Origin of the sequence: Corynebacterium testudinoris (assembly GCF_001021045.1) — a bacterium.
Lineage (GTDB): Bacteria > Actinomycetota > Actinomycetes > Mycobacteriales > Mycobacteriaceae > Corynebacterium > Corynebacterium testudinoris.
In genome coordinates this window covers 570726-625892 of record NZ_CP011545.1, presented here as the reverse complement: position 1 = coordinate 625892, position 55167 = coordinate 570726, and the positions used below count along the sequence as shown (strand labels likewise).

The window sequence follows — 55167 nt, the reverse complement described above, 5'->3', positions numbered from 1 at the left end:
TCCTAAGATTCCCATGACGATCGCCGCGGCAGCGAAGATCATCCCGAGGACGCGGACCTGCAAGGAGGTCCGCCACATCTCGGAGATCCGGTCAAGGAACCGTCGGGTGGAGGCAGCAAGCGACGACAGGATTGTCTACTCCCCCAGGCCCGTCTTGTATCCCACTCCGCGCACGGTGAGCACGATCTGCGGGTTCTCCGGGTCTTTTTCAATCTTCGCGCGCAGGCGCTGCACGTGGACGTTCACCAGGCGGGTATCGGAGGCGTGGCGGTAGCCCCACACCGTCTCCAGCAGTTCCTCGCGGGTGTGCACCTGGCGCGGTTTGCGGGCCAGCTCAAGCAGGAGATCGAACTCGAGCGGGGTGAGGGAAATTTCCTCGTTGCCGCGTTTGACGGTGTGCTCGGGGACGTCGATGCTCAGGTCGCCGACTTCGAGGATTTCGGCCGGGCCGGCCTCGGTGCCGCGCAGGCGGGCGCGGATGCGGGCGATGAGCTCTTTCGGCTTGAACGGCTTGGTCATGTAGTCATCGGCGCCGGTCTCCAGGCCGAGGACCACGTCGACGGTGTCGGTTTTGGCCGTGAGCATGATGATGGGCACCGAGGACTCCAGGCGGATGGCTCGGCAGATGTCGACGCCGTTCATCCCGGGGAGCATGAGGTCAAGCAGGACCAAGTCCGGCTGGTTGTCCTGGAAGGCCGGGACGGCTTCGTTGCCGTCCATGATCGGGATCGGCTCGTAGCCCTCCGTCTCCAGGACGAGGGCGAGCATGTCAGAGATGGATGGGTCGTCGTCAACAACAAGAATCTTGGCAGCCATTTACGTCCTCAGCTTCGTGTGTATTTCCTGCAGGATAACGCCTGGATCGCTGGTCACGAGCCATCGACCCGCCCATTGTTTCTCCGCCAAACGATGGTAGGCGGCGAAAGTGCGTTCCTGGAGGCCCGCATCGCGTTCGTAGAGGTCTCTTTCCCGGGTCGAATCCAGGGCTGCTCGGTTGATGGCGCGTTGCGACGCCGTCGTTGGAGAGGTGTCCAGCAGCACCTGCAGGTCCGGCTGGGGCAGGCCCAGCCTGCCAAACTCGAGTTCATAGACCCAGTCCATGACCGCATCGTCGTTGAGCCGGGCCGCGGAGTACGCGGCGTTGGACGCAACGTAGCGATCAAGGATGACCACGCGGTCCGTGCCCAGGTATTTATTCAGCTGTTCTTTGGCGCCGTGGCGGTCCAGGGCGAAGAGGGTGGCCATGGCGTAGGCGGAGTCGGTGAGATCACCCATGCGCCCGTGGAGCGCGTCGTCGGCCAGCTGCGCGGGGAGGGAATCTGCGTAGCGCGGAAAAGCCACCACGTCAGCCTCCACCTGTTCGCGGATGGCGTGGACGAGTGTGTTCTTTCCGGCACCGTCGATGCCCTCAATTGTCACGATCATGTTGCTAGGACAGCGCCTCGGTGAATGCGTCGATGTCGTCGTCGCTGTCGACGGTTTCCAGCAGTTCAGCGGCCGATTCGTTCAGCGCTTCATCGCCGGCCCCGATGAGGCGACGGATGAAGGGGTAGGAGTCGGCGACGTCGCCGGCTGAGAACGGCGCGCCCGCCCAAATGGCGGCGATGGTGGCGGCTGCTAGGCCATTGAGTCGCTCCGTCTCGGACACGTGTGACTGCTTGAGTGCCAGCAGGCAAGCGTCGCGAACGGCCTCGGTGATCTCATCATCATCGAGCTCGTTTAGTTCATCCAGGAAATCAATGTTGTCATCCTCCGCGAAGATTTCGACGTCCCATGTGCTCACGGTCAACAGTCCTCTCACTGTGTGTCGTTTCACCAAATATGTTCGATAAGGGGAAACTTCTGCTATGTTGTTACCGAGTTGTTACTAATTTATCTCAAAAGAAGGGAACCGCGCTGGTGAAGGCTGATAATCGCCGCGTCTACCTCTTCATCGCCCTTGGCCTCATTGCTGCGGTCTTCGTCGGTGTCGCTGTGTGGCACACAGGCTCACCTTCCAACCCTTCACGTTCCGATACTGCCACGGCCACCCCCGAGGTATCCACCGTGGCTGAAGCTTCGAAGACCACGACCGCCACTCCGACGTCTGAGGAAGAGTCTACGGAGAAAAAGCCCCACAACGTAGCCACGCCCATCGAGGGCGATCCTTTTCTCCCTCCCCACGCCGTCGTGCAGCAAAACCCTCAGCCCATCGTCCCAACGACCGTGTACCGGCCGCCGAACGTCCAGGCCCCTACGGGTCAGCTCGATCCATCTGGCCCGTCGATTGGTGATGAGCCGTCCACCGAACCGAGCCTGGCACCAGAGACGAGCGTGACGCCGGAGTCGACCTCGCCGTGGATTCCCCCGGAGACGTCCGCGCCTGCCACTCCATCGGGCACGCCGGACGCCCCGCAGGCTCCTCAGTTCACCGAGCCAGCACCTGCACCGGCCGAGCCCGCCGAGGCCGAGCCGGAGCGCGCGGGAATGCCCCCGGCAACGGGAGTGCCGCGTCAGCCGCTCCCGTGGCCGTTTAACCTGTGGTTTTAGGCAGTAGCTAGGAACAGCTGGCCACCAGCGCCACCGGCGGTCGCCGCCGGGTCGGAGGCCGGAATCCACACCGCATCCCCGGGATTGAGGGTCATTCCACCCAGTTCCACCGTGCCCGCCGTGCACATGGCGATGGCCGGGCCATCGTGATCGATGGTCCACGGCGAGTCCTGGCTGACTTCGCGGCAGGTGAGCTGGAACTCCGGCGCCGGGGTGAGATATACCCCCTCGTCGCGATAGACGCCGAGGTCAGAGAGGGAAGAGAATTCGAGGACGCGAACCAGTTCGGGCACGTCGACGTACTTCGAGGTCAGGCCGCCGCGCAAAACATTGTCGGAGTTAGCCATGATCTCCACGCCGAGGCCGCGGACATACGCGTGGAGCTGGCCGGCATCGAGGTAGATGCCCTCGCCCGGATACATGCGGACGTGGTTGAGCAGCAGGGCGCCCAGGACCCCGATGTCGCCGGGGTAGCGCTCCTGCAGTTCGAGGACGTTGACGAGGACATTGGAGATCCAGTCGCCGCGCTGCAGGTTGGTGCTGGCAGCGGTGACAACGGCGTCGATAAGCTCTTGGCGCGCCTGCGCGGGGATGGAGATCCACGTGGTGAACAGCCCACGCAGGCTATCGGACTCATTGAACGGATCGAGGATGGTGAGGTAGCGGTCGAGTTCCGGGCACGACAGCGCGGCGAACAGCTCGCGGGTCAGCTCCAAGGGCCGGAAGCCGATCATGGCGTGGAACTCGGAGAGCGCGACGATGAGCTCCGGCTTGTGGCTGGAATCCTTGTAGTTGCGGTTGCTGGCGTTGAGCGCAATGCCCTGGTCATTCTCCCGCGCGAAGCCCTCGCGGGCCTGATCGGCGGAGGGGTGGGCCTGCAGCGACAACGGTTCCGCGGCGGCGAGGAGTTTCAGCAGGAAGGGCAGGCGATCGCCGAACTGCTCGCGGACGCGCGGGCCCAGGGCGGCCGCCGGATCCTCAGCGATGATCTCGGTGAGGGGCCGGCCATCAATGGTGGAGGGACCTGCGGGGTGGGCACCGAACCACAGCTCGGCCTCGGGGCGATCGGAGGGCGCGGGCAAACCACGCAGCTGTGGGATAAGGGTCCTCGAACCCCAAGGGTAGGCCCGGAGCACACCGGTGAGCTGCTGCATGTTAAAAATCCTCCACTGAATCTTTTGGGTCTTCCCGGTCTTCTGGGAGATCAAAGGCGGTCGCGGCAAATCCGCGCGTGATCAAGGTGAGGGCGCCCGCCAAGATCCCCGCTCGTGGGCTCTCAGTAGAGACCACCAGCGAATGGGGCTGGGTGGATACGACCTCGGGCTGTTGAGCCCAGATAATGGTCTTCAACGGTATCAGGTCGATGGGGCCGTCCAAGAACGGGTCATGGAAAATACTTGCCTCACGGGGCGGCTCGACGGTCATTTCCCCCGCGGGGGCGGCACCAGAGGGAATGCCCTTGTTGCTCCACAAGGCGGCGACCAACTCCGCGATGCCGTATTCCGCCGGGCTCGCACCGGTGTGGATGAGGCGGGCGCCATCGGCGAACTCGCGCAGCTGTCGGCCCGGGTTGACCAGGTTGTCGCGTTCCGGGGACAGCTGCTCCAGCTCCGCATCAATGGCGATGGCAGTTTCTTCCAGGCGCTGCTCAACGAGGCTGGGATCCTCCTCCAGCAGGTCAAGGACTGTCGTCACGGCCGTGATGGTCCGAGCCGGTGAGGAACCCACCACCGTGGGCAGAGCGGGGATGATGATGGTGCGGGCGGGGGCATCATCCACAATGGGGCCGCGGGATGGCCCGACGAGAATGGTGAACGCACCCCGCCGATCCGCCGTGATGAGTTCCTGGGAAATCTCCGGGTCTTCAGCGCGGTCCCCCACCACCATGACCACATCGAGCGGGCCGACATACGTCGGGAGGGCCCCCGTCACCACAATGGGCAGGCGCAGGGGGCTGCGGAAGGAAACAACAAAGCGTGCCGACGCCCGCGCCACCTGATCGGTCGCCACCACCACGAGGCTGCGGGGTGCGAGGCCGCGCAAGGCGGCTAAGTCAGGCACGACCCCGGCGATCGCGCGGATCTGCGCGCCTTCATGGGCCACATCATAAAATTGCACCGACTCACGATCGTAGGCAGAGCCGTCGTGATAGCTGCTGGAATCCATGCGGCCCAGAGTAGTGCCAGATCCAGACATGAGGCCGAACTAGGCGCGGATGATGCCCAAGATCTCCTCGACGAGGGCATCCACCTCGTCGCGGGTGGGGGCTTCGACGTTGAGGCGCAGCAACGGTTCCGTGTTGGAGGCGCGCACGTTGAACCACGCGGGGGTGCCGGCCAGTTCGACGGTGACGCCATCGAGCTCGTCGACGGACTCAATGCGATCGGCGAAGGCGTCGAGGACGGCCTGGGTGCGGGCCGCTTGATCGTCGACGGTGGAGTTGATTTCACCGGAGGCTTCGTAGCGGTTGTACTCGGCCATCATCTCGCTCAGCGACTGCTCCTGCGAGCCCAAAGCCGCGAGGACGTGCATGGCGGCGAGGATGCCGGAGTCGGCGTTGAAGAACTCGGTGAAGTAGTAGTGGGCGGAGTGCTCGCCGCCGAACACGGCGCCCGTCTCGGCCATGGTGGCCTTGATGAAGGAGTGTCCCACTCGGGTGCGCACGGCCACCCCGCCGTTCTCGGTGATGACTTCGGGCACCGACTTCGACGTGATGAGGTTGTGGATGATCGTGGCGCCGGGGTGCTGCTTGAGGTAGCGCTTGGCGACGATCGCGGTGATCGCCGACGGGCTCACCGGTTCACCGCGTTCATCCACCACGAAGCAGCGATCGGCGTCACCGTCGAAGGCCAGGCCGATGTCTGCGCCCTGGTCGACGGTGAATTTCTGCAGGTCCACGAGGTTCTTCGGGTCCAGCGGGTTGGCCTCGTGGTTGGGGAAGGTGCCATCGAGCTCAAAGTAGAGGGGGCGCACATCGAGGGGCAGCCCGGCGAAGACCTCGGGGACGGTGTGCCCGCCCATGCCGTTGGCCGCATCGACAGCCACGATGAGGGGGCGAATGCCAGAAAGATCCACCAGGTTGCGCAGGTAGGAACCGTAGTCAGCGAGCACATCCCACTCGTTGATGGTGCCGGGTGCACCGTCGTAGGCCGGGACGCCGTCGACCAGCATGTCAATGATGTCGGCCAAGCCGGATTGCTGGCCGACCGGGCGCGCACCCGAGCGGCAGAGCTTGATGCCGTTGTACTTCGCCGGGTTGTGGGAGGCGGTGAACATCGCCCCGGCGCATTCGAGGGTGCCGGAAGCGAAGTAAAGCTCATCAGTGGAAGTCAGGCCCAGGAGGATCACGTGGATGCCTTGGGAATTGAGCCCTTCCGCGAAGGCGGCGGCCAAGTCCGGGGAGGACGGGCGCATGTCGTAGCCGATGGCTACCTGGGTTTCCCCTTCTCCCCGCAGCAGGTGGCCGAAGGCCGCGCCGGTGTCGCGGATGAAGTCCGCATCGATGTCTTGGCCGACGACGCCGCGGACGTCGTAGGCCTTGATGACGGAGGTTACTGATTCACGTGTGCGCATAGCAGGAGAGTTTACTCCGCAGCGCTGTCCCCGTCCGGCACGAGGCGCAGGTGTGAGCGGCGACGCTGGCGTTCCTCGGCGACCCGCTTCGTGCGGTGCACGGGATGCAGGGAGGCGGCTGGGTTGGTCACATCGCGCTGGTTGACGTCGGGGCGGGCAACCTCATCGCTATCAATCAGGCCGCTGGTGACCCGTCCGGCCTCGCGGACGGCCTCAGCTAATGCGGTGAGATCCTCATCATCATCGATGTCGATGTGGTCGACGCGGAGCATCTCCCAGCCCAGCGGGGCGGTGATCTTCTCGGCGTGGTGCTCGCACAAGTCCCAGCTATGGGGCTCGGCGGCCGGGGCCAGTGGCCCGACGACGGCCGTGGACTCGGCGTAGGCATAGGTCATCGTGGCGACTGCGGGCTTGCCACAACCGGGGCGGGAACAACGACGAAACTGGCTCACGCTGGCCAAGTCTAAACCTGTTCTTGAGATTTGGGTAGCCTCCCGCGCGCCTTGCCCCCTGTCAGGGTCTGGCGACCTACCCTCATCTGCATGCACACCAGGAGTTTCCGCGACAGACATGGCCGTGGACTCAGGGGCCCCCAGGTCCCCATGGCCGCCCCGCGCTACCGCTCCCGCGCGACGTCTTTTGATGTCGCCGTACTGGAGGCTTACGCCCCCCTACAGCATTCCTATGCGCAGCAGCTCGCTCAACTCGACTTAGCCGTGGACACCGTGCCTCGGATGCGGCTGCGCGCGGATATGACGGTTTTGCCCAACGAGATCATTGCCGATGGCCCGGTCCCCCTGGGTCGCATCATCCCCGCCGGCATCGATTCCTCCGGCCAGCCCACCCGTGCCCGCCTTGTGGTCTTTCGCATGCCGGTGGAACAACGGACCGCAAACGCACAAGAGCGGCAAGATCTCTTAACCACGATCTTGACCGCTCTCGTTGCCAACTATCTCAACTTAGATCCCCGGGATATCGACCCGGACTACCAGTGGTGAGCTAGCTTATCTCGCGCTTGAGGCGCCGGCGCTCACGATCAGAGAGCCCGCCCCAGATGCCAAAGCGCTCATCGTGCTCAAGCGCGTACTCCAGGCAATCATCGCGTACCGAGCAGGCTTGGCAGATGCGCTTGGCCTCACGGGTGGAGCCACCCTTTTCTGGGAAAAAGGCTTCTGGATCGGTTTGTGCGCAGAGCGCTTGGTCTTGCCATTCTTGCTCAACAGCCCCGAAGAGGTCATCGAGCGACAAGGCCGCTGACCCGCTCCCGCTGTTGCCCCCGGTGGTTCTGCCACGGAGAATGGCGTCGTTTGCCATGTCTTCCACGCCCGATCCTTTCTCCGTCCGAATATTGCTTCTTACACTGATGTGATTACACACCGAATCACTAAATGTCGTCAACCTCGATGGGTGGGAATTTCCCGTTTATCAGGAAATTTCAAGGTCAACAGTCACATCAGTCACAACAGCAACAAACCCTCAGTATCGGGGGTAAAGCGTGGGGGCACTACATCTAGTGGCAGGCCATAAAGCTGATAACAACTGCCGGGGCTACCGGCGTGTCATCACGCATCCGAAGAGAAGCGCACTCCATTGTCCGGAATGACCACGCCCGGCCAGACTCGCATGCCGCTTTGCAGCTCACAACGGGCCCCGATCTGCGCGCCTTCCCCGATGACGCAACCAGAGATCCGAGCATTAGCCCCGATCCGCGCGCCCGACGCAATGATGGAATCCTCGATGATGGCACCCGGCTCGATGGTGACCCCGTCAAACACCACCGTGTCGTCCAGGCGGCTCCCCGCCCCGATCTCACTACCGCGGCCGACCGACGTGCCTCCCAGCAGGAGGCAGCCAGCGGCGACCCCCGCGGATTCGTCGATAAGCGATTCTCCGGTGCGACCCTCCAGCAGCGGCGAATGCGCAATACCTCGGACCAAGTCGGAGGAACCGCGAACGAAATCGTCCGGGCGGCCCATGTCGCGCCAGTAGGCGTAATCGACATGGCCGTACACGCGGCGGCCGGCCGCCAACAGCCCCGGGAACGTCTCACGCTCAACGGAGACAACCCGACCGGCAGGAATAGCCTCGATGATCTCGCGGCGGAAGACATAGCAACCGGCGTTGATCTGATCAGTCGGCGGATCCTCGGTCTTTTCCAAAAACTCCAGAACCCGGCCATCGGCATCCGTGGGCACGCAGCCGAACGCCCGAGGATCAGGCACGCGAACCAAATGCAAGGTCACGTCCGCATTCTTCTCTTCATGCGTGGCCAAAATGGCGTTGAGGTCCGTACCAGCCAACACGTCACCGTTGAAGACCATGACCGTCTCATGGCGCAGGCGATCAAAGACGTTACGGATACCGCCGCCGGTACCCAACGCCTCCTCCTCGACGACGTACTCGATCTCCAAACCCATCTCCGAGCCATCCCCGAAGTACTCCTCGAACACCTCCGCCCGATACGACGTCCCCAGCACCACGTGCGTGATCCCCGCCGCCTTGATGCGGGCCAGCAGATGCTGCAGGAAGGGGTACCCAGCCGTCGACAGCATCGGCTTCGGCGTATTAATCGTCAGCGGCCGCAGCCGCGTGCCGCGACCACCAACCAGGATGACGGCATCAGTCTGGGCAGGATTAGCAGAAACAGTCATCGGGTTAGGAGTCCTTTCGTGAACGCGCCTGCCACACGGCAAGCACCCCGCGGGCTTTCAAGCCAATCTTAAGGGCAGCCCTTAGCGGAGCCTGCCACCAGTGAGGAAGGCGGTCGGCCTGGAAACGATAAGCCGAATCGTGATGGGCCGGCAGCATCGTGTCCGGATGTTTGCCCGCCGCATGCCCCACGGCGTGAGTAATGCGCGCCTGCGGGCAAAAAACGTTGACGTACCCGGCGCGATGGAACCGATCGCCCAAGTCCACGTCCTCCATATACATGAAGTAACGCTCGTCGAACCCGCCGACGGCGTCGAAGGCGTCCCAGCGAACCAGGAGGCAGGAGCCGGACAACCACCCGGCGACGCGTTCGTGGTCCATGTCAGCATCGTCGCGGTAGGAGCGCGTCCACGGGTTGGTGGGCCAGATCTGTGAGAAAAGGGCGTGGCCGATGCCATTGCGCAGCGTGGGGACCGCGCGTGCCGAGGGATAGGCACTTCCATCAGATTGATCGATCCGTGGTCCGACGTCGGCCGCGTCGGGCCACCGGCTTGCACACTCGAGGAGCGTGTCAATGGAGCCCGGGCCGAAAACGACATCCGGGTTGGAAATGACGAAGAAGTCCGGGTTGATCTCGCCTGCATCGCGCAGGGGTTGCAGGTGCCGGGCGGCCAGGTTGATCGCCGTGCCGTAACCGAGGTTTCCGCCCGTGGGGAAAAACTCCACGTTGTCGTGCGCGGCAGCGGCAGCCTCTGGGGCACCGTCGGTCGAACCGTTATCGGCGAGCACCACAACGGCCCCGCTCGCGGTGGCTGCGGGCAGGCTGTCCAGGAAGTCCGTGAGGTAAGAACCTGGCGAGTATGTCACCGTCACAACGGCAATAGGCAAGCTAGTCACAATGGAATCAGCTTAGCGACGCCCCGGCCGTCACATCGGCTACGCCACTCCGATGGCATAAACTGCAGGGCGTGAGTGACAAGTACCGCCACGTGCGCGACATCCAGGCCGCCCCCGGCACCGGCCGCTCGACCCGCCAGGTCGGGCCGACGCCGGTCAAAGTGATTCTGGCTCTGCTGTCGTCACTGGTGATCGTCATCTCTTTCCTCGGTTACAACACAGTCGGCCGACTCGGCTCTGAGGTCGCCTCGGCAGGCAACCTCGCCCTCGGTGGCGGGCAAGGCGTCAAAGGCAGAGCAGCTGACGGCGCGACCGATATCTTGCTGGTCGGCAGCGATTCCCGTTCCGATGCTCAGGGCAATCCCCTGTCCGAGGAAGAACTAGCTCGCCTGCGCGCGGGCGTCGATGAGGGTGAGGAAAACACCGATACCATCATGGTGATCCGCGTCCCCAACGATGGTTCCTCCGCCACCGCCGTGTCCATCCCGCGTGACACCTACGTCCGCGACGAGACCTTCGGCAACATGAAAATCAACGGTGTCTTCGGTGTGCACAAGGCAGCCGAACGTGAAAGCCTCGTGGCCACTGGCATGTCGCCGCAGGAGGCGGACGCCGATGCCACCAACGCCGGCCGCAAGGGCCTCATCAAAGCTGTGAGCAACCTCACCGGCATCGAGGTCGATCACTTCGCCGAGATCGGGCTCTTCGGCTTCGTGCTGCTTACCGACGCCGTCGGCGGCGTCGACGTCTGCCTCAACGCCGACGTCCAAGACGAGTTCTCCGGCGCGGACTTCCACGCCGGCGAGCAAAACCTCGACGGCACCCAGGCCTTGGCCTTCGTCCGCCAACGCCACGGCCTCCCCCGCGGCGATCTCGACCGCATCGTCCGCCAGCAGGCCTTCATGGCGTCGCTGGTGAACAAGGTGCTCGCCGCTGGCACCTTGACCAACCCCTCGAAGCTCAACAACATGGCCACCGCCGTCGAACGATCCGTCGTCATCGACGAGGACTGGGACATCCTCTCCTTCGCCACCCAGCTGGCCAACCTCGCCGGCGGCAGCGTCGTCTTCTCCACCATCCCGGTCACCTCCATCGACGGGGTCGGCGACTACGGCGAATCCATCGTCACCGTCGACACCGACCAAGTGCACGCCTACATGGACGGTCTCCTCAACGCCCCGGCCGAGGAAAGCACCGACTCCTCCCCCGCTGAATCCTCCGCACCTTCCGAGCGCAAGCTCGAAGGCACCGAGATCATGGTCCTCAACGCCGGAGTCACCGCCGGGCTGGCCGGCCAGGTCGGCGGCTGGCTGCGGGACAACGGCTACGAGGTCGGCGACGTGTCCAACGCCCAGGCCGGCATCTACTCCACGGCCCAGATCGTGGCCGCGGACCCCAGCGACCCGCGGGCCCTTGCCCTGTCTGAGGCCCTCGGCGGCCTGCCCATCACGGCCAACGCCGGGATCAACGACTCCACCCTCATCGTCGTCACCGCCGACGACTACACCGGCCCGCTGAGCGAATCCGCCGCGAGCACCTCAGCTGCCTCCCCATCTGTCTCCGTGGGAACCCCCGGATCCGACTTCGGCGAGGCCGAGGTCGCCCCCGAAATCGACGCCGGTGGCAATGGACCACGCTGCGTGAACTAGTCGACGCCCCGGACCTGGTATTCGCGGAGTTCAGGGTTGACCACATGAATGGAAGACTTGTAGCGTGAATTCATCAAGACCGGTTCCGCTGCTCTCCGGAGCAGTCCAGGACCGGTCCTCATTTTTCTTCGGCTCTTCCGAGGAAAGTCGCGTGTGGGTTAAGTAGTAAACGCAATCAATTGGTGCCTCGATGAAAGTATCGGGCCAGCAGCTCAATTTCCCAATTCACCACAGGTGTTTCCTCCGCTGGGGTAGCAACTACAGATACACCCACGCCAGCGACATGGTCACGATCGCACCGACGACGTAGTTCAGCCAGAGGAATACGCGCCACGCGCGGTTGACGTCCTCACAGGTGTCGTCGGTGATGTTCCAGAACCGCAACGTGTTGGCCACGTAGCCCAGGCCCGCGATCCCAACGAGCCAGCCGGGGGCAGGCAGGAAGAACAGCAGCGCCGCGGCGAGGAGGTAGAACCCCGCCGCCAGGCGAGTGACGGCCCGGGCACCCAGGGCAGTGGCGATGGACGATAGGCCACCTTCTCGGTCTGCCTTGACGTCTTGGACGGCGCCGAGGGCGTGGCTGGCCATGCCCCACAGGAAGAAGGCTCCGGCGGCCAACCAGAAGTAGCCGCTGGCGTCACCTCCGCGGATGGTCGCCCCCACGAGAGCTGGGGTAACAAAGTGTGCGGAGGATGTCATCGAGTCCAGGATGGGGCGTTCCTTGAAGCGCATCGGCGGGGCCGAGTATGCGACGACGGCTGCCGTGGCGACGGCCAGCCACAGGGTAGAAGTCCAGGTGCCCGCCCACACCATGGCTGCCAAGAAGTGCACGGTGCTGAGCACGGAGGCCCACAGGAGGGGCTTGTGCATGGATTTTGGCAGGACGGCGCCTTCGACTCCGCCTTTGCGCGGGTTACGGATATCGGATTCGTAGTCAAAGACATCGTTGATGCCGTACATCGCGATGTTGTACGGAATGAGGAAAAACAACACGCCAACCCAAAACAGCCAGTCCAGTCCCCCACCCGCCAACAGGTAGGCCACACCAAAGGGGAAGGCCGTGTTCACCCAGCTGATCGGCCGGGAGGCAGCGATGATGTTGTTCAGTGTGCTCATGCGTCCTCATTGGCAGGGCGCCCGCGGTGCGGCCACACGGCAGGAACAATCAGGGCGACGACCAGGGCGTAGAACAAGTCCTCCACGGGTACAAGACCAATGTGCAGGCCCAGTCGTTGGGCGTCACCGTAGCCGACGAGCTCGGCCCAGATCATGAGGTTGTCGAAGATGATGGTGAGCACGACAAGCACCACCGCGACAACGGCGGTGACCACGTATTGGCGCCGCCACGCCGCTACCGCGAGGCCGACGATGAGGAAGGGAAGGCTGATGAGCAGGTAGGTCACGGCTGAACCCTCCGGGAAGTCGAGCGGATGTGAAGCAGGAGGCGAACTCCGGAGGTCAGATTGAGGGTGAGGTAGGTGAGGAAGAAGAGGAAGATCGGCTCCTCCACGGGCATCTCCGGGGCGAGTTCTACTCCCAGCATGTAGTCGGAGGCTCCCCGGAAGAAGGAGCCGGTGACAATGCCGAGGGCGTCCCAGACCAGGAACAACGCGACCATCGCCACGCAGATGATGGCGGCGCGGCGGGCGTCAGCGAAGAAGGTGAGCTTCCATCGCCAATCGCACAGCACCATGCAGACGAGGGTGACTAGGAGAATGCTGAGGTAGGCGACGCTCATCGGCCAGCCTCGGGTAGAGCGCCGGGGCTGCTATCGCCCCGCAGGCGCTTGAGCACGTTCTCAGCGGAGATCAGGCACATGGGTACTCCTACCCCGGGCAGGGTCGTGGCCCCGGCGTAGTAGAGCCCGTCCACTTTGCCGGAGACGTTGCTTCCCCGGAGGAACGCCGATTGCTTGAGGGTGTGGGCGGGGCCGATGGAGCCGGCGCGCCACGCGTGATAGCGCTCGGCAAAGTCGGCTGGCCCTACCGTGCGGCGGACCACAATCCGCTCCGGAAGGTCCGGGATGTCGGCCCATTCGGCGAGCTGGTCGACGGCGGCATCGGCAATCGCATCGACTGACACGGATCCTTCGCCGAAGAGGTCGCCGTGACCGACGGACTCGCTCGCGGGTACTGGGACCAGGATGAAGAGGTTTTCATGCTCTGGTGGTGCCACGCCCGGATCGGTGGCCGAGGGCATGGAGACGTAAATCGACTGCGAGGCGCCCTCGGGCCGTTCCGGCTGGGGCCCGTCGAAGACGGCGGCGAAGTCGACCGCCCAATCGTTGCTAAACAGCAGGTTGTGGTGGCGTAGCTGAGGAAGTCTCCCCTGCACACCCAACATGACCAGGACCGTGCCGATGCCGGGGTCGCGTCCGGCGAAGTACTTTTCCGGGTAGGTGCGCAGCTGCGCGGGGAGGAGTTCGTTTTCGGTGTGGTGGAGGTCCGCGCCGGAGACAACCAGGTCGGCGGGGATCTCCCGGATCTCCCCTCGGGCATTTCTGACGCGTACTCCCGTCGCGCGTTTTCCTGAGGTGGTGATCGCCGTGACGTCGGTTTCCAACTCAAAGTCCACCCCTTCCTCAACGGCGAGGCGATGCAGGGCGTCCACCACGGAGGTGAAGCCACCCACCGGGTATTTCACGCCTTGAACCAGGTCGGTGTGGCTCATCAGGTGATAAAGCGCGGGCGTGGATTCGGGACGAGAAGAGAGGAACACGGCCGGGTAGGTGAGAATCTGGCGGAGGCGAACGTCGCGGAAACGCTTGTTCACAAATTTCTGCAGCGAGGTGCTCAGGAGTGTGGCCAGCTGCCGAGCCCGGGCCCGCACGTCGCGGTGCACGAGGGGTGAGATGGCGGAAAACGTGGTGTAGAGGAAGCGGTCGAGGGAGATCTCATACGCATCGGCGGCGCTGTCGAGGTAGCGCTCCAGGGCGGCTCCGGCGCCGGGTTCGATGCTCTCGAACAGGGAGATGACGGCTTCGCGTCCCTGCGGGACGTCGATAAGCTCTTGTCCCTCGGGGAAGACGCGGTATGCCGGCGCCAGATCGACGAGGTCGAGCTGCTCCTCAGCGGTGGTGCCCAGCAGGCGGAAGAAGTGATCGAAAGCCTCGGGCATGAGGTACCAGGAGGGGCCGGTGTCCCAGCGGAACCCGGGGTGATCGTCCAGGGTGAGGTCCCCGGCGCGCCCACCAACGGTGTCGAGGCGCTCGACGACCGTCACGGACAGGCCCTCGCGCGCCAGGAGCGCGGCGGTGGCGAGGCCAGCCACCCCCGCCCCAATGACCACGGCGGTGTGGGGTTGCGAGGGGGTCATGGACGTCCTGCTTTCAGTCGAGGGGTTGAGGCCAGGGAGGTCACGATGATGCGGGCTTTGACGTGCGGGGGCACGCTGACTCGGCGGCGGGTGAGTTCCTGCGCCGGGAGGGCATCGATGCGGTCGGTGAGTTCGGCGAACAGGTTGGCAGCTGCGAGCACACCGGCCCGGGCGGACACCGGCAGGTAGCCCATCACTGATGATGCCTGGGCGAGATCGGCGCGGATGTCGGCGATGAGTTCGTCTTTGCGCGCCTCCGTCAGCGATTCGCGCTCAAGGCCGGGAAAGTACGTGCGTCCGAGGACATCGGAGTCTTCGGCGAGATCGCGGAGGAAGTTGACCTTTTGGAAGGCCGCGCCCAGCGATCGCGCTCCCGACTCCAACCTCTCGCGCTCTGAGCCCCCCACCGGGTTGTCCACGAGGAAGGCCGATAGGCACAGCAGGCCGATGACCTCTGCGGAGCCGTAGACGTAGGAATCGAAGCTTCCGGCGTCGTAGGTGGATTGGGTGAGGTCGCGCCGCATGGAGGCGAAGAAGGCCTCGACGTGTGCCGGGTCGAAGGAGCACCGGCGGGCGGATTGGGCGTAGGCATGGAGGACGGGGTCCACGTGGAAACGGCAGTGGGGTGCGTCGAGGACGGCCCTTTCGTATTCGTCGAGCATCTGGACGCATTCGGCGTGGCTGAGTCCGGCGGCTTCGACGGTGCCGTCGACGATTTCGTCGGCGATGCGGACCATGGCGTAGAGGTTGCGGATGTCTTCCCGGATCTGGCTGGAGAGCAGCCTCGTCGCCAGGGAGAAGCTGGTGGAATAGGAAGTGATGACCTGGTGGGCAGCCGCGGTGGACATGCGATCGTAGCGGTCGAGGAAGCTTCGGAGCGCAGCGGAGTAGGCGGAAGAGTAGTCAGGCATAGGTACGCAACATCCTTTCGACATCGTCGGCGACGGCGTGCAGGCCAGCGCGGATTGAATCGCTGAGCACTGCCTCATCGATGTGGGTGCGAGCTAGACGTAGGTGGGCCTGGCCTTCCTCCACCACTTCGTGGACGATGGCACCAAGCGCCAATGGGTCGGTGTCCAATTCATCGCCGCCCATGCGCATGGTCATGAGCGTAGCGCGGCCATGCAGGACGTCTCCCCCGGCGAGTTTGCCGGTGACAGCGCTATCGCCCACCGAGCCGGCGATGTCGTCGGCGGCTTGGAAGGCTCGACCCAGCTCCCGGGCGATGGGCTCCATCGAGGCGGGGTCGCGTTCGGCGGCCAGTGCGCCGAGTTTCAGCGGTGCGCCGAAGGTGTAATCGGAGGTCTTGAGGTCATTGCTCAACCGCACGAGGGCCGGATCGGGTGCCTGGCCCACCGTGTGGGCGATGTCGAGGACTTCGCCAAGAATTGTCTGTTGGGCTGCATCCGTGAGGATGCGCATTGCTTGACGCACGAGGGCGTCGTCAAGCGGGGACGTGACCAGGATCTGGAGCGCACCGTTGAGGGCGATATCGCCCGCGGCAATGCCTATCGACGTCCCCAGATGCGCGTCCGCGTATTCCTCACGCACTGCGGCGTGCACCGTCGGATGCCCGCGGCGGGTGTCATCGCGGTCGATGATGTCATCGTGAATAATAAAGGCCCCATGCAGCAGGTCAACGCAGGCGCCGAAGGTTGTGGCGATGATCTGCCGCTCGGCGGGCAACTCGCCCGCCGAGATATGCACGAGCGCGGCACGCAGATGCTTACCCCCCAAGGCGAAGGTAGAGACCCCGTCGATCGCATAATCGATGAGCTGGGAGTTGACCGGCGCGCGGCCGCGGGTGGCGGTGAGATACTCGTTGATCAGCGCCAAAGAATCGTTGACTCCCTTCGTGAGATCGTCCATCACGCCCCCAACAATCCGCGTTGAGCCAGACGGCGATGCGGGGGATGCTTCCGCCACGCGCGCACGATCGTGTGCATGCCGCGGCCAAATCGGCGGGCCAGCTGACGGACGCCAAACAGGGCCCGGGGGTCCATGTCCACGGTGAGGTCGGGTTGAAACCACACCGTTTCGTCTGGGCGGACCTCGAAGGAAAGCTGCATGTCCTCGTGTGATGAGGTATCGGCGGAATCGACCTCGTCGCGGACCTCACGCCACCACGTGGCCCGCACCGAGTAGTTGGTGCCAAAGAGCGGATTGTGGCCGAGCGCGGATCCCACGCTGGCGCGATACGCACCAAGGTAGAGGGCACTGGCCAACCTGGTGAACGGGCCCGGCAGCTCGAAACGACCCACCCCAGTGACCCCTACGACGCGTCGGCCCGGCGCGGCGCTCGCGGCATCTGCGGCATCCCATGCCGCGTGCAGGCGGGTGAGGTAATCGCTGGGGGCGAGCACGTCGGCGTCGATACGCACGAGGATGTCGCCGCTGGCGGCATCGAAACCGGTCCGGGTGGCCCAGGTGATGCCGCGGCGGGGCTCGGTGATGACCAGGGCACCGGCGGCGCGGGCCACGGCGGCCGAATCATCGGTGGAACCGTTGTCCACGACGATGATTTCTTCGGCCGGGGTGCGCTGTGCGGCGAGGGAGTTCAGGCATCGCGCCAGCAAGTCGGCATCATCGAGGCAGGGTATGACGATGCTGATGGATCGTCGCGCGGCGGGGTCTGACAATTTAGCCTCTCCTTATTGGTGCCTGGCACAATCAACTTACGCTAATCCTCGCAGTTCGACCTAGCTTTTGCCTACGATGGGCGGACATGGACCTTCTAGAACACTTGCTTGCGATGGATCCAGCCGCCCCCCGCCTCACGGTGTACAACGACTCGACCGGGGCGCGCCTCGACTTTTCTGCCCAAACTCTTGATAACTGGGCCTCAAAAATCGCCAACATGCTGCTCGAAGAGCTCGACCTCGACGAAGAATCCACCATCCTCATCGATCTCCCCGTCAGCTGGCAGGCCGCGACCATCGTTTTGGGCAGCGTGGCCGCCGGGGTACGCCACCGCTTTGGCACCGAATCCAGCGACGACATTGACGCCGTGTTTACCTCCCTCGACCGCTTCGACGCCTACTCCGGGCCCGACATTGTGCTGGTCAGCGATGACCCCTTCGGCCGTGGCATCGTCGAATCGGGCGGGCAATTGCCGGATGATGCCATCGATTTCGGGCCGACGGTGCGTTTTTATGGCGACCAGTTCTTCGGCCCGGCGCCGTCATTGCGCGATGTCGTGCCCACGTCCACGGAGCCCGCTCGGGTGTTGTCCACGGGTTGGCACGATGACGCCTCCTTCGCCGAATCCGTCCTCATTCCGCTCTCCGCTGGGGGGTCGGCGGTCGTGGTCAGCGGCTTGTCCGACACCGACCGCTTGGATGAGATCGCAGTGGCGGAAAAGGTGACGCAACGCGTGTAGCGTGTCGCCTATGGCAACGGTCAAGTTTGATGCGGTCTCCATCCGTTACCCGGGCGCCGAGCGCCCCACGGTCCACGATCTCGATCTGGAGATCGCCGACGGCGAGTTCCTCGTTCTCGTCGGCCCATCCGGCTGCGGTAAATCCACCACCCTCCGGGCGTTAGCGGGACTCGAAGAGGTCGACTCGGGGCACTTGCTTATTGATGGCCGCGATGTCACCGGCACCGAGCCCGGGGACCGCGACATCGCCATGGTGTTTCAGAATTACGCCCTCTATCCGCACCTGAGCGTGGCCAAGAACATGGGTTTCGCCCTCAAGTTGGCCAAGCTGCCTGCCGCGGAGATCGCTGAGCGGGTGGAACGCGCCGCGGACATGCTCGGCCTCACTGAGTTCCTCGACCGCAAGCCGAAGGACCTGTCTGGCGGCCAGCGGCAGCGCGTGGCCATGGGTCGCGCGATCGTGCGTGATCCCAAGGTCTTCCTCATGGATGAGCCTCTGTCTAACTTGGACGCCAAGCTCCGCGTCCAGACTCGCGCCGAGCTTGCCGCCCTCCAGCGCCGCCTGGGCACCACGACTGTCTACGTCACGCACGATCAGGTGGAGGCTATGACGATGGGAGATCGCGTCGCCGTCCTCAAGGACGGCATCCTCCAGCAGGTTGCGCCGCCGAGGGAGCTTTACGACGCCCCGGTCAACGACTTCGTCGCCGGCTTCATCGGCTCCCCCGCCATGAATCTCTTCCCCTTTGACGGCGTGACGCTCGGCGTCCGCCCGGAATCCATGATGGTGCTCGAGGATCGCGAGCTGCCCGCCGGCTGGGTGGAGAAGCAGGCAACGGTCGACCTCGTGGAGGAACTCGGCTCGGAGTCCTATGTCTATGCCACCAGCGACGGGGTCCGCCTCGTCGCCCGCCTCAACGAGGTGGCCTCCCCAGAGCGCGGCGCGCGGGTTCGTTTCGGCTTCTCCCCCGCCGACTCGCATCGCTTCCACCCCTCGACCGGTGAGCGCCTGTAGCTCACCCCCGGCCAGGGGTGGGAAGAAGTGAAATAGCCCAACTTCCGGCGGAAATATAAGCTAGATCACTAGATTGGAGACACCTGACGATCTAGAAAGGTGTACGAAAAAGGTCAGGTGCAGCACCCTTTTCCGGAGTGGTGCACCTGCCCTCTATCAGCGTTCGGTTCAGTGAGTACCCGGCAGTCCGATCGTGAGCAGCTGCGGTGCCGGCGTACAACACCCCTGCGAGGACGACTCCTCCGAGACCACCCCAGCAGGTGCCGGCACGTCGCAGCTCCCACCCAGATCCGTGGTACATACCCCGGTTTCGGGTAGATCCAGGTGCACCGCGTCAGCAGATTCCTGGTCCCCGGCCAGGGCCGCAACAATCGAGCGGACCTGCTCATAGCCGGTGGCCATAAGGAAAGTCGGGGCGCGGCCATAGCTTTTCATTCCGGCGATATAGAAATTGTCCTCCGGGTGGGCCAGTACCTTCTCACCGTGGGGTTCCACCGAGCCGCAGCTGTGGAACTCGGAGTCAATCAGCGGCCCCAGCTGGGCCGGGGCCTCCACGGCCGGGTCCAAGGCCAGCCGCAGCTCCGAGAGGATGCTCAGGTCCGGGCGGAAACCCGTGGCCGGTACCAGCGTGTCGACCTCAATGATTTTCTCCCCCTCCGGGGTGGTGCCATGGACCTGCAGCCGGTCGCCTTGAGTGTCGAAGGCGGTGATCGTCAGGGAGGTGTGGACGGTGATACGTCCTGCGTCCACCAGCTGGCGCAGGCGCGAGCCCAGTGCCCCGCGGGCGGCCAGCTCGTCGTTGGCCTCACCGCCGTAGACGTGGGTGACATCCGCCGAGCGCACCGCCCAACTGATCCGGGTGTCCGGGTTCTGCTCAGCGAGCTCACCTAACTCCAGCAGGGTATTGGCCGCGGAGTGCCCGGCACCCACGACCAGGATGTGCTTGCCGGCGAAGCGTTCGCGGTCTCGGCCCAGCACGTCGGGCAGGGTCTGGGTGATCAGGCCCTGCTCGCGGGACTTATACTCCCCTGGGGCTATCAGGCCGGCCTGGCCCAGCGGGTTGGGGGTCGACCAGGTGCCAGAGGAGTCGATGACTGCCGCGGCCTGAATATCCTCGACCGTGCCACCGTCGTGCTCGACGCGGGCGATGAACGGGGTGGTTGCCCGGTTCGCGGTGCGGGTCTTGTCCATGCCCAGTCGGGAGATGGCCACCACCCGGGTGTCGTAGCTGATCGCCGGGGCGATCTCCGGAGTTGCCGCCAGGGGTGCGAGATACTCGGCGGACAGCTCGTGGCCGGTGGGCAGGACCTCATCCTGTGGCGCGCTCCAGTCGTGGCGCTCCAACAGGCGACGGGCGGCGGTGTCGATGTTGTACTCCCAGGGCGAGAACAACCGGGTGTGCCCCCACTGGGCAATCGCCGCCCCGGCCTGCGGGCCCTGCTCGACCACCCGGAAGGGTAGGCCACGTTCGTGTAGGTGGGCGGCGGCGGCCAGGCCGACCGGGCCGGCGCCGATCACCACGACCGGATCAGGGGCAGATGTCGTATCCAGAGGTGTTGCCATTGCGGTGATATCTCCTATGCGGATCAGTAGTGAGGTGGTGGCCTCGTCATATCGATGGTTGCCAATGTCTACCGTAGGCTTCACTTTGACAGTCGTCAATGTATGATGGGGGCATGAGTGCTGCGCTAGAAGAACTGGTCGTCTGCCCCGACCACGGTGATGGTCGGGAGTGTTGTTCCCTGTCGTGCGGGCCCCTCGATACCTCCCGCGCGCAGCGCTTGGCGGTGATGCTCAAGGCACTGGCCGATCCCACCCGCCTGCGCCTGCTGTCGCATATCGCCTCCCAGGGGTGTGAGTCTGTGTGTGCCTGCGATCTGACCGGCCCACTGGGGGTTAATCAGTCCACCGTGAGTCATCACACGACCAAGCTGGTTGACGCCGGCCTGCTGGCCCGGGAGCAGCGGGGCAAGTGGGCGTACTACACGGTTATCCCGGCAGCGTTTCAGGAGCTGCGCTCCGTGCTCGACCTGGGCTAAGAGCCTTGTCACCTCGCCCCTGTGGCTGGTGGGGCGGGTCATTTCACGGTCTTGCCGACAGAGTCGGCAATGTCGCGGGCGGCCTTTTTGGCGTAGGGGCCGACACCGGTGATCGTCGCCGCCCCCGGGCCCGTCCAGTCGCCGTAACCGACCACATGCAGACCCGGGTATTGTGGTTTCCCGTTTTCCAGCAGCCGGCGCACCGGCCCAATCGCCGGGCGAAACCCGGTGCACCAGATCAGGTGATCAGCCTCGACCTCATCCAGTGAGCTAAACATCGGGGTGGCCTTTAGGCGCCCGGAATCCCTGGCGGCACGGACCTCGGGCAGGACGACAATATCGCCGAGCTCCGAGTCTGCCCCGGGATCCGGTTCCCCGCGCCCAATGGCCAGGGCGCGCTGCCGGTTGCGGCGAAACAGCACCCGGCCATCGACCTCATCAGGCATCCAGCGTGGTTGCTCGCGGGTGTACCAGGTCACCTCGGCCACGCGGCTTAAGTCCGCGGCGATCTGGGCGCCGGAGTTCGCCCCACCGACCACTGCGACACGCTTACCCTGGAAGGGTGCGATCCCGGGGTAATTCGCCGAGTGCCAGTGAGTGCCGGCGAACGTTCCAGGATACGACGGGGCGAAGGGGGCGGACCAGGTGCCGGTGGCCGCGACAATATTGTCCGCCGTCCAGGACTGCGCTCCAGCCCGGATGCGGTAGCAATCATCGTCGAAGTCGATCCGGTCCACATGGACGGGGCGTTCCACCGGGATGCGGTAGCGCTGCTCATAGGCACTGAGATAGTCCACCACATGGGAAGCCGGGGGAAACCCGTCATAGTCGGGCATGGGCCAACCCGGCAGGTTGGAAAACTCCGCGGTAGAAAACAACGTCATCGACGGCCACACATGCCGCCAACCCCCGCCGGGGGCAGGCTGGTCATCCAGGACCAGGGTCTTCACGCCTGCCCGCAGCAGGTAGTAGGCGGTGGCCAGTCCCGACTGGCCACCGCCGATAATGATCGCTTCGTAGCTGTCGTCGCTGTGCCCTGCCATGGGTGCGATCAGCCGATCTGCAAGACGGTGCGCAGCTCGGCGAACAGCGCCGGACGCACCTGGTGCAATACCGTGCGTCCCTCACGCGTGCGCTCCAGCAGGCCCGCTTCGGTCATCTTCTTCAGGTGATGCGAAATCGTCGGCTGACTCAACCCCATCAGTTCCGTGAGCTCGTTAACACTGACCGGGCCACACCCACCGGCGGCCAACTGGGACAGAATCCGCAGACGCACCGGCTCAGCCAGCACCTTAAACAGCGCGGCGTAGCGGGTGGCCTCATCATCATTAAGCGGGCCGGCGCCGAGCGTGCAACACTCGGACAGGTCGGTCAGGGGAAGAATCTGTGCGGTCATCATACCCACCACTATATATTGACGAGCATCGATATAGGAAGTAGTTTGAGTATTGATAAACATCAATACTACCGAGAGGTGACGCATGACCGCACCCACCCAGACCCGGGCTCAACCCGCCCATATTTCCTTCCTCGACAAATATATTCCGATCTGGATCATCCTCGCCATGGCGCTCGGCCTCCTTCTGGGCCGCGGCATCCCCGGACTGGCCCCCTTCCTCGGTTCCATGGAGGTCGGTGGGATCTCCCTGCCGATCGCCCTGGGCCTGCTGGTGATGATGTACCCACCGCTGGCCAAGGTCCGCTACGACAAGACCAAAGAAATCGCCGCTGACAAACGCCTGATGAGTGTTTCACTCATTCTCAACTGGATCGTGGGCCCGGCACTGATGTTCGCCCTGGCCTGGACCTTCCTGCCGGACGAACCGGAACTGCGCACCGGCCTGATCATCGTCGGCCTGGCCCGCTGCATCGCCATGGTGCTCGTCTGGTCGGACATGTCCTGCGGTGACCGGGAGGCCACCGCCGTGCTGGTGGCGGTCAACTCCGTCTTCCAGGTCATCATGTTCGGTGTGCTGGGCTGGTTCTACCTGCAGGTCCTGCCCTCCTGGCTGGGTCTGGAGACCACCTCGGCGGAGTTCTCCTTCTGGTCGATTGTCACCTCGGTGCTCGTCTTCCTCGGCATCCCGTTGCTGGCCGGTGTGCTGTCCCGGATCATCGGCGAGAAGGTCAAGGGGCGTGGTTGGTACGAGAACAAATTCCTGCCCGCCATCTCCCCGTTGTCCTTAATCGGCCTGCTGTATACCATCGTCCTGCTGTTTTCTCTGCAGGGAGAGCAGATCACCTCCCAGCCCTGGACCGTGGTGCGTCTTGCGGTACCGCTGTTGATCTACTTCGTCGGCATGTTCGCCATCGCACTGATTGCCGCGAAGGCGTCGGGCATGAATTACGCTCAGTCGGCGTCGGTGTCGTTTACGGCCGCGGGCAATAACTTCGAGCTGGCCATCGCCGTGGCCATCGGCACTTTCGGGGCGACCTCCGCACAGGCGCTAGCCGGCACGATCGGCCCGTTGATCGAGATCCCGGTGCTTGTCGGCCTGGTCTACACCATGCTGTGGCTGGGACCGAAACTCTTCCCCCAGGATCCGACCCTACCTGTATCCTCGACACCGTCTCCGCAGACTGCTTTATCCGAGAAGGAGAACTTCACCTCATGAGCACCCACCCAACAGTCCTGTTCGTCTGCGTCGGCAACGGCGGCAAGTCCCAGATGGCCGCCGCCCTGGCCAACAAGCACGCCGGTGACCAGCTGGAGATCCATTCCGCCGGCACCAAGCCCGGCACCAAGCTCAATGCCGCCTCCATCGAGGTCATCGCCGAAGCTGGGGCCGATATGTCCCAGGGCACCCCGAAGGGCATCGACCCGGAGCTGCTCCGCAGCGTCGACCGGGTGATTGTCCTGGGTGCCGATGCCCAGGTGGAGCTGCCCGCCGACGCCCGGGGCGCCCTGGAGCGCTGGGTCACCGATGAGCCCTCCGAGCGCGGCATCGAAGGCCTGGAGCGCATGCGACTGGTCCGCGATGACATCGACAACCGGGTACAGGGCCTGATCACCGACCTCACCAGCAACTAACCCCCGCCTGCCAGCCGAAAGGTCCTGCCGTGACCGCACCACTACAGCCCACACTCAGCGTGTTGTTTATCTGTGTCCACAACGCAGGCAAGTCCCAGATGGCTGCTGCTTTGGCAACCAAGTATGCCGGTGATCTCCTCACCATCCACTCCGCTGGCACCTCCCCAGACGCCCAGGTCAGCCGCCAGGCCACCCAGGTCATCGCCGAAATGGGGGCGGATATGTCCGACGAAACCCCGACACCTATTGATCCGCAGCTACTGCGCACGGTCGACCGGGTCATTGTCCTCGGTACCGATGCCCAGCTGGAGATGTCCGACGACGCGCGCGGCACCCTGGAACGCTGGGTCACCGACGAGCCCTCGGAGCGTCACATCGAAGGAGTGGAACGCATGCGCCTGATCCGCGATGACATCGACACCCGGGTCCAGGGGCTCGTCTCCGAACTGATCACTGATTTCTCCGGCTCTTCTTCGAACTAACCTTTTTCCCTCCAGCTCTTTCGCTCCCCTTACTGCTTTGGAAAGGTCTGTCATGTCCACCACCGAAACCCCGGAACTGCACACCAAGATCCTGACCCGCATCACCGAAGGGCTCGCCCGCACCTACCAGGGAACGTTCTCTGCGGAGACCATTGAGCGCTACGTCTTCGAGTCCTATATCTCCCTGGCACGCACCGCCAAGATCCGCACCCACCTGCCTATCTTGGCGGAGCGCTTCGCCAAGGACCGTCTCCGGGCGCTGGCGCTGGCTGAGGGCAAGATCGAAAAGACGGTCCCGCAGGTGCTGTTCGTCTGTGTCCATAACGCTGGCCGCTCTCAGATCGCCTCGGCCTTGCTGTCCCACTACGCCGGGAAATCCGTGGAGGTACGCTCTGCGGGTTCGTTGCCGACCTCCGAGGTCCACCCGGTCGTGCTGGACGTCCTGGCCGAGCGTGGCATCGACCTGGCCGGGGCTTTCCCGAAGCCGCTGACCGATGATGTGGTTCGTGCCGCCGATTATGTCATCACCATGGGCTGTGGGGACGTGTGCCCGATCTATCCCGGTAAGCACTATCTGGACTGGGAACTGACTGATCCCACCGATGAGACGCCGGAGAAGGTTCGCGAGATCATCGCGGAGATCGACGACCGTGTCAGTGGACTCTGGGAAACCATCCAGAGCTAAAGAGCAGTTCAACGTGCCCCACATCATTGGATGTGGGGCACGTTCCTCCTAGGCGCGGACGACCAGGTCGAGATGCCCGCCGATGCCCAGGGTTCCCTGGAACGCTGGGTCACCGATGAGCCCTCCGAGTGCGGCATCGAGGGACTCGAGCGGATGTGTCTGGTCCGCGATGACATCGATAGCCGGGTCCAGACGCTCGTCTCCGAGCTAACCAGCACCTAGTCCTCCCACCCGCCAGCGAAAAGGACCCTGCCGTGACCACACCACTACAACCCACCCCAGCGAGTTGTTTATCTGTGTCCACAACGCAGGCAAGTCCCCCCTCCCAGGTGTGCGGCTGGTCCACGTGAACATCGGCACCACACATCACCAGATCACCAGATCACGACGACTATAAGATCCAACCTATGACATATCCGCCCGTCCAACGCCTGCTTATCGCCCTGACACAAGTGCTCTCACTGACTGTCTGGTTTTCAGTCTCCGCGGTCGTGCCGAGCGTGCAGGCCGAATTCGGTATCGGTGATACTGCGTCAGTCTGGCTGACCGGCACCGTGCAACTGGGTTTCGTGGTGGGGCGTTAACCTCCACTGTCTTGAACCTAACCGACCGAATCCCCATGCACATACTTCTTGGTTGTGGAGCTGCCCTAGCTGCCCTCAGCACGTTGTTCGTGGCGGTTGTCGATCTCGGCCTTTCCAGTGTCCTGGTGCTGCGCTTTCTCACCGGGGTCTTTCTGGCGGCGGTCTACCCCACCGGGGTAAAGCTCATGTCCTCCTGGGCGCCGTCAAAGGATCGGGGCGCGGCGATGGGTCTGCTCCTAGGGGCTTTGACTCTGGGGTCCACGTTGCCGCACCTGATCGGTGGCCTGGTCGAGCTGCCCTGGCGCACGGTACTGCTGGTTACCGTGGTCATTGGATTTACCGGAGCTGTACTGGCATTTACCCTCATCCGACCGGGTCCGTATATCTCCCGCAGCCGGATCACCCTCAACCCGGGTTATATGATCACGATGTTTCGCCAACGCGGTCCTCGGCTGGTGAATCTGGGGTATTTCGGCCACAATTGGGAGCTCTACGCGGTCTGGACATGGCTGCCGATATTTGTCCTCCATGCCCCTGCCTCACCGCAGTTTCACGGCTTTGACCAGGTGGTCATGTTCCTCGCCCTCGGTGTGCTCGGATTTGTCGGGTGCATGATCGGTGGCTGGGCAGCAGATCGCTATGGCCGAGCGTATACCGCGACAACTGCTCTGGTCATCAGTGGTATCTGCTGTGTGCTCTCGCCCCTGGCGTTTCTGGCACCGGCCCCTGTTTTGGCGGTGTTCTGCGGTATCTGGGGTGCCTCGGTCATCGCCGACTCGGGAGTGTTTTCCACCGCTATGACAGAGGTGGTGGATCCCCGTTTCGTGGGAACTGCACTGAGCGCGAAGATGGCCATTGGTTTCGCCCTGACCGTGGTCAGCATTCAGCTCACCGCTGTGGTCGCCGACCTGGTCGGCTGGCAGTACGCCTTCCTGACGTTAGTGCCGGGCCCGGTCATCGGCGCCCTCGCAATGTTCCAGTTCCGCCCCAAATCGGTGAGCTGATCTTGACCCACCCCACCAGAATCCATGCCCGATCAGTCGGTACAAGTCACGTGGTGGACGCTGCGTCTCCTTCTTCATCTATCCGCGGCTATACCTCTATATATAGGGCACCTTCGAGACTGCCCCGGAAAGACGGCAGTAACCCCGCGCTGTGGACGGGAAGTCAGCTGCCGGCAAGAAGTTTCCGCCCGCCCTCGCGCAACTGGCCGGTGGGGGAGACATGCCGATAAAGAGTCTGGCGGGTAATCCCCAGTTCCTGGCACAGCGCGGCAACACTGGTCTCGGACTGTCCCATCGAGGCTGTCAGGGGCAGAAGACGTTTGCGCAGAAGTCGTCTGCACTTCCTCGCACGCCAAGGCGAATCCATCCTGCGACTCTGAGAGGCCCCTCGGTGATGAGAGGGATTGCCAACTAGTCATCACCTACTGTATGGTCAGTACATGCTGACTATTGCTTCTCGTCTTGATGTGATGAATCGCCTGGGCCGTGCCATGGCCGATCCCACCCGGTCCCGGATCCTGTTGTCCCTACTCGAATCCCCCGGGTATCCGGCCCAACTGGCCGAAACGCTGGGGTTGACCCGGACGAATGTCTCCAACCACCTGGCCTGTCTACGCGACTGCGGGATTGTAGTCGCCGAGCCGGAGGGGCGGCGTACCCGCTATGAGATCGTCGACGCACACCTGGCCCGCGCGCTCAATGCCCTGGTAGAGATCACCCTCGCCGTTGATGAGGATGCCCCCTGCCTAGACCCTGCCTGTCCGGTCGCCGGCTGTTGCGATACAGAAGGAGGCCAGCAGTCATGACGTCTGCCTGTGGTTGTGAACCATCTGCACCGATGGCCAGAGAAGAGGAGCACACGCCCTGGTGGCGTGATCGGGCTATCCTCCTTCCTGTGACCTCCGGTGTATCGTTGCTGGTTGGTCTGATCCTTGAGTGGTTCGTCCCCAATGCCGGGATGATCGCCCTCGTCTTATTCTGGGCCTCCCTGTTGTTGGGTGCCTCCCAGTTCGTTCCTGGGGCGCTGAAGGGGTTGTTTACCCGGGGAAAACTGGGTATCGGGTTGCTGATGACGATCAGCGCCACCGGTGCCGTCCTGCTCGGGTTCATCGAGGAGGCCGCCGCCCTAGCCTTCCTCTACTCCATCGCAGAGGCGCTGGAAGATAAGGCGATGGACAAGGCCCGCTCGGGCCTGCGGTCCCTGCTTGCTCTGATCCCCTCGACCGCGACCATTCTTGTCCGCGGGTCTACCCGCACAGTGCCGGTCGAAGACCTCGCTCCAGGGGATGTGTTGCGCCTGGCGGCCGGAGATCGCTTGGCCACCGATGGAATCATCCGGTCCGGGCACAGCAGCCTGGATGTTTCGGCGATCACCGGGGAATCCATCCCTGTGGAGGTCGGCCCCGGTGACGCGGTGCTGGCTGGCTCAATCAACACCACCGGGGCTCTCGAAGTTGAGGCCACCGCCGGAGGCACGGACAATTCCCTGACCACTGTGGTCGCGCTGGTCGAGCAGGCGCAGAGTGAGAAGGGCCAACGCGCGCGTATCGCCGACCGGTTGGCCCGCCCCCTGGTGCCGGGGGTGCTCATTCTGGCCATCTTCGTTGCCGTGATCGGGTCCCTGTTCGGGGATCCAGGTGTGTGGATTGAGCGTGCCCTGGTCGTGCTGGTCGCGGCCTCGCCGTGTGCGCTGGCGATCTCGGTGCCGGTCACGGTCGTCTCTGCGATCGGGGCGGCCAGCAAGTTCGGGGTGGCCATCAAGTCCGGCGCCGCTTTTGAGCGCCTCGGTGGCATCCGCCACCTGGCCCTGGATAAGACCGGTACCCTAACCCGCAATCAGCCCACTGTTGCGGAGGTGCTCACCATCGATGGCATCAGTCGGGCAGATGTCCTCGGCTGGGCTGCCGCGCTCGAGGATCACTCCACCCACCCGCTGGCCGCCGCTATTACCGCCGCAGCACCCCAGGCGCCGACTGCCCAGCAGGTTGACGAGACTGCGGGGCAGGGGATCACCGGGGTGATCGACGGGACGCAGATTAAGGTCGGTAGTCCCCGCTGGCTGTCCCCTGGCCCCTTGGTCGGGCAGGTCGAAACCCTGGAGAGCCAGGGTATGACCGTGGTCATCGTTTACCGTGACGACCACCCGGTCGGTGCGGTGGGGGTGCGCGATGAACTCCGTCCGGAAACCCCCGAGGTCATTCAGTCCCTGACGGACGAGGGTTTCGGGATTACCATGCTCACCGGTGACAACCGGCGCACCGCCGATGCTCTGGCCCACGAGGCCGGTATTACGGATGTCCGGTCCGAGCTGCGCCCGGAGGATAAGGCTCAGGCCGTGGCTGACCTGGCAGGCCGGGGGCCGGTGGCGATGATCGGTGACGGTATCAACGACGCCCCCGCCCTAGCTACCGCCGATATCGGGATTGCCATGGGAGCGAAGGGATCGGATGCGGCGATCGAGTCCGCGGATGTTGCCTTTACCGGTGATGACCTGCGTCTGATTCCGCGTGCCCTGCACCATGCCCGACGGGGGCGCACCATCATCAACCAGAACATCGTGCTGTCCCTGGCGATCATCATCGTGCTGCTGCCGCTGGCGATCACTGGTGTGTTGGGACTAGCTGCGGTTGTCTTGGTCCATGAGGTCGCAGAGGTTATCGTCATTGCCAATGGTCTACGCGCTGCCCGGACCGCAACTACCGCACGGCCAGTGGCTGCTGGCACACTGTCTACGTCGGAGCTCACCCATGCCGGCCCTCATGTGTGACCTGGTGACCGATCTGTCTCTTTTTTGGAAGTAGAATCCTGCCGTGAGCAAAAACGCGATTCTCTCGCTGTCCCTGGTGGCCATTGTCCCGATCATCCTGGTCGCCCTGATGGTGTTGACCGGCCCTGACCGCCCCGAGCCTGAAGGCCTGACCGGGGAGAGCGTCCCGATTGAGCTGCTGGTGCGAGAGGACAGTCCACGCCTGTCCGACGGCGAGGAGGCAGTCTTTGTCGAGTTCCTCGACTTCGAATGCGAAAGCTGCATTGCCCTCTACCCTGTGATCGAAGATCTGCGCGCGGAATACGGCGACCGGGTGACCTTCGTGGTGCGGCACATGCCGCTGCACGCCAACTCTGTCAACGCCGCCCTCGCGGCCGAAGCTGCCGGTGAGCAGGGACAGTTCGAGCAGATGTACCAGAAACTGTTCGAGACCGACCACGAGTGGGGCCACCAGTCCTCCTCCCAAAAGGACACCTTCTTCGGCTACGCCGAAGACCTGGGGTTGGATATGGACCGCTTCCGGAAAGATGTCGACGACCCTGCCACCTTGGCCCGGATCGAACAAAGCCAGCACGATGCCCAGTCCGTTGGGGTCACCGGCACCCCGACGTTCTTCCTCGACGGCCAGCGCTTGGACCCGGTCAGCGTAAGTGACCTGCACGCCAGCGTGGAAGCAGTCCTCAATGACTGACCTGAGGGACTGCTCCGACACCGCCGCCCAGACCGTGTCGGCCGCCCCGATGGCCGGGCGGCGGCTGGGAGTCCTGCTGCTCGGCGGCGGGGTGATCGGACTTATCGCCGCTGTGGTGCTGCTGGTCGAGAAGATTGAGCTGTTGAAAAACCCCGACTACATCCCCACCTGCAACATCGGCCCGATCCTGTCGTGCGGATCGGTGATGACCACCCCGCAGGCCGAGGCGTTCGGCATCCCCAATCCGGTGATCGGGATCGCGGGCTTTGCCGCGATAGCGGTCGTTGGCGCAGCCATCCTCGCTGGTGCAGGTTTCCGTCCTTGGTTCCGGGTCGCCACCCAGGCCGGCGTGAGCTTCGCGGTCGTGTTCGTGCACTGGCTGATCTATCAGAGTCTGTATGTCATCGGTGCCCTGTGTCCGTACTGCATGGTGGTATGGGCGGTGACGATCCCCCTGTTCTGGTACACCACCCTTGTTAACCTCCAGTTACTCCGAGACACGGGACCGGCGTGGGCACGCACGGCCATCCGCATCGCCACGAGCTATCACGGGGTGGTACTCACCGTCTGGGTCCTGGCCATCATCATCTTGATCAGTCACCGGTTCTGGGACTATTGGACCACCCTCATCTAAACCAGAGTGTCCCAGCTCGGGGAAGGTGACACATTTGGCGAGAAATCTGCCGGAAAACATCGTCCCCAGAGGAGCGTCGCGAAGCGATGGCGCCCAGCTTCAGTGGGTAGCACTGAAAGGGGCTGCTGATGGGGTGCGGTGGTTAGACCGGGGCTGGCACTGTAGCCGGGATCAGGCGGGGGATGGCCCGGACGTAGATGATCATGCCGACCAGTTCGACCAGGGTCTGGGTGACCACGACAACTGCGGCCAGTGCGAGGCTCTCCGGCAGGGCCAGAGCCAGGGGCAGGACAACCAGAGAGTTGCGGGTGGCACCGGAAAACACCGTCGCCCGGGTCGCCGGGACATCCTGGTTCAGAACGCGTGCGGTGAGGATACCGAGGGGAACCATCACGATCAGGAAGATGATGTAGATCGGGATGACCCGCAACAGCGAGGTGAGGTCGGTGCGCACGGCGTCGATCTGGGAGGCGACGACCACGGCGAGGGTGAGCATCATCAGCGGCACCATCAACGCCTCCATCAACACCATGGTCTGCCGGGCGGAGTTAAACCGGGCGGCCAGAACCTGGGTGAGCCCGGCCAGGGCCAGGGGTACGACGATCAGCAGGAAAAACGCCTCGATAAACGGGGCCAGATCAATAACCTCAAACAAGCCCGGACCAACAAACAGGCGTAGGTAGACCGGCAGCAGCAGCATCTGCAGCAGCATCAACAGCGGGGCCGCGGCCAACAGTTTGTCGTGGGCGGCGCCCGCCAGACCGGAGAAGACGATGACGTAGTCAATGCACGGGGCCAGCAGCACAAGCAGCACACCTAGCAGCAGGGCCTGGTCATCAGCAACGAACCAGGACAGTGCATAGACCACGACCGGGACGATGAGGAAGTTCAGCACCGTCAAACCGGCCAGGAAACGACCATCACGCAACGCTTGGCCGACCCTGGTCAGCGGCACGCCCAGGAACGTGGCATACAGCAGCACCATGAGCACAGGGTTGATCGCCAGCTCGAAGGACGGGGCGGTGTCGGGCACACTCAAACCGGTGAGCGCTCCGAGGGCGAGGGCAGCGAGATACAGCGGGATCTGGTATTTGTCCCACCACTCAATGATGCGCGGCATGGTTACAGTGGTCCTTCTTTTCGGTTAAGGGGATGGGGGCAGGTCGCAGACTGATGGTCGAGCAGCACGCACTCGGAGCGACAGGGGGCCTGACTGTCGGGGCAGGCCCGCAGACGGGTGGCGGCGTCGTCGAGTCGGTCGCGCAGAACCTGTAGGTTCGCCAGGTGGTCATCGACCTCACGTAGGCGTTGGACCAGCTGAGGGTGGAGCACGTCACGGACGCGGGTACAGCTATCGTGATCGACCACCGCCAGTAGGTCAGCGATATCGGGCAGGGACATACCCAGCTGTTTAGCCGCAGCGATAAACGCCAACCGCTCCAACACGCTGTCATCGTAATCGCGGTAGCCGTTGAGCCTGCGGACAGCCTCCACCAGCCCGACCGACTCGTAATAACGCAGCGTGGTCGCGGGAAGACCCGACCTTGCCGCGACTTCTGAAATACGCACAGCCACACTCTATACCTTCGAGTTAACTTGAAGGTCAAGCCTGACAGTCATGACCCATATACCTCTATATATAAGGCCATGGCGCAAAAGGACTGAGAAATCAGGATGTGCGAGCCCGCCCCTTCTCCACTCAACTACCTATGAGCAGTTTCCGACCGTCCTCGCGCAGTTCCCCCGTCGGGGAGACATGCCGATAGAGAGTTTGGCGGGTGATGTCGAGTTCCTTGCAGAGCGCCGCGACGCTGGTTTCCGGTTGCCCCATCGACGCCATCGCCAGGCGCACCTTCGCAGGGGTCATCTTGTAGGGCCGGCCTCCCTTGCGTCCACGGGCTCGGGCGGAGTCGAGACCAGCTATGGTGCGCTCGGAGATCAGTTCGCGTTCGAACTCTGCGAGTGCGGCGAAAATGCCGAAGACGAGCTTGCCCTGAGCCGAAGTCGTATCGATCGCCGCGCCCTGACCGGTCAGTACTTTCAGCCCCACGCCGCGGGCGGTGAGGTCGTGGACAATGTTGACCAGGTGCCGAAGATTCCGGCCCAACCGGTCGAGCTTCCACACGAGCAAGGTGTCACCGGGACGCAGTGCTTTCAGGCACGATGCTAATTCTGGTCGATCTTCTTTTTTGCCCGACGCCTTGTCCTCATAGATGTGATCTGGATCCACGCCAGCGAGGAGTAGGGCATCGCGCTGAAGATCGGTGGTTTATGATCCGTCCGCTTTCGAGAACCGTATGTAGTCAATAAGTGTCATAGTGTTCTCCCATCACTTATACGATCGATTTCGACACAGACAGTACCGAAGGGCGCTGGTGTCCCACACATCGCCGTCGGGCCGACGTTCGACCCTCGTTGCAACAGTTCAGTAACAGCTGTATAGTTCAGTGTATGCTGACTATTGCTTCGCGCTTGGACGTGATGAACCGATTGGGTCGGGCGATGGCCGATCCCACCCGATCCCGTATTCTCCTGACCCTGCTGGGTGGCCCGGCCTACCCGGCCGCTCTCGCCCGGGAGCTGGAACTGACGCGGTCAAATGTGTCGAACCACCTCACTTGCCTACGGGACTGCGGAATTGTGGTCGCCGAACCGCAGGGACGGAAGACCCGCTACGAGATCGTCGACGCCCATCTTGTCCAGGCGTTGAACTCACTGCTGGATACCACTCTGGCTGCCGACGAGAATGCCCCGTGTATTGACTCGGCATGTGACGTGCCCGGGTGCGCCACCGGAGAGGGGAACAGGAAGTGGTAACTGGTCTCCTGGGGGCGGTTGGTCTGTTTATCGCCACCAATATCGACGACATCATCGTGCTCTCTCTGTTCTTCGCCCGTGGGGCCGGCCAAGCAGGGACCACACTTCGGATCCTGGCCGGGCAGTACCTTGGTTTCGCGGGCATCCTCGCAGCCGCGATTCTGGTCACCCTAGGGGCGGATGCTTTCCTGCCCACCGAGGCGATCCCCTACTTCGGGCTGATCCCCCTGACCCTGGGGCTGTGGGCGGCCTGGCAAGCCTGGCAGGGAGACGATGACGACGATGACGCGAAAGTCAGCGGAAAGAACGTAAGCGTCTTGACCGTCGCCGGGGTGACCTTTGCCAACGGTGGCGACAATATCGGCGTCTATGTCCCGGTTTTTCTCAACGTGGATACCGCCACCGTTATCATCTACTGCGTTGTCTTTCTGATTCTGGTGGCGGGCCTGGTCCTGTTGGCGAAGTTCGTGGCCACCCGTCCGCCCATCGCGGAGATTCTCGAACGCTGGGAGCATGTGTTGTTCCCTATCGTCTTGATCGGCCTGGGTATCTTCATCCTCGTCAGCGGCGGCGCCTTCGGCCTTTAATAAACTCATCCCCCGTGCTACTAGGGCCTCTCTAGGTTTCCTTACCGGCATCAACTGAACCGCCCATGAAGTTGTGAAAAGCCGCCGCCGCAGGGACTCGACCACGTTAGCGCGACAGAAATTCTAAAACTGCCCTATTGGGGTGTACCCCAGATGACTTTTCCCATCTCCCGCAAGTCCCGCCACGCAGTGATTGCTGCGCTCGGAGTCACGGGCCTTGTTCTTGCTGGCTGTAGCTCAACATCGAGCGACTCCGGCTCCACCACCACCGGTGCTGCGACCTCCGCCGCTGCCAGTGAGGGTGGCCGTGGCCCCATCACCTTCGCCATGGGCAAAAACGACACTGACAAGATCATCCCGATCATCGAGAAGTGGAATGCTGAGCACCCGGACGAGCAGGTGACCCTCTCCGAGCTCGCGGGTGAGGCCGACGCCCAGCGCGAGACCCTCGTCCAGTCCCTGCAGGCCGGCAACTCCGACTACGACGTCATGGCACTCGACGTCGTCTGGACCGCCGACTTCGCCGCCAACCAGTGGCTGACCCCACTCGAGGGCGAATACGCCGCAGACACCTCCGGCCTGCTGCAGTCGACCGTCGATTCGGCGACGTACAACGGCACCCTCTACGCACTGCCGCAGAACACCAACGGCCAGCTGCTGTTCCGCAACACCGAGCTCATCCCCGAAGCACCCGGCACCTGGGCCGAGCTGGAAGCCTCCTGCTCCGCCGCCCAGGATGCCAACAAGGACTGCCTCACCCTGCAGCTCAAGCAGTACGAAGGCCTGACGGTCAACACCGTCGGCTTCATGGAAGGCTGGGGCGGCTCTGTCCTCGACTCCAGCGGCCAAGTCACCGTCGACTCCGACGACTCCAAGGCTGGCCTCCAGGCACTGGTCACCGCCTACGAAGACGGCACCATCTCCCGGGCCTCCACCTCCGCCACCGAGGAAGAGACCAACCTGGCCTTCGTCGCCGGCGACACCGCCTACGCGATCAACTGGCCGTACATGTACACCAACGCCGCTGAGGGTGAGACCTCCGCCGTGGTGGACAAGTTCGAGGTCCAGCCGCTCGTGGGCAAGGACGGCGTGGGCGTGTCCACCCTCGGTGGCTACAACAACGGCATCAACGTGAACTCTGAGAACAAGGCCACCGCCCTGGACTTCATCCAGTTCATCATCAACGAGGAGAACCAGACCTCCTTCGCCGAGGCCTCCTTCCCGCCGGTCCTCGCCTCGATCTACGAGGATGCTGCCCTGGTGGAGAAGTTCCCCTACCTCCCCGCGCTGAAGACCTCCCTGGAGAACGCCGCACCGCGTCCGGTGTCCCCGTTCTACCCGGCCATCTCCAAGGCCATCCAGGACAACGCCTACGCCGCCCTCACCTCCGGCAAGTCCGTCGACGACGCGACTGCCGACATGAAGGCCGCCATTGAGAACGCCGCGGGCTAAGTAACCAGCGGATACTATCTCGACCACGAAAACCTGCCCGATGGGCAGGTTTTCTGTGGTTTTGTGGTCTTTAATAGACTCCGAGTGACTTAAGCGACACGGACACCTCATTATGTGGAAGGAGCCTCGCCGTGCAGACGCGAGCCCGCCAAGCAAGATCAGCAGCCTGGTTGATTGCCCCGGCACTCATCGTGCTGGCCACCGTCATTGGCTATCCCATCATTCGGGCCATCTACCTCTCCTTCCAGGCTGACAAGCACCTCGATCCTACTTCGGGTGTGTTCGTGGAAGGTGGGTTCGCCGGCTTTGACCACTACCTCTATTGGATTACCAACCGGTGCATGTCCCCCACCGGTGTCGTTTCCACGTGTCCCCCGGGTGTGCTGGCCACCGACTTCTGGCCAGCCGTGCGCATCACGCTATTTTTCACCGTTGTCACCGTGCTCCTGGAGACCATCCTGGGCACCATCATGGCGCTGATTATGAATGGCAGCTACAAGGGCCGCGGCCTCGTCCGCGCCGCCGTACTCATTCCCTGGGCGATTCCCACCGCCGTCACCGCGAAGCTCTGGCAGTTCATCTTCGCCGACCGCGGCATCATCAACTCGATATTCAGCACAGACATCAGTTGGACGACAGATCCCTGGGCAGCCCGTTCCGCCGTCATCATCGCCGACGTCTGGAAGACCTCGCCGTTTATGGCGCTGCTCATCCTCGCTGGCCTACAGATGATCCCTAAGGACGTGTACGAAGCCGCCCGCGTCGATGGCGCCTCACGGTGGCAGCAGTTCGTCCAGATCACCATGCCTCTGGTCAAGCCGGCACTGATGGTCGCGGTTCTCTTCCGTACCCTCGACGCGCTGCGCATGTACGACCTCCCGGTCATCATGATTTCTGCCTCCTCCAACTCCCCCACCGCCACGATCTCCCAGCTCGTCGTGGAGGACATGAGACAAAACAACTTCAACTCCGCGTCCGCGCTCTCCACGTTGATCTTCTTGCTCATCTTCGCCGTGGCCTTCATCATGATTCGCTTCCTCGGCGCCGATGTCTCCGGCCAGCGGGGATTGAAAAAGAGAAAGGTCCCCGGCGTGGGGCGCACCAAGGCTAAGCACCAAAAGGAAGAGGTGGCGGCATGACCAAGGCAACCCGCTCGATGATCGGTCACTACCTCGGAGTCCTATTCATCATGTTCTGGGGGCTGGCCCCGTTCTACTGGATGGTCGTCGTCGTCCTCCGCGACAAGGCTTACACCTTCGACACCACTCCCTGGCCCACCCACGTCACGCTGGACAATTTCCGCGACGCCCTGGCCACCGACAAGGGCAATGATTTCCTCGGCGCCATCGGCAACTCGCTGTTCATTTCCTTAACGACGACCGCGCTCGCCGTCGCCGTCGGCGTCTTCACCGCCTACGCGCTCGCCCGCCTCAACTTCCCCGGCAAGGGCATCGTCACCGGCATCATCCTCGCCGCCTCCATGTTCCCCGGCATCGCCCTGGTCACCCCTCTGTTCCAGCTCTTCGGCAACCTCGGCTGGATCGGCGAGTACCGGGCGATGATCATCCCCAACATTTCCTTCGCCCTCCCCCTCACCATCTACACCCTTGTCTCCTTCTTCCGGCAGCTGCCCTGGGAACTGGAGGAAGCAGCGCGGGTCGACGGCGCCTCCCGCGGCCAAGCCTTCCGCCTCGTCCTCCTCCCCCTCGCCGCCCCCGCGCTGTTCACCACCGCCATCCTGGCGTTCATCGCCACGTGGAACGAGTTCATGCTCGCCCGCCAGCTCTCCACCACCGCCACCGAGCCCGTCACCGTCGCCATCGCCCGGTTCTCCGGCCCCAGCGCCTTCGAATACCCCTACGCCTCCATCATGGCCGCCGGAGCCCTGGTCACCATCCCGCTCATCATCATGGTGCTCATCTTCCAGCGCCGTATCGTCTCCGGCCTCACCGCGGGTGGAGTGAAGGCATGACCGAGTGAACGCGACCGAACCCAGCGACTCCGGGCGGGGTCAACGCCGAAAGCTTCAGCACGAAACCCTGCTCGGTTTCCTGGGTTTCTTCGCCTTCCTCGCCTTAGCGCAGGCAGTAGCGAATCTCTTCTCACCGGACCCCGCGATATGGCCCGGCCTGTTGGCCGCCGTCCTCGTAGGCCTGACCTGGTGGGTGTGGCGACGCTAGTCTGGGCACCATGCCGATCATCTACAATGCCGCCACCACCCTCAACGGCTTCCTCGCCGATGATCACGACTCCCTGCAATGGCTTTTCGACGTCCCCGGTTCCGACGATGCTGCCGCCGAGACCGGTTCCTTCCTCGACCATGTTGACGCCCTCGTCATGGGCTCCACGACCTACGAATGGCTGCTCAAGGAACTCGGTACCCCGGAGGAGATCGTCATCCAGCACGGAGGCCGACCCATCTGGGTATTCAGCTCCCGCGAACTTCCCCTCCCAGAATCATCCGATACGATCCGGTTGCTCAACGGTGCGGTAGCCGATCATCTTCCTCTTTTCCGGAAAAACGGCGACACCATCTGGGTCATGGGCGGTGGTGATCTGGCCGGTCAATTCTTTGATGCCGGCGCACTCGACAAGATTATCCTCACCCTGGCTCCGGTGTTCTTACCGTCTGGACGCCCCACCCTTCCCCGCCGGATCGATAGCTCCCAGCTCACCTTCAGCGGACAACGACAGGTTGGGAAGTTCGTGGAGGTCACCCTCGACGTAACTCCAACCCCATAGCCTGAGGTTTTTCACAGTTCACTGGTGAACTTTCCGCTAGCGGATTTGCTAAATCTGTGTGCACCTCAGGGCCGGTCGTGCGAAGCAACGCTAGTCAAACGTGATGATCGGCTTGATCACTTCCCCACTCGCGGAGTCGGCGAAGGCGTCGTTGATCTGTTCCAGTGGGTAGTAGCGCACCAGCTTCTCGATGGGGAATTTCCCTTGGCGCCACAGGTGCACCAGGCGAGGAATGAAATCCTGCGGGATGGCGTCACCTTCGATGATGGTGCGGAACTTCCAACCGCGTACAAGGGAGCCGCCGACTTCGAAGGTTGCCTCGGTGCCTGGCGCGGGGGCACCAACCAGACCGGCGGTTCCGTTGATTGCAAGAGAATCCACGGCCTGCCTGGTCACGGCGACGACGCCAGTGGTGTCCAGGGCGTAGTCCACTCCGTCGTCGGTGAGCTCCTTGATCGTGGCCACGGGATCTTCGTCTCGAGAATTGATCGTGTGCGTGGCCCCCAGCTCGCGAGCTAACTCCAGGCGGGAGTCATGAATGTCCACTGCCACGATGGTGGTAGCACCTGTGGCTGCGGCCGCCATGATCGCCGCCGAGCCGACTGCTCCGGTGCCGAAGACGGCGACGGTGTCACCAGCTTTGACGCCCAGCGAATTGAGGATGGCGCCTGCACCCGTGGACAGTCCGCAGCCCAGTGGGCCGAGCAGTTCGAGCGGCACGTCGTCGTCGACTTTGACCACGCTGCGAACGGAGACATTGGTGTGGTTGGCGAAGGAGGACTGGCCGAAGAAGTGTGATCCGGTCTTTTCCCCGTTGTCGCTGAAAGCAGTCGAACCATCGTCGCGGGTGCAGGCGAAGTTCTTGTCGTAGAAGCGCTCGCAGTAGGCGGGCGCGCCGCTCAGGCACTTGTTGCACTGGCCACAGGAGTTGAAGCCGAGCACGACTTTATCCCCCGGCTGGACTGAGGTGACCCCGGGGCCGACGGCTTCCACGACGCCAGCGCCTTCGTGGCCGAACACTGCGGGGAGGAATGTCGGGTAGATCTGGTCCCGGACGATGGCGTCGGTGTGGCAGACGCCAGCGGCGATGATTCGGACCTGGACCTCATTGAGTTCTGGGGCGCCGAGTTCGACGGTGGTGACTTCGAATGGTTGGTGGGCTGATCGGACGATAGCGGCAGTGGTCTGCATGATTCTCCAATGGTGGTCGGTGACGTGATGTCACAGGTAGATGGTCTGAGTTTGTTGGTAGGAGGCGAGCCCCTCGGGTCCGAGTTCGCGCCCGAGGCCACTCCCCTTCACCCCTCCGAAGGGTGCAGCGGGATCGGGAATGTAGCGATTGATACCAATGGTGCCGGTCTCAACGCGGCGGGCGAGGGCGGCGCCGCGCTCGGGATCGTTGGTCCACACGGTTCCTCCGAGGCCGAACTGAGAGTCGTTGGCCAGGCGGACGGCGTGGTCCTCATCGTCGTAGGAGATGACGGTGAGGACGGGGCCGAAGATTTCTTCCTGGGAGATGGTGGCGCTGTTGTCCACTCCGGCGAAGACGGTCGGCTCGACGAAGAATCCGGCGTCGAGGTCGTCAGGGCGGCCGCCGCCCACCGTGATGCGACCTCCGGCGCTCTTACCTTCGGCGATGTAGGACTCCACCCGGTCGCGTTGGCGGGCCGTGGCCATGGGCCCGATCTGCGTGTCCGGCGATTGGGCTGGCCCTACCTTGAGGCTGCCGGCGAATGCGGTGAATGCATCGACAACCTCGTTGTACCGGGATTTTGGTGCCAGAATGCGAGTGCCCAGGAAGCAGGTCTGCCCGTTGTTGAGCAGAGTTGAGGTGAACAGGCCCGTTCCGATCTTGTTCAGATCCAGGTCGGCATCATCTAACACGATGGCTGCGGACTTGCCGCCAAGCTCAAGGGTGACGGGGCGCAGGAGGCGACCGCACACCTCACCAATCTTCCGGCCCGCTTCAGTGGATCCCGTGAAGGCGACCTTGTGAACCTGCGGGTGAGACACCAGGTAGGCGCCTGCCTCACGTCCACCGGGAACAATGTTGACCACGCCTGCGGGAACTCCTGCGGCTTCCACTGCCTCGGCGAGGAGGTAGGAATCGAGAACGGTTTCCGGCGAGGGCTTGATCACGATGGTGCATCCGGCGGCTAAGGCTGGAGCCAGCTTGAACATGGTCAGCGCTTGTGGGAAGTTCCACGGCACGATCGCTGCCACGACGCCGATGGGTTGGTGGCGGACTTCGATCTCTCCGCCGAGAAGTCCGGGGCGAATCGCGGAGATGGAGGAGCCGTCGACCAGGTCGGCGTAGTAGCGCAGCACGGCGCTGGGATAACCGGTTTCCAACTGGGCGGCCACCGCGATGGGCATGCCGTTTTGTGAGCTCACCCGCTGCCGGAAGTCATCGGCACGGGCATCGATCTCGTCGGCCAGGCGCCGCATGACGGTGGAGCGCTCGGAGGGATCCCAGGTGGCCCACCCAGTAGGGTCCTCGAATGCGCGACTCGCGGCCGACACCGCCGCATCAATATCGCGCTCGCTCGCTCCGGGTACCTGGCCGATGGCCTGCTCAGTGCTGGGATCGACGGGGACGATCACCTCACTGCTGGAGGGGGCGACCCATTCGCCGCCGATGAAGAAGGTGTCATAAGTGATGCTCATTGTTTAGGAGGTCCTTTCGGGATTCAGGGGGTTCTATCTCACCTGGGACCGAGTATTGTGCTGAGCATCACTGTTTAGTTGACTGATTGTGCCCGGGCTTTTGTCTGTTCGTGCCAGGAGACCCCGGAGGGAGGCGAGACAATGCCGGAGGCTATGCCGTGGACCGAGCGGATGAGTTCGGTGTTCGGACTGGACGTGCCGGGGGCGTCGGCAAGCGTGGACGGTGAGGTCAGCCAGGCGTCGTTGGGAAGCGTCGAAGCCTTCCGGATCTCCGGAACTCCGCAGGATCTGCGGCGTTCACGGCGTTCCATCTCCCGGGCCGACTACACGCCGCTCAAGGTCTGCGCGGTGCGTTCCGGCACCATGACCCTCGTCCGCGAGGGGCACGCGGACCTGCATTTCCATCCCGATGACATCGCCTTTTATGACACGGCCCGCCCCTACCGCCTGCGTTTTGGCGGGCAATGGGAGTGCGCCGTGATGACCGTCAACCGGGAGGAGCTGGCACTATCGAAGCGGACTCTCAGCCACGCCCTGAGCCGCAGTTTCTCTGGCACCGGTCCCGGCGGGGTGCTCACTCAACTGCTCCACACAGCCATGAACGGCCCCGCCGTCCGACATGAGTCATCGGCCTTCTTGGGCAACGCTGCCATCGATCTTCTCAGTGGGCTCGCTTTTGACAGCGACGTCCCTTACGCCCCGGAGGAGGCGCTCCGCGTTGCGGTAGACAACTACATCCGGAACAACCTCGGGTCGACCGAACTATCTGCCACCCACATTGCCCGCGCCCACGGGATCTCCGTCCGCACCCTCCACCGGATCTTTAGCGAAGAGGAATGGGGCGTGGCGGAGTACATCAGGAACCTCCGGCTGGAGGCCGTGCGGCGGGACCTGCTCGACCCGCGGCTGCGCGGGCGCAGCATCATGTCCATCGCCGCCCCCTACGCCTTCCGCGATCAAGCCCACCTGACCCGCATCTACCGGGCGAAGTTCGGCGTCACGCCGGCTGCCCATCGCGACAGGTTGTAGCCCTAGGAGCTGATGAGCTGTCGGCTGAACGATTGCTCGAGGTCGGCCAGGAGTTGGGCGCGCTTTTCGGGAGTCTTGCCCGTGGGGTTGCTGGTGTTGAGCCAACGCAGACGCTTGACGCCGATCTTGCGGAAGGTGCCGCGGAACATGATCTTCAGGATCGGGTTGCCGATGAGCCACCGGTAGAGGGCGTTGGGCGTGGACATCGTGGTCAGGAGCGCGACTCCCTTGATGTTCGGGATGCCGTTGATGAAGAGACCAGGCTTCTCGGGCTCGCTGTAGACGATGCCTTTGGTGAGAACTTTGTCGAGGAACCCCTTGGTCAGCGCAGGCATGGCTTCCCACCAGATGGGGAAGGCAAACACCAGGTAGTCGGCCTCTTTGAGGCGAGCTTGGTAGTCGGCGGCCAGGGGATCGATGACGGACTTCTTGCGCCAGGCGACGAGGTCCTCGGCGCTCATGACGGGGTTGAACCCGTCCGCGGCGAGGTCGATGAGGTCGACCTCATGCCCGGCGGCAGTGAGACTGCGGCAGGCGGCGGCGGCTTGCGCGGCGGTGTAGCTGCGCTTGTGGGGGATGTTTTCAGACGACTGAAAACCGTAAGGGTGGTCGACGACCATGAGGATTTTCATTGACTTCTCCTGTCGATGTGGGTGTTCGGAAAACTATGTTACAGTACATTTGTACAGATTGATTTGGAAAGGTGCCAATGGCCAAGACAGATGGGCGTCTCGCCCGCGGACAAGAACGCCGCGAACTCCTCCTCGACAGCTCCGTAGCGGTGGTCGCCGCCGGCGGAGCTGGCGCCCTCACCCACCGCGCAGTGGCAGCACAGGCAGGCGTCTCACTTGCCTCAGTGACCTACCACTTCCCCCAAATCGGCGACCTGCGATCAGGAATGTTCGACCACGCGGGGACGCGCGTGGGAAGCGCCTTCCGGGCGCTGGTGGAGACCTCGGACCCCGGGGACGTCGCAAAGCTGGCCGCCGACTACGCCGTACTACTCGTCCGCGACCAACGCGACGACACCGTCGCGGTATTCGAGATGATCGTCGCAGCGACGCACGACCCAACGCTGAGGCCACTGGTGAGGTTCTTCAACGACCGCCTCGCCGACCTCCTCGTCGGAGCAGTCGGCGACCGCTTCTCCGCCCTCGTCGTCGCCTCGGCCATCCAAGGACTCATCCTCGGATACTGCACCCAAGAACAAGAAACCGACTTCCCGGCACTGCACGAAGCAGTGTCCGACCTCGTCGCCCGCTACTCCACCACCGCAAAGGACAACTAATGGAACTCGCACTCACCCTCATTAGCGGCATCGCCTGGACGACCGTCTACGTCGCCGCGATCGTCATCGGCCTGCGCCACAAGACCTACGCCATGCCCATCGCCGCCCTCGGACTCAACATCGCCTGGGAATGGATCTACGCCGTCCACGACCTCATGTTCGACCCCCAGATCCAGGCCTACGTCAACCTCACCTGGGCGATCGGCGATGTGATCATCCTGTACACCTTCTTCCGATACGGGCGGAAAGAACTCCCCTCATTTGTCACCAAGCCACTGTTCATCGGATGGGGCCTCGCCGTGCTCGGCACATCCTTCGCACTCCAATTCCTCTTCATCGCTGAGTTCGGCATGGAGGGCATGCTGGCAGCCCAGTACTCCGCCTTCCTGCAAAACCTGCTCATGTCCGGACTGTTCATCGCCATGTTCATCGCCCGCCGAGGCGCACGCGGCCAGTCCCTGGTGATCGCCGTGGCGAAGTGGCTGGGCACCCTGGCCCCCACGATCCTCTTCGGCGTCATGGGTAACTCGCCGTTCATCCTCGGCATCGGTCTGCTGTGTAGCGTGTTCGACCTCATCTACATCGGGCTGCTCATGTGGGCCAAGGCACGACCACAGCACTTCGCTCCGGCCGTTCCGGCCACGGTGTGATTTCACCACGTTAAAAGGGGTCTTTTCACCGCTCGAACAGAGCTGAAAGGGGCCCCTTTCTACGGTGTGATATCACGGCGAATCGGTGGGCGGAAGCCCAGCGCTGCCGCGGGGGTCATCGATGAGGTCGAACGCGCCGATGGTGGCGATTGTCCCCTAGTTCGGAAGCGCGTGCGACTTTGCTCTCACCGAACAGATCACGCCCTGGCGGTGCATGGCCTCCCCCGAGGGTGCCTGCGCCGCCTATTACAACTTCGGCCGACTCGACCGAGTGATGACGGCGTCCCTCACCTGACGAATGCTCAAGTAGCGAAGCACTCATTCTCGTGATTCCCTTAGCCGTGGCGCTACGCGAAACGGCGCTGCGACCGGGACCGATTATCATCATTCCTCTGACGTAGAGCTTCCCGAACCCTGGAATCTTGGTGCAGAGCGTCTCAACTAGCGCCGCCCTACCCCTGGATACCGCCCCAAACCATCAGTGCCAAGTTGACCCAGGACAAGATGCCGATCCGCTCTGAAAACATGCGACTCAAGGTTTCCGGAACAGCCATTCGAACTTTTCCGAGCATTCCAACAACGCGTGTCGGGATATGGCAGTAATCTCCGCTTCATGAAAACTGATGCAGTCACCATTGATGAGCTATCTGATGGTCGCGTAGTCTGCGAGCTGCGGTCCCCCAAGGGCCGCTACATCTCCATCGATATGCGACCAAACCAGGCAGAGCCGGAGATCGAAGGCGATGCGATCCTCACAGGCAACAAAGCGATCAAATCTAGCCTGCTGCTCGCCCTCGGCGCTTACCTCGACAGTCGCGACGAATCCCTGAATAAGGAAGACCAAAAGGCTCAGGCCGACGGTGCTGAGGCACTGTTTAGGGAATGCTCACAACTCGCCAAACTATCCGATCGGCTTACGAGTGAATCCAGGCAAGCCTGGTGCTCATCCTGTTTGTATTTCACCGTGCACCAGAAAGTCGAAAGGCGCGGCCCAGGCACGACCATCTACCTGTGCAGCTCTTGTGGATCCGCTACCACTTCCTGCATGGCGCCCGGCTGCGATGCGCTCGCCCTGTACAAGCGCAGGCTTCGTGACTTTGTGCCCTACTGCGCTGAGCACAGCCACCAGCTCCCCTCGTTTGAAGACGCAGCTGCTCCACTCGCGGATCTCGAAGATTTTCATGACTTGATGAACTACCGTCGAAAAAATTGGGCTCGAAACACCTATTATGCGACGGCTGGCATCGGAGCTGCCGGTGTGGCGGCCATAGCGGCAGCCGGGGCTGCGCCTGTGATCGGTGGTTTCATCGGAGTGAAATTTCTGGGGTTGACGGGTGCGGCTGCTACAAAAGCGGGCCTGGCGACACTTGGCGGTGGCGCGCTCGCAGCAGGTGGGTTCGGAATGGCAGGTGGAGCCGCCCTGATCACCATGGCTGGCACCGTCCTCGGTGGAGCCTGGGGAACTCGTTATCTTAGTGCATACCTCGATGATGACGAATCATTCGACATTGAAAAGCTTCGTGAGGGTACCGGGCCCGCAGTCGTCATCGCCCGAGGGTTTACGACTGAACGCAACCCGAAATGGCGAAAAGAGGTACAGTTTGCCGAGCTTCAATACGACAACCCCACGATCTACCTGCTCACCTGGGGTTCCAAGGAACTCGGCGATCTTGTGGCGTTTCTAGGCTTTGGTGGCGCGAAAGGCGTCGCAGTTGCAGGCGTGAAAAAGATCGCAATGAAGGCAGGCAAGCAAGCTGCAAAGAACCTCGGTCCAGTGGGCGCCGCGATGGGCGCTCTGGACCTTTTGAAGAACCCTTGGCACACCGCCGTCAACAAGGCGGAACGAGCCGGACAGGCGCTGGCGGAACTCATCATCAAGACAGATCGAAATGACTGGGTGCTCATCGGCCACAGCCTCGGAGGGCGCGTCATGATCAAAACGGCAAACGCATTATCAACCACGTCCGAAGCTGCCCGGATCTTGGATGTCCACCTGCTCGGCGCCGCCGCAAGTCAACGACCATCAAGGGACTGGACTGGTTTAGGCAATTCTGTATCGGGCACAATTCACAACTACCATTCACAAAGCGACCAGGTCCTCTCGAAGTTGTACCGTGTTGCTCAAGGCAACAAGGTCGCCGTAGGGCACTCGGGATTTAGAGCATCAGTCCCGTCGATCATCGACCACGATGTCAGTGAATTGGTCACCAAGCACAATGCCTACTACTCGAAGCTCGTGCAGACACTGCGTGCAAAATCTGATTATCGCCGCTAGAGCCTAGCTTCCGAGCAGCTTTCGCCGCAGGTTCTCGTCCTTGCGCTCGACTTCCTGCGCCATGGCCGCTTGGTAGGCAGCCATCTTCTCCACCAGTGCTGGGTCGCCAGCGCCGAGGATGCGCACGGCCAGCAGGCCGGCGTTTTTCGCCCCGCCAATGGAGACGGTGGCGACGGGCACGCCCGCGGGCATTTGCACGATGGACAGCAGCGAATCCATGCCGTCGAGATCCTTCAGCGCACGGGGTACCCCGATGACCGGCAGCGGCGTGGCTGCGGCGACCATGCCCGGCAGATGGGCGGCCCCGCCGGCGCAGGCGATGATGGCCTTGAGCCCACGCTCGTGGGCGGACTTGGCGTAGGCGAGCATTTTCTCCGGGGTGCGGTGAGCTGAGACAACACCCACTTCGAAGGGCACGCCGAATTCGGCGAGAGCCTCGGCGGCGGGTTCGATGGTGGGCCAGTCCGAGTCGGAGCCCATGATGATGCCAACTTGGGGATTCATGGGTGTCATTGTGCCAGAGCTGGACCTATGTCGAGCCGCTAAGCAGCGATGAAACCGTCGGCCCAGCGGCCATGGACGAGGTAGTCGGCTGCGAGGTTCGCTTCTCGACGCACGCGTGTGTCATCGTCTCCAGAGACGTTGACGTGGCCAATCTTCCGCCCGGCGCGCCACGGCTTGCCGTAGAGGTGGATCTTGGCGTGGGGGAAGCGCTGCCACACCTGCGCCATGCGCTGCCCCATGGGCATGTCTGGGTCGGTGTCGCCGCCGAGGACGTTAGCCATGACGGTGACGGGAGCGGTGGGTGCGGTGGAGCCCAGTGGGTAATCGAGGACGGCCCGCAGATGTTGCTCGAATTGGCTGGTCACGCAGCCGTCTTGGGTCCAGTGGCCGGTGTTGTGCGGGCGCATGGCGAGTTCGTTGACGGCGATGTCCGGTTGGCCGTTGGCATCGGCGAATTCGAAGAGTTCGACGGCGAGGACGCCGGTCACCCCGAGTTCTTCGGCGACGTGCACGGCGAGGTCGCGTGCCCGCTGCCCCAGCTCCGGCGACAGGCCCGGCGCGGGTGAGACTGCCTCGGTGCAGATCCCGTTGGTCTGGACTGACTCCACGACCGGCCACGCCGCCACATTCCCCGAAGGCGTGCGCGCCACCATCGCCGAAAGCTCGCGCACCAAGGCGACCTTCTTTTCCGCCATGAGCGGGGTGCCTGCCGCAAGGAGTTCGGCAACGAGAGTGCGCAGCTGCGCGCGATCGGCGGGGAACCAGACGCCGTGGCCGTCGTAGCCGCCGCGGCGTGCTTTGAGGCAGACGGCACCGTCGACGGCGTCGAAAAATGCTTCCGCATCCTCGACCGATTCGATCGCCGCGAACGGCGGGACGGGGGCGCCGATCTCGCGGAGGCGTTTGCGCATGACCAACTTGTCCTGGGCGTTGACCAGGGCGTCGGGGCCGGGCTGAACGTTGACACCCTCGGCAATGAGGGCGCGCAGGTGCTCGGTGGGGACGTGCTCGTGGTCGAAGGTGACGGCGTCGGCGCCCTCGACCGCCCGGCGGAGATCAGCGAGGTCGGTGTAATCGCCGTAGACCACGTCGGCGGCCACTTGGGCTGCCGATGCGTCGGGAGACGCTGCCAGGAGCCGGATGGATTGGCCGAGCTCGATGGCCTCGGTCTGCATCATCCGGGCGAGCTGGCCGTCGCCGATCACGGTGACGGTGGGCATGCCCGGGACGTGGGCGAGAGGGTTTCCTGCAGCGTCAATCACGGGCTTTACTATAGCGGCTACCAGTAGCGGACCGGCACGGGCGGCAGGGACGCCTCGATGAGGGAGGCGACCTTCTTGGTGCGCGGGACATCGGGGAAGAACAGGGGACGATCAAACCCGAGAATGGCCAAGGAGATTCCGTTGCGGCGGCGCTGGACACCGCGAACGTCCTGCAGCGGAATGGAGTCCACCCGGGAGCGGAAGGTGCCGTCGCGGACGATAATGCGGCGATCGGTGACCAGGAAGCGGCGTCGCCGGGCGCGCAGCAGCGGCACCACGAAGCGCCACAGCACGAGCAGCGCCCACACTCCGACCACGCCGTTGCGAAGGTCGACGCCGAAGGCGTGGCCGGGTTGATCGAGCCAGCCAATTCCCATCCAACACACCCCGGTGATGAGGATGAGCTCGAGGGTGGGAAAGGTGAGGGTGCGCAGCGGCGCCGTGAGGTCGGCGCGCACCACCTCGCCTGGTCCCGGCCGGATTGATCCCATGGGGCGTGAGTCTAGTAGGTGGTGTCGGTGCGGCGAAGGTGAGTGACGTCACCGGCGGAGATGAAGTGGCGGGCCCCCTGCTCGTCTTCTAGCTCCAGTCGGCCGTCGTTGGATACCCCGGTCACGGTGCCCAGCAACTGGCCGGTGGCGGCTTCCACCCGCACCGGCTTGCCGACGGTCGCGCACGCCCCCCGGTAGTCAGTCATGAGGTCGCGCCCACCGGTGGCCCACTGTTCGAGCCGGCGGCGCAGGGCGTTGAGGACGGTGACCCCGACCTCTTCCACGGCGACCTCGATGCCCTCTAACGCCAGGGAGGTCGCGTGCGGCACGGGAAGTTGTTCACGTGTGAGCGAGACGTTGAGCCCCAGGCCAACGACGATCCGGGGATCTTCGGGCAACCCGGCGGCCTCGGCGAGGATGCCGCAGACCTTTTTCTCGTTGAGCAGCACGTCGTTGGGCCATTTGAGCTGCACGTCGGCGCCGGTTCCCGCCAGCTCCTTCACGGCGTCCAGCACGGCGAGGCCCGCCGCCAGGGGGATGGTGCCTAGCTGGTCCATCTCTTCGATTGTCGGTCGTAGGAGCACTGACAGGATGACCTGTGTACCGGCGGGTGAGACCCACGGCCGTCCCATCCGGCCCCGGCCTGCGGTTTGTTGCCCGGCGAGGCGGACGGTCCACGCAGGGGCGAAGGTATCGGCCAGCAGGTCAGCGTTGGTGGATCCCGTCTCGGGGACCCAATCGACGCGGGCGTAGGCGGGTAGGTGCTCGCGGTAGTAGCTCTCTAGGGTGCTCACGGGAAGCGAGTTTACAGGGGGCTTTGACCCACCGACAGAGCCTATCCAGTCACACGAGTCACTTCCGACACGCCGATCTTTTGCCCACAAAAGCGCCGTCACCTGCACAAACATGGAGTGTGATACTCATCACGTAGGTTTCGTTGTGGAAACTACGCATCAATGGGTCTACTATTCCCAAACATGACCATTTCCTCACCTTTGACGGACCTGTCCGATCTGACCGACGTCACCACCACCGCCGGCAAGATCGCCGACTTGAAGCGTCGCCGCGCGGAAGCCACCTACCCCATGGGCGAGAAGGCCGTGGAGCGGGTGCACGCCCAGAACCGCCTGACGGCACGTGAGCGCCTGGACTACCTCCTCGACGAGGGATCCTTCGTCGAGACCGACATGCTGGCCAAGCACCGCACCACCGACTTCGGCATGGGCAAGAAGCACCCCACCACCGACGGCATCGTCACCGGCTGGGGCACCATCGACGGCCGCGAGGTCTGCATCTTCTCCCAGGACGGCACCGTCTTCGGCGGCGCCCTCGGCGAGGTGTACGGCGAAAAAATGATCAAGATCATGGACCTGGCCGTCACCACCGGCCGCCCGCTCATCGGCCTCTACGAGGGTGCTGGTGCCCGCATCCAGGACGGCGCAGTCTCCCTCGACCAGATCGCCCGGACCTTCTATCAGAACATCCACGCCTCGGGAGTTGTCCCGCAGATCTCCGTGATCATGGGCGCCTCTGCTGGCGGCAACGCCTACTCCCCCGCCCTCACCGACTTCGTTGTCATGGTGGACAAGACCTCCAAGATGTTCGTCACCGGCCCCGACGTCATCAAGACCGTCACCGGCGAGGAAATCACTCAGGAGGAACTCGGCGGCGCCACCACGCACATGGCCACCGCTGGTAACTCCCACTTCACCGCCCAGACCGATGAAGAGGCCCTCGACTGGGTCCACGACCTGTTGGGCTTCCTGCCTTCCAACAACCGCACGGTTGCTCCCTACGAGCCCTTCACCGCTGACCAGGGCGCCGTCGGCGACAACATCACCGCCGATGATCTCAAGCTCGACGGCATCATCCCGGATTCGCCGACCCAGCCCTACGATGTCCGCGAGGTCATCGAGTGCCTCACCGACGACGGCGAGTACCTGGAGATCCAGGCCCAGCGCGCCGAGAACGTTGTCATCGCTTTCGGCCGCATCGAGGGCCAGTCGGTCGGCTTCGTCGCCAACCAGCCCTCCGTCTACGCCGGCTGCCTCGACATCGATTCCTCCGAGAAGGCCGCCCGCTTCATCCGCACCTGCGACGCGTTCAACATCCCCATCGTCATGCTTGTCGACGTCCCGGGCTTCCTGCCCGGCGCCGGCCAGGAGTATGGCGGCATCCTCCGCCGCGGCGCGAAGCTACTCTACGCCTACGGCGAGGCCACGGTCCCGAAGATCACCGTCACCACCCGCAAGGCGTACGGCGGAGCGTACTGCGTCATGGGCTCCAAGGGCCTCGGCGCCGACGTCAACCTGGCGTGGCCGACCGCGCAGATCGCCGTCATGGGCGCTGCCGGCGCGGTGGGCTTCATCTACCGCAAGGAGCTCAAGGAAGCCTCCGAGAAGGGCCTCGATGTTGTCGAGCTGGCCAAGTCCTTCGAGCGCGAGTACGAGGACCACATGCTCAACCCGTATAAGGCAGCCGAGCGCGGCCTCATCGACGCGGTCATCCTCCCCAGCGAGACCCGCGGCATGATCGCCCGCAATCTCCGCCTCTACCAGGATAAGAACGTCTCCCGCCCGGCCCGCAAGCACGGGAACATCCCGCTCTAAGAATTCGGCCGAGAAGTTTCCCCGCGCACCTCTTCATTGGGGTCCGCGGGGCCTTCTTTTCGCGGTACCTGCGCAACGACCTAGACTAGAGGACCATGACGACCACCTCCCCTGATCTCACCACCACCGCCGGAAGGCTCGCCGATTTGCGGGCCCGCCTGGCGGAGGCCGAGGCCCCGGTGGGAACCGATGCTGTTGAGGCCACCCATGCCGCCGGCAATCTAACCGCCCGCGAGCGTCTTCTCAGCCTCCTCGATGACGATTCTTTCGTCGAGACCGACGCCCTCGCCCGGCACCGTTCCGCAGAGTTCGGGATCGATAGCCAGCGCCCCCTCACCGACGGTGTGGTGACCGGCTACGGCACCATTCAGGGCCGCAAGGTCTGCGTGTTTTCCCAGGACGCGACTGTTTTTGAAGGCACTCTCGGCGAAGTGTATGGCGAGAAGATCATCAAGATCTACGACCTCGCCATCAAGACCGGTGTGCCCATCATCGGCATCCACGAGGGGGCTGGGGCGCGCATCGCCGAGGGCATTGTCACCTTGTCGATGTACTCCAGAATCATCGCCCGTTCCACCACCGCCTCTGGCCTCATCCCGCAGATCGCCATCGTGACCGGACACACCGAAGGCGTCCACGCGCTGGCGCCCGTCTTCGCCGACATCCTCGTCATGGTTGATGGCCAGGCCAGCCTCCACCTCGTCGCTGCCGACGTCGTGGAAAAGGTCACCGGCGCCCCGGCCACCCCGGATTCCTTGGGTAGTGCGCAGGTCCACTCCGCCACCTCAGGTACGGCGCACGCCACAGCTGCCAGTGACGCCGCCGCCCTCGAACTGGTTCAGGAGATCATCGGCTTCCTGCCCGCGAATAACCGCGCCGAGGCCCCCCGCGCCGAAGCCCCGGAGGCCACCGCGGCCGATGGTGAGCTCGACACCATCGTCCCGGATTCTGGCGCCCAGACCTACGACATTAGCGACATCATCCGCCGAATCGTTGACAATGGCGCCTTCTTCGAGTTGCAGCCGCACTACGCCACGAACATCATCACCGGCTTCGCCCGCATCGAGGGACGGACCGTGGGCATCGTGGCCAACCAGCCATCCGAGCTGGCCGGATGCCTCGACTCGGTGTCCGCCGAGAAGGCCGCCCGCTTCATTCGCACGTGCGATTCCTTCAACATCCCGCTCATCGAATTCGTCGACTCCCCCGGTTTCGTCCCCTCGGAGGGGGAGGAGCACGGCGGGGTCCTGCGCCGCGGCGCGAAGCTGGCCTATGCCTATGCCGAGGCCAGTGTCGGCAAGATCACGGTGATCACCCGCCGTGCCATCGGCGCTGCTTACGTCCTCATGGGGTCGAAGGATCTTGGCGCGGACCTCGTGTTCGCGTGGCCGACGGCGCAGATTGCGGTGGCGGAGGCTGCCGCGGCCGTCGATAAGCTCTCGGTGGATGAGGCGGACTACGCCGAGAAGTACCTCACCCCCTACCTGGCTGCGGAACGCAGCTTGGTGGACGCGGTGATCGAACCCTCGACCACCCGGGCGCGCCTCGTTGATGGCCTGCGCCTGTTGGACCGCAAGGTCCTCATGACCCCGCCGAAAAAGCATGGAAACATCCCCCTCTAAGGAGCAGAACGTGACCACAACCATGGAAAAGCCACTGTTTCGGGTCCTCAAAGGAAACCCGGATGCTACCGAGCTCGCCGCACTCACCGCCGTCATCGCGGGTCTGGCTAAGCGCCGCCCCGCTGAAGATTCCGGCGAGCGCAACCTGTGGGGCCGCCCGGAGGATCGCCTCCAGCGGACGACGTTGTACAACCCGAACGCGTTCCGCAACGTCACGTTCTACTAATGCAGCTGGTCCTCGCGTCAGCTTCGCCCTCGCGGAAGTTCATTCTCAACTCCGCGGGGGTTGAACCGATTCTTCATCCGGCCCACGTCGATGAGGATGCGCTGCTGACGTCGCTTATCGACGCCCCCGCCTCCCGCACCGTCGCCGCCCTCGCCGAGGCCAAAGCCCTCGCCGTCGCCGGCGAGTACCCGGCCAACACTGTGGTCATCGGCTGCGATTCCATGCTCCTGCTGGACGGGGAACTCCAGGGCAAGCCCCACACCGTCGAGCGCACCATCGAGCGTTGGCAGGCCCAAGCTGGCCGCAGCGCAGAGCTGCTCACCGGGCATTGCGTGGTCTACGACGGGCACACAGTCGTAGAAACCGCCTCCACGACGGTGCACTTCGCCGACGCCTCCCCCAGGGACATTGCCGCCTACGCCGCCACGGGCGAGCCCCTAGAGTGCGCCGGCGCGTTTACCCTCGAGGCCCTCGGCGGCTGGTTCATCGACCGCATCGAGGGCGACCCGTCCTCCGTGGTCGGGCTGTCCCTCCCCCTCGTGCGACGCGCCTTGTACCACTTCGGCTTCTCGGTATCGGACTTCTGGGACCGCTAGAAGAACTCCTTGATCTCGTCCCACAGCAGTGGCGCGAGACTCTCCCCGTAGGCCACGGAGAAATGGTTGCCGTCACGGTAGACGTAGACGTTGCCAATCACTCCCGGGCAGGTATCCCCCGGGCAGAACCAATCGGAGGTATCCACGGCTTTCATGTTGGGCAGTCGCCTGAGGTAGCGGGCGGCGGGATCGACGGGCGCATACGCCTGGGAACGAGGCTGGCCGCAGCCGTCCACATCCCCGGTCTCCGCCACGCACCGCGAGACCATGAACCCGGACCCATCCGGCTCCAGGAACCACGGATTATCCCGCAAGCCCACAAAGGGAATGTCTCGCTCAGCGAGGAAGTTCCACAGCGTGGGGTAGCTCAAGGGCACCTCGTCGAGGGAGCGACCCTGTTCAATGAGCGGCCGCGTCGACGTGGACATCACCAGATCAGGGCGATCCTCGTCGATCTTGCGCAGGACGGACTGGTTGAAGATCTGACATTCTTCGCTAAACACCCCATCCAGCTCTGTCTCGAAGGTCGGGCAAGACTGTCTGGTCAGCGGGATGACCCGGAAGCGATACTGCCACCCGAGCATGTCCAACGCGGTCGTCCACTGTTCCGCGTGCGAGCCACCAACGACGTAGACATCAAACCTGGCATCGGGATCACCCAGGACGCAGTCGTCCTCGCCCCGCTCCTCGACGGGCAACAAGGCAGGATCATCACCAAAGACCGACATGCACCCCCGGGTCCACGCAGGCGGATAGTACTCATGCACCACGGGCAGCTCCGGCTGGTACTCCTCCACCGGCGGCACCGGTTGCCCAGCCGTCGCCATCGCACCAGGGTACTGGCGGGGATCCAACCTCATCTGCCCAATATCATCAATCCGCTCCGCCCAAGCCTGCGGCACCGTCATCAGCATCGCCGTCAGCGCCACGATGAGCACCGCACCGATGGAGCGACCACGGGCGCTGAACTCCGTCTGTACCTGTTCCATGGCACCGGCCACCCTCTTTTCGCCCTGAACGGGGCGCTTGCCATGCTGGCGCAGCGGCACCTCCACAAAGCGGTGGGTGAGATCGGCGAGCAGCACCGAGACAGCAACGACTCCAACGCCGATCCAGATGCTCGAGTCATCCTCCCCGACATAGGCCAGCGCCAGGATAAGCAGCGGCCAATGCCACAGGTAGAGCGCGTAGGCGATATCACCGAGCCAGCGCATCCATCGATGCGCCAGAGCCTGCGCCAAACGCCCGTATCCCCCACCAGCAATGATGAGTACCGCGCCACCGATCGGATAGAGGGCGGCGGGCCCGGGGAAGGCCGAGGCACCATCAAAGATGAACCCGGTGGTGAGCACCATGGCCAGGCCAATCCACGTCGCCGCCACGCGCAGCCGGTTCGGCAGCGTGAGATGCGAACCGTAGAGCGCAAG

At 63.6% G+C, this 55167-nt stretch carries 62 protein-coding genes and 2 pseudogenes (2 of these 64 running past the window's edge); 32 read left to right on the top strand and 32 right to left on the bottom strand.

Annotated features, from left to right (window positions below):
* The 4 genes in view from mtrB to CTEST_RS03095 are tightly spaced (at most 57 nt apart) and all read right to left on the bottom strand, a layout consistent with a single transcriptional unit that may run on beyond the window.
* Window positions 1-78: the 5' portion of an MtrAB system histidine kinase MtrB gene (gene mtrB / locus CTEST_RS03110; protein ID WP_047252500.1), read on the bottom strand. Its footprint begins 1431 nt before the window's first position; the window shows 78 of its 1509 coding nt (coding positions 1-78); its start codon is at window positions 76-78; the stop codon falls past the left edge of the window.
* 57 nt (window positions 79-135) lie between these two features.
* Window positions 136-816: an MtrAB system response regulator MtrA gene (mtrA, locus tag CTEST_RS03105; protein ID WP_047252499.1), complete on the bottom strand. Its 681-nt coding sequence runs from the start codon at window positions 814-816 to the stop codon at window positions 136-138.
* A complete protein-coding gene (locus CTEST_RS03100) occupies window positions 817-1425 on the bottom strand; it encodes a dTMP kinase (RefSeq protein WP_047252498.1) in 609 nt (202 codons plus the stop codon). It abuts the gene before it with no gap.
* A gap of 4 nt (window positions 1426-1429) precedes the next feature.
* Window positions 1430-1783 carry a DUF4259 domain-containing protein gene (locus CTEST_RS03095; protein ID WP_047252497.1) on the bottom strand — a complete coding sequence of 118 codons (354 nt, stop codon included), beginning with the start codon at window positions 1781-1783 and terminating at the stop codon, window positions 1430-1432.
* 116 nt (window positions 1784-1899) lie between these two features.
* Here CTEST_RS03095 and CTEST_RS03090 point away from each other — a divergent pair, with 116 nt between their 5' ends.
* The gene (locus CTEST_RS03090) at window positions 1900-2529 is read left to right on the top strand and encodes a hypothetical protein (RefSeq protein ID WP_052844281.1); all 630 of its coding nucleotides are present in this window, start codon (window positions 1900-1902) and stop codon (window positions 2527-2529) included.
* Here CTEST_RS03090 and manA read toward each other — a convergent pair.
* Genes manA through CTEST_RS03070 form a run of 4 tightly spaced genes read right to left on the bottom strand, consistent with a single transcriptional unit; the run spans window position 2526 to window position 6554 of the window.
* Window positions 2526-3683, bottom strand: coding sequence for a mannose-6-phosphate isomerase, class I (gene manA / locus CTEST_RS03085; protein ID WP_047252496.1), 1158 nt, complete (start codon window positions 3681-3683; stop codon window positions 2526-2528). The genes CTEST_RS03090 and manA overlap by 4 nt on opposite strands.
* Window position 3684: 1 nt before the next feature.
* Entirely contained in the window at window positions 3685-4695 is a 1011-nt protein-coding gene (locus tag CTEST_RS03080) for a hypothetical protein (RefSeq protein WP_047254178.1), read from the bottom strand.
* 39 nt (window positions 4696-4734) lie between these two features.
* Window positions 4735-6102 carry a phosphomannomutase/phosphoglucomutase gene (locus tag CTEST_RS03075; RefSeq protein ID WP_047252495.1) on the bottom strand — a complete coding sequence of 456 codons (1368 nt, stop codon included), beginning with the start codon at window positions 6100-6102 and terminating at the stop codon, window positions 4735-4737.
* Between the two features lie 11 nt (window positions 6103-6113).
* The gene (locus CTEST_RS03070) at window positions 6114-6554 is read right to left on the bottom strand and encodes a DUF3499 domain-containing protein (RefSeq protein WP_047254177.1); all 441 of its coding nucleotides are present in this window, start codon (window positions 6552-6554) and stop codon (window positions 6114-6116) included.
* A gap of 90 nt (window positions 6555-6644) precedes the next feature.
* On the opposite strand from CTEST_RS03070, the gene CTEST_RS03065 reads away from it, so the two are divergent.
* Window positions 6645-7100: a metallopeptidase family protein gene (locus CTEST_RS03065; protein WP_047252494.1), complete on the top strand. Its 456-nt coding sequence runs from the start codon at window positions 6645-6647 to the stop codon at window positions 7098-7100.
* 1 nt (window position 7101) lies between these two features.
* Here CTEST_RS03065 and CTEST_RS03060 read toward each other — a convergent pair whose 3' ends face one another.
* The 3 genes from CTEST_RS03060 to CTEST_RS03050 form a co-directional block, all read right to left on the bottom strand.
* Complete coding sequence (locus CTEST_RS03060; protein WP_144413205.1) at window positions 7102-7416, bottom strand: WhiB family transcriptional regulator; 315 nt, start codon at window positions 7414-7416, stop codon at window positions 7102-7104.
* Window positions 7417-7664: 248 nt separating this feature from the next.
* The gene (gene manB, locus CTEST_RS03055; RefSeq protein WP_047252492.1) at window positions 7665-8753 is read right to left on the bottom strand and encodes a mannose-1-phosphate guanylyltransferase; all 1089 of its coding nucleotides are present in this window, start codon (window positions 8751-8753) and stop codon (window positions 7665-7667) included.
* 4 nt (window positions 8754-8757) lie between these two features.
* Window positions 8758-9639 carry a glycosyltransferase family 2 protein gene (locus tag CTEST_RS03050; RefSeq protein ID WP_260452842.1) on the bottom strand — a complete coding sequence of 294 codons (882 nt, stop codon included), beginning with the start codon at window positions 9637-9639 and terminating at the stop codon, window positions 8758-8760.
* Between the two features lie 80 nt (window positions 9640-9719).
* Between CTEST_RS03050 and CTEST_RS03045 the strand changes: the two genes are divergently transcribed.
* The gene (locus CTEST_RS03045; protein WP_047252490.1) at window positions 9720-11297 is read left to right on the top strand and encodes an LCP family protein; all 1578 of its coding nucleotides are present in this window, start codon (window positions 9720-9722) and stop codon (window positions 11295-11297) included.
* 258 nt (window positions 11298-11555) lie between these two features.
* On the opposite strand, the gene CTEST_RS03040 is transcribed toward CTEST_RS03045, so the two are convergent.
* The 7 genes from CTEST_RS03040 to CTEST_RS03010 are packed head-to-tail and all read right to left on the bottom strand — an operon-like array spanning window position 11556 to window position 17251.
* Window positions 11556-12413 (bottom strand): prenyltransferase, encoded by an 858-nt coding sequence (locus tag CTEST_RS03040; protein ID WP_047252489.1) that lies wholly within the window; start codon window positions 12411-12413, stop codon window positions 11556-11558.
* A complete protein-coding gene (locus CTEST_RS03035) occupies window positions 12410-12700 on the bottom strand; it encodes a lycopene cyclase domain-containing protein (RefSeq protein WP_047252488.1) in 291 nt (96 codons plus the stop codon). Before CTEST_RS03035 ends, CTEST_RS03040 begins: the two co-directional genes overlap by 4 nt.
* A complete protein-coding gene (locus tag CTEST_RS03030) occupies window positions 12697-13035 on the bottom strand; it encodes a lycopene cyclase domain-containing protein (protein ID WP_047252487.1) in 339 nt (112 codons plus the stop codon). Before CTEST_RS03030 ends, CTEST_RS03035 begins: the two co-directional genes overlap by 4 nt.
* Window positions 13032-14612 carry a phytoene desaturase family protein gene (crtI, locus tag CTEST_RS03025; protein WP_047252486.1) on the bottom strand — a complete coding sequence of 527 codons (1581 nt, stop codon included), beginning with the start codon at window positions 14610-14612 and terminating at the stop codon, window positions 13032-13034. Before crtI ends, CTEST_RS03030 begins: the two co-directional genes overlap by 4 nt.
* A complete protein-coding gene (locus tag CTEST_RS03020; protein WP_047252485.1) occupies window positions 14609-15523 on the bottom strand; it encodes a phytoene/squalene synthase family protein in 915 nt (304 codons plus the stop codon). Before CTEST_RS03020 ends, crtI begins: the two co-directional genes overlap by 4 nt.
* On the bottom strand, window positions 15516-16481 hold the full coding sequence (locus CTEST_RS13005) for a polyprenyl synthetase family protein (protein ID WP_052844280.1): 966 nt from the start codon (window positions 16479-16481) through the stop codon (window positions 15516-15518). Before CTEST_RS13005 ends, CTEST_RS03020 begins: the two co-directional genes overlap by 8 nt.
* Entirely contained in the window at window positions 16481-17251 is a 771-nt protein-coding gene (locus CTEST_RS03010) for a glycosyltransferase (RefSeq protein ID WP_047252484.1), read from the bottom strand. The genes CTEST_RS13005 and CTEST_RS03010 overlap by 1 nt, the downstream gene beginning before the upstream one ends.
* Window positions 17252-17337: 86 nt before the next feature.
* Between CTEST_RS03010 and CTEST_RS03005 the strand changes: the two genes are divergently transcribed.
* Both CTEST_RS03005 and CTEST_RS03000 read left to right on the top strand, forming a co-directional pair.
* Window positions 17338-17991 carry a TIGR03089 family protein gene (locus CTEST_RS03005; RefSeq protein ID WP_047252483.1) on the top strand — a complete coding sequence of 218 codons (654 nt, stop codon included), beginning with the start codon at window positions 17338-17340 and terminating at the stop codon, window positions 17989-17991.
* Between the two features lie 10 nt (window positions 17992-18001).
* On the top strand, window positions 18002-19006 hold the full coding sequence (locus CTEST_RS03000; RefSeq protein WP_047252482.1) for an ABC transporter ATP-binding protein: 1005 nt from the start codon (window positions 18002-18004) through the stop codon (window positions 19004-19006).
* Between the two features lie 168 nt (window positions 19007-19174).
* On the opposite strand, the gene CTEST_RS02995 is transcribed toward CTEST_RS03000, so the two are convergent.
* Window positions 19175-20569 (bottom strand): FAD-dependent oxidoreductase, encoded by a 1395-nt coding sequence (locus CTEST_RS02995; RefSeq protein ID WP_047252481.1) that lies wholly within the window; start codon window positions 20567-20569, stop codon window positions 19175-19177.
* 113 nt (window positions 20570-20682) lie between these two features.
* On the opposite strand from CTEST_RS02995, the gene CTEST_RS02990 reads away from it, so the two are divergent.
* On the top strand, window positions 20683-21045 hold the full coding sequence (locus tag CTEST_RS02990) for an ArsR/SmtB family transcription factor (RefSeq protein ID WP_047252480.1): 363 nt from the start codon (window positions 20683-20685) through the stop codon (window positions 21043-21045).
* Window positions 21046-21083: 38 nt separating this feature from the next.
* Here the strand turns inward: CTEST_RS02990 and CTEST_RS02985 are convergent, their stop codons facing one another.
* Together CTEST_RS02985 and CTEST_RS02980 are read right to left on the bottom strand one after the other, a co-directional pair.
* Window positions 21084-22088: an ArsO family NAD(P)H-dependent flavin-containing monooxygenase gene (locus tag CTEST_RS02985; RefSeq protein WP_047252479.1), complete on the bottom strand. Its 1005-nt coding sequence runs from the start codon at window positions 22086-22088 to the stop codon at window positions 21084-21086.
* Window positions 22089-22096: 8 nt separating this feature from the next.
* Window positions 22097-22444, bottom strand: coding sequence for an ArsR/SmtB family transcription factor (locus tag CTEST_RS02980; protein WP_047252478.1), 348 nt, complete (start codon window positions 22442-22444; stop codon window positions 22097-22099).
* Window positions 22445-22526: 82 nt separating this feature from the next.
* On the opposite strand from CTEST_RS02980, the gene arsB reads away from it, so the two are divergent.
* The 11 genes and pseudogenes from arsB to CTEST_RS02930 all read left to right on the top strand — a co-directional run bounded on the left by arsB (window position 22527) and on the right by CTEST_RS02930 (window position 30923).
* Window positions 22527-23660 (top strand): ACR3 family arsenite efflux transporter, encoded by a 1134-nt coding sequence (arsB, locus tag CTEST_RS02975; RefSeq protein WP_047252477.1) that lies wholly within the window; start codon window positions 22527-22529, stop codon window positions 23658-23660.
* Window positions 23657-24076 carry an arsenate-mycothiol transferase ArsC gene (locus tag CTEST_RS02970; RefSeq protein ID WP_047252476.1) on the top strand — a complete coding sequence of 140 codons (420 nt, stop codon included), beginning with the start codon at window positions 23657-23659 and terminating at the stop codon, window positions 24074-24076. Before arsB ends, CTEST_RS02970 begins: the two co-directional genes overlap by 4 nt.
* A gap of 29 nt (window positions 24077-24105) precedes the next feature.
* Window positions 24106-24558, top strand: coding sequence for an arsenate-mycothiol transferase ArsC (locus CTEST_RS02965; protein WP_269082328.1), 453 nt, complete (start codon window positions 24106-24108; stop codon window positions 24556-24558).
* A 52-nt stretch (window positions 24559-24610) separates the two neighbouring features.
* On the top strand, window positions 24611-25243 hold the full coding sequence (locus tag CTEST_RS02960) for an arsenate reductase ArsC (protein ID WP_047252474.1): 633 nt from the start codon (window positions 24611-24613) through the stop codon (window positions 25241-25243).
* 45 nt (window positions 25244-25288) lie between these two features.
* A pseudogene (locus CTEST_RS02955) lies at window positions 25289-25465 on the top strand (low molecular weight phosphatase family protein); the annotation flags it as partial.
* Window positions 25466-25650: 185 nt separating this feature from the next.
* Entirely contained in the window at window positions 25651-25827 is a 177-nt protein-coding gene (locus CTEST_RS13785) for a hypothetical protein (RefSeq protein ID WP_201774816.1), read from the top strand.
* A 35-nt stretch (window positions 25828-25862) separates the two neighbouring features.
* Window positions 25863-26831, top strand: coding sequence for an MFS transporter (locus tag CTEST_RS02950; protein ID WP_236686158.1), 969 nt, complete (start codon window positions 25863-25865; stop codon window positions 26829-26831).
* Window positions 26832-27271: 440 nt separating this feature from the next.
* Complete coding sequence (gene cmtR, locus CTEST_RS02945; RefSeq protein WP_011896442.1) at window positions 27272-27637, top strand: Cd(II)/Pb(II)-sensing metalloregulatory transcriptional regulator CmtR; 366 nt, start codon at window positions 27272-27274, stop codon at window positions 27635-27637.
* Window positions 27634-29598 carry a heavy metal translocating P-type ATPase gene (locus CTEST_RS02940; protein ID WP_201774814.1) on the top strand — a complete coding sequence of 655 codons (1965 nt, stop codon included), beginning with the start codon at window positions 27634-27636 and terminating at the stop codon, window positions 29596-29598. Before cmtR (CTEST_RS02945) ends, CTEST_RS02940 begins: the two co-directional genes overlap by 4 nt.
* A gap of 43 nt (window positions 29599-29641) precedes the next feature.
* Window positions 29642-30289, top strand: coding sequence for a DsbA family protein (locus CTEST_RS02935; protein WP_047252472.1), 648 nt, complete (start codon window positions 29642-29644; stop codon window positions 30287-30289).
* Window positions 30282-30923 (top strand): vitamin K epoxide reductase family protein, encoded by a 642-nt coding sequence (locus CTEST_RS02930; protein ID WP_047252471.1) that lies wholly within the window; start codon window positions 30282-30284, stop codon window positions 30921-30923. Before CTEST_RS02935 ends, CTEST_RS02930 begins: the two co-directional genes overlap by 8 nt.
* Before the next feature lie 142 nt (window positions 30924-31065).
* On the opposite strand, the gene CTEST_RS02925 is transcribed toward CTEST_RS02930, so the two are convergent.
* The 3 genes and pseudogenes from CTEST_RS02925 to CTEST_RS02915 all read right to left on the bottom strand — a co-directional run bounded on the left by CTEST_RS02925 (window position 31066) and on the right by CTEST_RS02915 (window position 33240).
* A complete protein-coding gene (locus CTEST_RS02925; protein ID WP_047252470.1) occupies window positions 31066-32043 on the bottom strand; it encodes an arsenic resistance protein in 978 nt (325 codons plus the stop codon).
* 2 nt (window positions 32044-32045) lie between these two features.
* Window positions 32046-32492, bottom strand: coding sequence for a MerR family transcriptional regulator (locus tag CTEST_RS02920; protein WP_047254174.1), 447 nt, complete (start codon window positions 32490-32492; stop codon window positions 32046-32048).
* Between the two features lie 130 nt (window positions 32493-32622).
* Window positions 32623-33240: pseudogene (locus CTEST_RS02915) on the bottom strand (recombinase family protein).
* Between the two features lie 134 nt (window positions 33241-33374).
* Here CTEST_RS02915 and cmtR (CTEST_RS02910) point away from each other — a divergent pair.
* The 7 genes from cmtR (CTEST_RS02910) to CTEST_RS02880 all read left to right on the top strand — a co-directional run bounded on the left by cmtR (CTEST_RS02910) (window position 33375) and on the right by CTEST_RS02880 (window position 38521).
* Window positions 33375-33740: a Cd(II)/Pb(II)-sensing metalloregulatory transcriptional regulator CmtR gene (gene cmtR, locus CTEST_RS02910; RefSeq protein ID WP_047252469.1), complete on the top strand. Its 366-nt coding sequence runs from the start codon at window positions 33375-33377 to the stop codon at window positions 33738-33740.
* Window positions 33734-34327 carry a cadmium resistance transporter gene (locus tag CTEST_RS02905; protein ID WP_047252468.1) on the top strand — a complete coding sequence of 198 codons (594 nt, stop codon included), beginning with the start codon at window positions 33734-33736 and terminating at the stop codon, window positions 34325-34327. The genes cmtR (CTEST_RS02910) and CTEST_RS02905 overlap by 7 nt, the downstream gene beginning before the upstream one ends.
* A gap of 153 nt (window positions 34328-34480) precedes the next feature.
* Entirely contained in the window at window positions 34481-35779 is a 1299-nt protein-coding gene (locus tag CTEST_RS02900) for an ABC transporter substrate-binding protein (protein WP_047252467.1), read from the top strand.
* 131 nt (window positions 35780-35910) lie between these two features.
* The gene (locus tag CTEST_RS02895; protein WP_047252466.1) at window positions 35911-36918 is read left to right on the top strand and encodes a carbohydrate ABC transporter permease; all 1008 of its coding nucleotides are present in this window, start codon (window positions 35911-35913) and stop codon (window positions 36916-36918) included.
* A complete protein-coding gene (locus CTEST_RS02890) occupies window positions 36915-37751 on the top strand; it encodes a carbohydrate ABC transporter permease (RefSeq protein WP_047252465.1) in 837 nt (278 codons plus the stop codon). Before CTEST_RS02895 ends, CTEST_RS02890 begins: the two co-directional genes overlap by 4 nt.
* A 4-nt stretch (window positions 37752-37755) precedes the next feature.
* On the top strand, window positions 37756-37959 hold the full coding sequence (locus CTEST_RS02885) for a hypothetical protein (protein WP_047252464.1): 204 nt from the start codon (window positions 37756-37758) through the stop codon (window positions 37957-37959).
* Window positions 37960-37969: 10 nt separating this feature from the next.
* Window positions 37970-38521 (top strand): dihydrofolate reductase family protein, encoded by a 552-nt coding sequence (locus tag CTEST_RS02880; RefSeq protein ID WP_047252463.1) that lies wholly within the window; start codon window positions 37970-37972, stop codon window positions 38519-38521.
* 90 nt (window positions 38522-38611) lie between these two features.
* Here the strand turns inward: CTEST_RS02880 and CTEST_RS02875 are convergent, their stop codons facing one another.
* Both CTEST_RS02875 and CTEST_RS02870 read right to left on the bottom strand, forming a co-directional pair.
* Window positions 38612-39712, bottom strand: coding sequence for an NAD(P)-dependent alcohol dehydrogenase (locus CTEST_RS02875; protein ID WP_047252462.1), 1101 nt, complete (start codon window positions 39710-39712; stop codon window positions 38612-38614).
* Window positions 39713-39742: 30 nt separating this feature from the next.
* Window positions 39743-41188, bottom strand: a complete 1446-nt coding sequence (locus tag CTEST_RS02870) for an aldehyde dehydrogenase (protein ID WP_047252461.1) — start codon at window positions 41186-41188, stop codon at window positions 39743-39745.
* A 141-nt stretch (window positions 41189-41329) separates the two neighbouring features.
* Here CTEST_RS02870 and CTEST_RS13235 point away from each other — a divergent pair, with 141 nt between their 5' ends.
* The gene (locus tag CTEST_RS13235) at window positions 41330-42217 is read left to right on the top strand and encodes a helix-turn-helix domain-containing protein (protein WP_236686124.1); all 888 of its coding nucleotides are present in this window, start codon (window positions 41330-41332) and stop codon (window positions 42215-42217) included.
* Between the two features lie 2 nt (window positions 42218-42219).
* Here CTEST_RS13235 and CTEST_RS02860 read toward each other — a convergent pair whose 3' ends face one another.
* Window positions 42220-42849 (bottom strand): NAD(P)H-dependent oxidoreductase, encoded by a 630-nt coding sequence (locus CTEST_RS02860; protein ID WP_047252460.1) that lies wholly within the window; start codon window positions 42847-42849, stop codon window positions 42220-42222.
* Window positions 42850-42926: 77 nt separating this feature from the next.
* Between CTEST_RS02860 and CTEST_RS02855 the strand changes: the two genes are divergently transcribed.
* From CTEST_RS02855 to CTEST_RS02845, 3 genes are all read left to right on the top strand, one after another.
* A complete protein-coding gene (locus CTEST_RS02855; RefSeq protein ID WP_047252459.1) occupies window positions 42927-43505 on the top strand; it encodes a TetR/AcrR family transcriptional regulator in 579 nt (192 codons plus the stop codon).
* A complete protein-coding gene (locus CTEST_RS02850; RefSeq protein WP_047252458.1) occupies window positions 43505-44155 on the top strand; it encodes a transmembrane-type terpene cyclase in 651 nt (216 codons plus the stop codon). The genes CTEST_RS02855 and CTEST_RS02850 overlap by 1 nt, the downstream gene beginning before the upstream one ends.
* A gap of 613 nt (window positions 44156-44768) precedes the next feature.
* Window positions 44769-46430, top strand: a complete 1662-nt coding sequence (locus tag CTEST_RS02845; protein WP_047252457.1) for a DUF726 domain-containing protein — start codon at window positions 44769-44771, stop codon at window positions 46428-46430.
* Between the two features lie 3 nt (window positions 46431-46433).
* Here CTEST_RS02845 and purE read toward each other — a convergent pair whose 3' ends face one another.
* From purE to CTEST_RS02825, 4 genes are read right to left on the bottom strand one after another with little or no spacing between them, the layout of a single operon-like run.
* Entirely contained in the window at window positions 46434-46934 is a 501-nt protein-coding gene (purE, locus tag CTEST_RS02840; RefSeq protein ID WP_047252456.1) for a 5-(carboxyamino)imidazole ribonucleotide mutase, read from the bottom strand.
* A gap of 38 nt (window positions 46935-46972) precedes the next feature.
* The gene (locus CTEST_RS02835; protein WP_269082327.1) at window positions 46973-48196 is read right to left on the bottom strand and encodes a 5-(carboxyamino)imidazole ribonucleotide synthase; all 1224 of its coding nucleotides are present in this window, start codon (window positions 48194-48196) and stop codon (window positions 46973-46975) included.
* Between the two features lie 17 nt (window positions 48197-48213).
* Window positions 48214-48687, bottom strand: coding sequence for a PH domain-containing protein (locus CTEST_RS02830; protein ID WP_047252454.1), 474 nt, complete (start codon window positions 48685-48687; stop codon window positions 48214-48216).
* Between the two features lie 11 nt (window positions 48688-48698).
* On the bottom strand, window positions 48699-49481 hold the full coding sequence (locus CTEST_RS02825; RefSeq protein ID WP_047252453.1) for a biotin--[acetyl-CoA-carboxylase] ligase: 783 nt from the start codon (window positions 49479-49481) through the stop codon (window positions 48699-48701).
* A gap of 183 nt (window positions 49482-49664) precedes the next feature.
* Between CTEST_RS02825 and CTEST_RS02820 the strand changes: the two genes are divergently transcribed.
* The 4 genes from CTEST_RS02820 to CTEST_RS02805 all read left to right on the top strand — a co-directional run bounded on the left by CTEST_RS02820 (window position 49665) and on the right by CTEST_RS02805 (window position 53740).
* Window positions 49665-51296 (top strand): acyl-CoA carboxylase subunit beta, encoded by a 1632-nt coding sequence (locus tag CTEST_RS02820; protein WP_047252452.1) that lies wholly within the window; start codon window positions 49665-49667, stop codon window positions 51294-51296.
* A 95-nt stretch (window positions 51297-51391) separates the two neighbouring features.
* Entirely contained in the window at window positions 51392-52918 is a 1527-nt protein-coding gene (locus CTEST_RS02815) for an acyl-CoA carboxylase subunit beta (protein ID WP_047252451.1), read from the top strand.
* Between the two features lie 10 nt (window positions 52919-52928).
* A complete protein-coding gene (locus CTEST_RS02810) occupies window positions 52929-53144 on the top strand; it encodes an acyl-CoA carboxylase subunit epsilon (protein WP_376701792.1) in 216 nt (71 codons plus the stop codon).
* Window positions 53144-53740: a nucleoside triphosphate pyrophosphatase gene (locus CTEST_RS02805; RefSeq protein ID WP_047252449.1), complete on the top strand. Its 597-nt coding sequence runs from the start codon at window positions 53144-53146 to the stop codon at window positions 53738-53740. The genes CTEST_RS02810 and CTEST_RS02805 overlap by 1 nt, the downstream gene beginning before the upstream one ends.
* Here CTEST_RS02805 and CTEST_RS02800 read toward each other — a convergent pair.
* Window positions 53737-55167, bottom strand: partial view of an acyltransferase family protein gene (locus CTEST_RS02800; RefSeq protein WP_047252448.1) — the 3' portion only. Its footprint extends 681 nt past the window's final position; only the last 1431 of its 2112 coding nucleotides appear in the window; its start codon lies off the right edge, out of view; the stop codon is at window positions 53737-53739. The two genes, CTEST_RS02805 and CTEST_RS02800, sit on opposite strands and share 4 nt — an antisense overlap.

Coding starts and splice junctions, on each gene's coding strand:
- manA (WP_047252496.1), bottom strand. CDS start 3,683: ATGCAGCAGCTCACCGGTGTGCTCCGGGCCTACCCTTGGGGTTCGAGG.
- mtrA (WP_047252499.1), bottom strand. CDS start 816: ATGGCTGCCAAGATTCTTGTTGTTGACGACGACCCATCCATCTCTGAC.
- CTEST_RS03000 (WP_047252482.1), top strand. CDS start 18,002: ATGGCAACGGTCAAGTTTGATGCGGTCTCCATCCGTTACCCGGGCGCC.
- crtI (WP_047252486.1), bottom strand. CDS start 14,612: ATGACCCCCTCGCAACCCCACACCGCCGTGGTCATTGGGGCGGGGGTG.
- CTEST_RS03040 (WP_047252489.1), bottom strand. CDS start 12,413: ATGAGCACACTGAACAACATCATCGCTGCCTCCCGGCCGATCAGCTGG.
- CTEST_RS02805 (WP_047252449.1), top strand. CDS start 53,144: ATGCAGCTGGTCCTCGCGTCAGCTTCGCCCTCGCGGAAGTTCATTCTC.
- CTEST_RS02970 (WP_047252476.1), top strand. CDS start 23,657: ATGAGCACCCACCCAACAGTCCTGTTCGTCTGCGTCGGCAACGGCGGC.
- CTEST_RS02845 (WP_047252457.1), top strand. CDS start 44,769: ATGAAAACTGATGCAGTCACCATTGATGAGCTATCTGATGGTCGCGTA.
- CTEST_RS02870 (WP_047252461.1), bottom strand. CDS start 41,188: ATGAGCATCACTTATGACACCTTCTTCATCGGCGGCGAATGGGTCGCC.
- CTEST_RS02820 (WP_047252452.1), top strand. CDS start 49,665: ATGACCATTTCCTCACCTTTGACGGACCTGTCCGATCTGACCGACGTC.
- CTEST_RS02925 (WP_047252470.1), bottom strand. CDS start 32,043: ATGCCGCGCATCATTGAGTGGTGGGACAAATACCAGATCCCGCTGTAT.
- cmtR (WP_047252469.1), top strand. CDS start 33,375: ATGCTGACTATTGCTTCGCGCTTGGACGTGATGAACCGATTGGGTCGG.
- CTEST_RS03030 (WP_047252487.1), bottom strand. CDS start 13,035: ATGAGCGTCGCCTACCTCAGCATTCTCCTAGTCACCCTCGTCTGCATG.
- CTEST_RS02880 (WP_047252463.1), top strand. CDS start 37,970: ATGCCGATCATCTACAATGCCGCCACCACCCTCAACGGCTTCCTCGCC.
- CTEST_RS02995 (WP_047252481.1), bottom strand. CDS start 20,569: ATGGCAACACCTCTGGATACGACATCTGCCCCTGATCCGGTCGTGGTG.
- CTEST_RS03080 (WP_047254178.1), bottom strand. CDS start 4,695: ATGGATTCCAGCAGCTATCACGACGGCTCTGCCTACGATCGTGAGTCG.
- CTEST_RS03075 (WP_047252495.1), bottom strand. CDS start 6,102: ATGCGCACACGTGAATCAGTAACCTCCGTCATCAAGGCCTACGACGTC.
- CTEST_RS02855 (WP_047252459.1), top strand. CDS start 42,927: ATGGCCAAGACAGATGGGCGTCTCGCCCGCGGACAAGAACGCCGCGAA.
- CTEST_RS02950 (WP_236686158.1), top strand. CDS start 25,863: ATGCACATACTTCTTGGTTGTGGAGCTGCCCTAGCTGCCCTCAGCACG.
- CTEST_RS03005 (WP_047252483.1), top strand. CDS start 17,338: ATGGACCTTCTAGAACACTTGCTTGCGATGGATCCAGCCGCCCCCCGC.
- CTEST_RS03020 (WP_047252485.1), bottom strand. CDS start 15,523: ATGCCTGACTACTCTTCCGCCTACTCCGCTGCGCTCCGAAGCTTCCTC.
- CTEST_RS02890 (WP_047252465.1), top strand. CDS start 36,915: ATGACCAAGGCAACCCGCTCGATGATCGGTCACTACCTCGGAGTCCTA.
- CTEST_RS02830 (WP_047252454.1), bottom strand. CDS start 48,687: ATGGGATCAATCCGGCCGGGACCAGGCGAGGTGGTGCGCGCCGACCTC.
- manB (WP_047252492.1), bottom strand. CDS start 8,753: ATGACTGTTTCTGCTAATCCTGCCCAGACTGATGCCGTCATCCTGGTT.
- CTEST_RS02980 (WP_047252478.1), bottom strand. CDS start 22,444: ATGATGACCGCACAGATTCTTCCCCTGACCGACCTGTCCGAGTGTTGC.
- CTEST_RS02960 (WP_047252474.1), top strand. CDS start 24,611: ATGTCCACCACCGAAACCCCGGAACTGCACACCAAGATCCTGACCCGC.
- CTEST_RS02850 (WP_047252458.1), top strand. CDS start 43,505: ATGGAACTCGCACTCACCCTCATTAGCGGCATCGCCTGGACGACCGTC.
- CTEST_RS02860 (WP_047252460.1), bottom strand. CDS start 42,849: ATGAAAATCCTCATGGTCGTCGACCACCCTTACGGTTTTCAGTCGTCT.
- cmtR (WP_011896442.1), top strand. CDS start 27,272: ATGCTGACTATTGCTTCTCGTCTTGATGTGATGAATCGCCTGGGCCGT.
- purE (WP_047252456.1), bottom strand. CDS start 46,934: ATGAATCCCCAAGTTGGCATCATCATGGGCTCCGACTCGGACTGGCCC.
- CTEST_RS02990 (WP_047252480.1), top strand. CDS start 20,683: ATGAGTGCTGCGCTAGAAGAACTGGTCGTCTGCCCCGACCACGGTGAT.
- CTEST_RS13785 (WP_201774816.1), top strand. CDS start 25,651: ATGACATATCCGCCCGTCCAACGCCTGCTTATCGCCCTGACACAAGTG.
- CTEST_RS02940 (WP_201774814.1), top strand. CDS start 27,634: ATGACGTCTGCCTGTGGTTGTGAACCATCTGCACCGATGGCCAGAGAA.
- CTEST_RS13235 (WP_236686124.1), top strand. CDS start 41,330: ATGCCGGAGGCTATGCCGTGGACCGAGCGGATGAGTTCGGTGTTCGGA.
- CTEST_RS02875 (WP_047252462.1), bottom strand. CDS start 39,712: ATGCAGACCACTGCCGCTATCGTCCGATCAGCCCACCAACCATTCGAA.
- CTEST_RS03065 (WP_047252494.1), top strand. CDS start 6,645: ATGCACACCAGGAGTTTCCGCGACAGACATGGCCGTGGACTCAGGGGC.
- CTEST_RS13005 (WP_052844280.1), bottom strand. CDS start 16,481: ATGGACGATCTCACGAAGGGAGTCAACGATTCTTTGGCGCTGATCAAC.
- CTEST_RS03100 (WP_047252498.1), bottom strand. CDS start 1,425: ATGATCGTGACAATTGAGGGCATCGACGGTGCCGGAAAGAACACACTC.
- arsB (WP_047252477.1), top strand. CDS start 22,527: ATGACCGCACCCACCCAGACCCGGGCTCAACCCGCCCATATTTCCTTC.
- CTEST_RS03060 (WP_144413205.1), bottom strand. CDS start 7,416: ATGGCAAACGACGCCATTCTCCGTGGCAGAACCACCGGGGGCAACAGC.
- CTEST_RS02930 (WP_047252471.1), top strand. CDS start 30,282: ATGACTGACCTGAGGGACTGCTCCGACACCGCCGCCCAGACCGTGTCG.
- CTEST_RS02815 (WP_047252451.1), top strand. CDS start 51,392: ATGACGACCACCTCCCCTGATCTCACCACCACCGCCGGAAGGCTCGCC.
- CTEST_RS02900 (WP_047252467.1), top strand. CDS start 34,481: ATGACTTTTCCCATCTCCCGCAAGTCCCGCCACGCAGTGATTGCTGCG.
- CTEST_RS02985 (WP_047252479.1), bottom strand. CDS start 22,088: ATGGCAGGGCACAGCGACGACAGCTACGAAGCGATCATTATCGGCGGT.